Here is a 54,193-nt window from a genome sequence, read left to right as displayed (position 1 = left end):
GGAGGCCCGTCACTCACCCGAAGCGGCCGGAGATGTAGTCCTCCGTCGCCCTCTCCTTCGGGTTGTTGAAGATGCGCGTCGTGTCGTCGATCTCGATGAGGCGGCCGGGCTTGCCCTGGGCCTCCAGGTTGAAGAAGGCCGTCCGGTCCGAGACGCGGGCCGCCTGCTGCATGTTGTGCGTGACGATCACGATCGTGTACTTCGGCTTCAGCTCGGTGATCAGGTCCTCGATCGCCAGGGTCGAGATGGGGTCCAGGGCCGAGCAGGGCTCGTCCATCAGGAGGACCTGGGGCTCCACGGCGATGGCGCGGGCGATGCACAGGCGCTGCTGCTGACCACCGGACAGGCCGGCGCCCGGCTTGTCCAGACGGTCCTTGACCTCGTTCCACAGGTTCGCGCCGCGCAGGGAGCGCTCCACGACCTCGTCGAGCTTCTTCTTGTTCTTGACGCCGTTGAGGCGCAGCCCGGCGGCGACGTTGTCGCGGATGGTCATGGTGGGGAACGGGTTGGGCCGCTGGAAGACCATGCCCACGGTGCGGCGGACGCCGACGGGGTCCACGCCGGAGGCGTAGAGGTCCTGGCCGTCCAGCAGCACCTGGCCCTCGACCCGGCCGCCGGGGATCACCTCATGCATGCGGTTGAGGGTGCGCAGCACGGTGGACTTGCCGCAGCCGGACGAGCCGATGAAGGCGGTCACCGATCGCGGCTCGATGGTCATCGAGACGCCCTGCACCGCCTGGAACTTGCCGTAGAAGATGTTGAGGTTCTCGACGTCGATGCGCTTGGCCATGTCAGTTCGCTTTCTGGGTGGGTCAGCTCTTGACCGCGCCGAAGCGCGCGATGACGCGGCCCAGCAGGTTGAGCAGGAGGACGAGCAGGATCAGGGTGAGCGCCGCGGCCCAGACACGGTCATGGGCGGCGTCGAGGGTGAGGAACTGACGCTCCTCGTTGATCATCGTGGGCAGGGTGGCCATGTTGCCGCCGAAGAGGTCCCAGTGGATGTTCTTGGTGTAGGGACCGAGGATCAGCAGCGGGGCCGTCTCGCCCATGACGCGAGCCAGGCCGAGCAGGACGCCGGTCACGATGCCGGACAGGGCGGTCGGCAGCACGACCGAGGCGATCGTCTTCCACTTCGGCACGCCGAGGGCGTATGACGCCTCCCGCAGCTCGTTGGGGACCAGCTTGAGCATCTCCTCGGTGGAGCGCACGATCGTCGGGATCATGAGCAGCACCAGGGACAGCGACACCGCGAAGCCGACCCGGTTGAAGCCCATCACCGTCACCCACAGGGCATAGACGAACAGGGCCGCGACGATGGACGGCACCCCGGTGAGGATGTCGACCATGAAGCTGACGGCGCGGGCCAGCTTGCCGCGGCCGTATTCCACGAGGTAGATCGCGGTGAAGATGCCGATCGGCACCGAGATCGCCGCGGTGACCAGGCCCTGCAGCAGGGTGCCCATGATGGCGTGGTAGGCGCCGCCGCCCTCGCGGCGTACGGAGATGCCGCGCTGGGAGTTGGTCCACCAGGTGCTGGTGAGCAGGTTGTCGAGGCCGTTGGACAGGACCTCGTATAGGATCCACGCGAGCGGGGCCAGGGCGACCAGGAAGGCCAGCCACATGATGATCCGGGCCAGCTGGTCCTTGGCCTTGCGGCCCCCGGAGGCCTTGTCGAGGTGGGTCGACTCGTGGGCGGTGACGGCGGTGCTCATTCGGTGAAGGCCTTCCGACGCTCGATCACGACGCGCGCGATCGCGTTCACGACGAACGTAAGGATGAACAGGACCAGACCGGCCGCGATGAAGGCGCCGGCCTTCTGCGGGGAGTCGAACTCCGAGGCGTTGTTGGCGATGCGGGACGCGAAGGTCTCGCCACCGTTGAAGATCGAGGGGTTGAACGGCGTGCCCACCGCGAGCGTGCTCAGGATCATCATCACCGCGACGGTCTCACCGAGCGCACGGCCGAGGGCCAGCATCGCCGCGGAGATGACGCCGGGCCGGCCGTAGGGCAGCACGGCCGTCTTGATCATCTCCCACTTGGTGGCGCCCAGGGCGAGGGCGCCCTCCTTGTGAGGGGCCGGCGTCTGGGCGAACACCTCGCGCGACAGCGAGGTGACGATCGGCAGGATCATGATGGCGAGCACGAGGCTGATGACGAAGATCGTGGCCGTGATGCTGGTCTCCCGGAACAGGGGGAACCAGCCGAGCCACTGCTGCAGCTTCTGCTGGAGCGGGTCGATGAAGGGCGTGAACTGGGCGACGCCCCACAGGCCGTAGACGATCGAGGGCACGGCAGCCAGCAGGTCGATCAGCTGCGCGGCCGGCTTGCGCAGCCAGGCCGGGGCGTACTGCGTGATGAACAGCGCCACGCAGACGCCGAGGGGGACGGCGATGCCCATGGCCAGGATCGAGCTGAGGACCGTCGTCCAGAGCAGGTCCGCGATGCCGAAGCGGGGGTTGTCGCCCGAGACGTTCCACTCGCGCGAGGTGAGGAAGTTGGCCTCGTTGTTGGCGAGGGCGGGGATGGCCTGCCAGAGCAGGAAGACGCCGACGAGGGTGACCAGGGCGATGACGAGGACGCCCGCACCGGTGGCGGCGCCACCGAAGAGCCGGTCACCGAGGCGGCCGGTCGAGGCCTGGTCGCCGAGCAGAGGCGGACGACCGTCATCGTCTGGCAAGGAGTCGACGGCGGAGACGCCGGTCACGGAGGACACGAGTGCTACCTAACTGTCCGAGGTGCTACGAGGGGGAGCCCGGCCGGGACGACGTCCCGGACAGGCGGAGAGCCGGGTGACCCAGGGAGGACCCTGGGTCACCCGGCTCCGTCAGATCACTTGAGGGCGTCGATGGCGGTCGAGACCTTGCCCTGCACCTCGGTGGGCAGCGGGGCGAAGCCGATCTGCTCGAAGGACTTCTGCACGTCCGCGGACGACATGTGCTTGAGGAAGGCCTTGACGTTCTTGCCCTTCTCGGCGTCGGCGTTCTTGGAGCAGACGATCTCGTAGGTCACGAGGACGATCGGGTAGGCCCCGGCCTCCTTGGTGGCGTAGTCGAGCTTGAGCGCGAGGTTGTTGCCCTCGCCGGCGACCTTGGCGGCGGCCACGGCCTTGCCGGCGGACTCGCCCGTCAGCTCGACGGGGCCCGCGCCGGTGTCGACCTTGGCGATGCCCAGCTTGTTGTCCTTGGCGTAGGACCACTCGGCGTAGGTGATGCCACCCTCGGTGGAGGCGACGGCGCCTGCGACACCGGCGGACTTCTCCTTGCCCTCACCCTTGCCGGTCCACTTCTTGCCGGGCTCGGCGGTCCACTTGGCAGGGGCGGCGGCCTGGAGGTACTTCGTGAAGTTCTCCGTGGTGCCCGACTCGTCCGAGCGGAAGAAGACCTTGATGTCCTTGTCCGGGAGCGAGGCGCCGGAGTTGAGCTTGGCGATCGCCGGGTCGTTCCACTTGGTGATCTTGCCGTTGAAGATGTCGGCCATCACGTCGGCGTTGAGGACGAGGCCCTCGACACCCTTGAGGTTGTAGCCGACCGCGATGGGGCCGGTGACCATGGGGAGGTTCCAGGCGGGGGAGGCGCAGGCCTTGTCGGCCTCGGCCTGCTCGATCTTGCCGTCCTTCTCCTTGGTCTTGAGCGAGGAGTCGGAGCCGGCGAAGTCGGCCTGCTTGGCGATGAACTGCTTGATGCCGGCGCCGGAGCCCGTCGCGTTGTAGTTGACGGTCGTGCCGGAGCACTTCTCCTGGTAGCTGTTGGCGGCCTCCTCGAAGGCGGCCTTCTGCGCGGAGGAACCCTCGGCGTTCAGGGTGCCCTTGCCGCAGTCGGCGTCGCCACCGGAGGCGGCGGACGACGAGGACGCACCAGAGGAGGAGGCGCCGCTCGAGGAGCCGGAGGAGGTGTTGTTGTCGGAACCGCACGCGGTCAGCGCGAGAGCACCAGCCAGGGCGATCGTCGACAGACCGGCAAGACGCTGAGTCTTCACGTTAGAAGTACCTTCCACAGCAGGAGATGTTGATCGGGCGCAGGTGCGCCATCGATGCCAAGGTAGGGACGCAGGGTGACCAGGTGGTCTGGCCCAGTTGAACGACGCGTGAACGCCGGACGTCCACCGCGCGGATCTCGTCGCACCCTTGCCGTGGATGCGCCCGAATGAGCTAAGCAGCCCTCTCGCGCTCGACACTCGCTATGACCGAGATCATGCGATCGCGAGAGGGTCAGGGCAGGTGACGCTCGACGGCGACGATCCGGGCGGCCTCGCCCGTGCCGCTCACGTGGCAGACGAGGAGCTCACCCTTGCTCATGCCGAGGTCCGCCGCCTCGAGCAGGGTGCTCACGACCGCCTCGCCCTCCGGCTGCTCCACCGAGCCGAGCACCGAGAGCTCCTCCAGCAGCAGCGGCAGGACCGGGCCGTGGGAGCACAGGGCGGCGGGCACGCCGCGCTGCAGCGCCTTGCGCAGGTGCTTGACCGCTCGGTCCGGGTCCTCGACGAAGGCCTCCTCGGTGAGCCCCTCCTTGGTCTTGAGCTCCAGCCCGGCCGAGGCGGCGTATGGCGCCAGCGTGTCCACGCATCGTGTCGAGGACGAGGTCACCAGACGGCTCACGCCGAAGGCTCCGAGCATGGGCACGATCGCCTCGGCGCGGCGTTCGCCCCTGGCGTCGAGCGGTCGGAGGCGGTCGTCCTGGCGCCACTGGTTGCGGGGACGGGCCTTGGCGTGGCGGACCAGGACCAGCGGCCAGGTCGTGAGGGCCCCCTGGGCGGCATACCGCACCATGGCGCGGAGCTGCTCGCGGTCGCGGGCGTAGTCGAGCCGCGCCATCGCGTCCGAGACGGGCAGCCAGGCCACCTCGTCGATCTCGTTGAGCAGCTCGCCGGAGCCGCCGACGACCTCCGCTGCCCAGTAGCGCACCTGCTTGCGGGCCACCTCGCCCTTGCGGTCGACGAAGGAGTAGGACGACAGGGGGAGGGGCCGGCCCAGCCGCACCTGCAGGCCGGTCTCCTCCTCGACCTCGCGGACGGCGGCCGTGGGCCAGTCCTCGCCCGCGTCGAGCTTGCCCTTGGCCCACGCCCAGTCGTCGTAGGCAGGTCGGTGCACCATCGCCACCTCGAGGGTGCCGCGTCGTCGCCGCCAGGGGACGGCGCCGGCCGCGGCGATGAACGGCGCGTCGGCGCTCGCGGCCCCGGACGCGCGCCCTCCCGCACCCGCTCCCGGTGCCTGGACTGTCATCGCGCTCCTCGCTCGTGCTCGCTGGTGTGGTGCCGGCCCAGGTCAGACCCGGGTGCGCTTGCGCCGCTGCTTGAGGTGCATCTCGATGAGCGCCGCCTGGTGGTCGAGCAGGGGCTGACCGTCCTCGCCGCGGTGGTGGCGCACCCAGCGGTCGTCCTGCAGGTGCCAGCTCGAGGTCGTGTCGGCCATGCCCTGCGCCATGAGCTCCTCGAGCTGCTTGACGTGCTCGGGACGGGTGATGCGCATCAGCGACTCCACGCGGCGGTCGAGGTTGCGGTGCATCATGTCGGCGCTACCGATGTAGACGGCGGGGTCGCCGTCGTTGCCGAAGATGAAGATCCGCGAGTGCTCCAGGAACCGTCCGAGGATCGACCGTACCCGCACGTTGTCCGACAGGCCGGGCACGCCGGGCCGAAGCGCGCAGATGCCGCGCACCAGCACGTCGACCTGCACGCCAGCCCGCGAGGCGCGGTAGAGCGCGTCGATGATCGCCTCGTCGACGATGGAGTTGGCCTTGAGGGCGACGCGGGCGGGCCGGCCGGCGCGGGCGAGCTCGGCCTCGTGCTCGATGAGCTCGATCAGCCCGGAGCGGAGCGAGCGAGGGGCCACGAGCAGGCGCTTGAACTTGCTGCGCGGCGCCCAGCCGGAGAGCTGGTTGAACAGGCGCGTCAGGTCCTCGCCGACCTGCGGGTCGCAGGTGAGGACGCCGAGGTCCTCGTAGAGGCGGGCGGTCTTGGGGTTGTAGTTGCCCGTCCCCACGTGGCAGTAGCGGCGCAGGCCGTCCGGCTCCTGCCGCACGACCAGCGACAGCTTGGCGTGGGTCTTGAGCCCGACGATGCCGTAGACGACGTGGACGCCGTAGTGCTCGAGGCGGCGGGCCCAGGCGATGTTGTTGGACTCGTCGAAGCGCGCCTTGATCTCGACCACGGCGACGACCTGCTTGCCGGCCTCGGCGGCGGCGATGAGGGCGTCGATGATCGGGGAGTCGCCCGAGGTGCGATAGAGCGTCTGCTTGATCGCGAGCACCTTGGGGTCGGCGGCCGCCTGCTCGAGGAAGGCCTGCACCGAGGTGCTGAACGAGTTGTAGGGGTGGTGCAGCAGGATGTCCTTGCGCCGGATGGCGCCGAAGACGTCGCCCGCCTCGGAGCGCTCGCGCGGGGCCAGGTCCGGGTGCGTGCGGGCACGGAACGCGGGGTAGTGCAGCGAGGTGCGCTGCAGGTCGGCGACCGTGTTGAGGCTGCGCAGGTCCAGCGGGTTGGGCAGGCGGTAGACCTCGTGCTGCTCGACGCCGAGCTCGCGGACCAGCAGCTCCAGGACGTGCGCGTCCATGCCCTCCTCGACCTCGAGGCGCACCGGGGGGCCGAAACGGCGGCGGGTGAGCTCCTTCTCGAGGGCCTTGAGGAGGTTCTCGGCGTCGTCCTCCTCGACCTCGAGGTCCTCGTTGCGGGTGACGCGGAACAGGAAGTGCTCCTGGACCTGCATGCCGGGGAAGAGCAGGTCGAGGTGCGCCGCGATGATGTCCTCGAGCGGCACGAACCGCACGTGGTAGACGTCGACCTCGCCCGACGCGGACACCTGGTGCAGGCGCGGCAGCAGGTCGGGGACCTTGATGCGGGCGAAGTGCTCGGCCTGCGTGCGGGGGTTGGTCAGGGTCACCGCGAGGTTGAGCGACAGACCGGAGATGTAGGGGAAGGGGTGGGCCGGGTCGACGGCGAGGGGCGTGAGGACGGGGAAGATCTCGCTGCGGTAGACCGCGGACAGGTGGGTCTGCTCGTCGTCGGTCAGCTCGTGCCAGCGCACGATGCGGATGCCGTTGCTCTCGAGCTCGGGCTCGACCTGGTCGCGCAGCAGGCCGTGGGCCCGCAGCATGAGCTCGTGGGCGACCCGGCTGATCTCGTCCTGCAGCTCGTCGGGCTCGAGACCGGACGCCGACCGGATCGCGAGCCCGGTCGCGATGCGCCGCTTGAGGCCGGCGACGCGCACCATGAAGAACTCGTCCAGGTTGCTGGCGAAGATCGCCAGGAAGCGGGCCCGCTCGAGCAGCGGCACGTCCGGGTCGGCGGCCAGCTGCAGCACGCGCTCGTTGAACTGCAGCCAGGACAGCTCGCGGTCCAGGAAGCGGTCGTCAGGAAGCTCGTCGGTGGGCTCCTGCGCATCCGCAGCGACCCGCACGAACCGGCCGTCGGAGGACCGAGGTCGCGCCGGAGCCGTGCGGTTGGGGTCGTCGTCGGGGCCGACGACGGGGGATGGGGACGCCTGCGGCGCCTCGGCGGTGGTGGTCGAAGCGGTCGCGTCGTCAGCCTGCATGGCGCCATCGTTGCACTCCCCGCAGGGGCGGCGCGAGTACTGCACGTCCGTGGACACCGTGGTGAAACCCTGACGGGTGTACGTCGCCATGGCCGGGGTGTTGTCCGCCTCGACGTACAGCACAACCCGCTCGAGCCCGCGGTCGCGCAGGTGGTCCAGACCCAGCCGGGTGACCAGGGCGCCGAGCCCGCGACCCTGGTATGCCGGGTCCACCCCCACGACGTAGACCTCCCCGGTGCCGGGGCCGGCGTCCTCGGGGTCGACCTTGGTCCAGTGGAAGGCCGCCAGCCTCGGCTCGGGCCTCGAGACGTCCTCCACCAGGATGAGGCCCTGCGGCTCGAACCATCGGCTCGTCATCCGCTCCCGCAGCCCGGTCAGGTCCAGCGACCCCTGCTCGGGGTGGTGGGCGAAGGCCGCCGCGTTGACGGCGAGCACGGCCTCCTCGTCCCCGGGGTGGAACGTGCGCACGGCGAACCCGTCGGGCACGACCACGGGGGACCGCTCGCTGTCGCGCGGCTCGAGCGGGCGCCCGAGCTTGCGCAGGTCTCGGACGGGGGCGAGGCCTCGCGAGCGCAGCAAGGCCCGCGCTGCCGGAAGGTCCCCGTGCGCCCAGACCGCGACCTCTCGCCCCGCGGGCAGGACGGCGTCCAGCAGCGCCCCGCCGATCCCGCGTCCTCGGGCGGCGGGCGCGACGACCAGCTCGATGGCGTGCGGCGGGCCCCCGGCATACCCGACGATCTCCCCGTGGACCGTCGCCAGGACGTGCTCGCCGGGTCGCGCCAGGTCGAGCCGGGCCTGCTCCGACAGCGGCCCGACGCCGTCCGCCTCCGTCGCCGCGGAGACGACGTCCGCCACGGCCTCGACCTCGGCGGGGGACAGCTCGCTGCGGGCTTCGACGCTCATGCAGCACATTGGACCACGGACCGGTGACATGCCGGCCGGACGACGGTGGAGGACCGCGGAGGACGGTCGGAGCCCTACCTCGTGGACGCCCCGGCGTCGGTCCGTCCGACGTCCGCCGTGGATGCCGGGTCGGAGCCTGCCGGGTGCTCCTGAGCTGCAGCGGCGACCGGAGGACGGACCTCGTCGAACCGGTAGCCGACGTTGCGGACCGTGCCGATGACCGCGTCGTGCTCGGGGCCGAGCTTGGCCCGCAGGCGGCGCACGTGGACGTCGACCGTCCGGGTGCCGCCGAAGTAGTCGTACCCCCACACCTCCTGCAGCAGCTGGGCCCGGGTGAACACCCGCCCCGGGTGCTGCGCGAGGTGCTTGAGGAGCTCGAACTCCTTGTAGGTCAGGTCGAGCACCCGCTCGCCGAGCCGGGCGGTGTAGGCGCCCTCGTCGATGGTCAGGGCGCCGGAGGTGATGGCGCGGTCCGTGGGCTCGGCGGTGTCCGTGCGTCGGCTGCTGACGAGCCGCAGGCGGGCCTCGAGCTCGGCCGGGCCGGTGGTGTCCAGCAGGATGTCGTCGAGGCCCCACTCGGCGTTGACGGCGACCAGGCCACCCTCGGTCAGCACGGCGAGCAGGGGCGCCTCGATGCCGGTGGCCCGCAGGACCCGGCACAGCGACTTGGCGACCGCGAGCTCGCGCCGGGCGTCGACCAGCACGGCGTCGGCGCGTGGTGCGTCGATGAGCGCCGCGGGCTCCGCGGGCAGCACCCGGACGTGGTGGGCCAGCAGGCCGAGCGCAGGCAGCACCTCCGCGCTCGCGGTGAGCGCGTTGGTGAGCAGGAGCAGCTGAGCCATCGCCGGTCAGCGTAGGCGCTGCGGCGTCGATCGCGGCGGATGCGACCATGGGGCGAGAACACGCCGACCTGGAGGGACTGCGATGGACCAGCTGACCGACCGCGCCACGACGACGCCGGGGCCCCAGGTGCGGCTGCGCTACTGGGCCGGCGCCCGGGCCGCGGCCGGGGTCGAGGAGGACCTGGTCCGTGCGTCGTCCGTGCGTGAGGCGCTGGACGCCGCGGCCCTCCTGCGGCCAGGGCTCGTTGCCGTGATCCCCGCCTGCAGCGTCCTCGTCGACGGCCGAGCAGTGCAGCGGGACGCGCCCCTGGCCGGGGCGACGCTCGTCGAGGTGCTTCCGCCCTTTGCGGGCGGCTGATGCGAGGATGCAGACGTGCCCGCACCTCAGCCCTCGACGCCCCGCCCTGCCGACGGCAGCGACGCGCAGCGTGTGACGGAGCCGCGCACCGAACCCCTGACGGTGGAGCCGCGGGGCCTGCGCGAGCACGCCGGCGCGGTCCGGCACGACCTGACGCAGCGCGCTCGCCGCCGCCTCGAGATCGTCCGCCCCACCACGGTCCGCCAGCTGCCACCGCGCACCCCCGTGACCCTGACGGTGGTCGCCTTCGCCACGCTGCTCGTGGTCGCGGTGGCGGCCCGGGGTGCGGCGACCGCCGTGACCGTGGCGTCGGTGGCGCTGGCCTCGGGAGTCATCGCCCTCGGCTGGACCCGGCTCGTCGGGCTGCCCAGCCGCCGCGGCACGCTCGTCACGGCCAGCATCTCGGCGGCCCTGCTCCTGGCCTCTGTGGCGCTGCCGGACGACGGGGGCTCCCTGCGCTGGGTGCCCGCTGCGCTCGCCGTCGGGGTCGTCGTGTCCTTCCTCCACCAGCTCGTGCGCCGCGACGGACGTCCGCGCGTCGTCGTCAGCCTCTCCGGCACCCTGCTCGCGCTCGGGATCCTCGCGGCGGGGGTCACCTGGGTGGCACTGCCGTCGATGCAGGGCGGCCGGGACGCCGCCGTGGCGGCCTGGGCCGCGCTCGCCTGCGCGGCCGGGGCGGAGTGGCTGTGCCACCGGGCGCGCTGGTTCACCGCGCTGGCCCCGTCGGCGCTGCTGGCCGGTGCCGTCGCCGGCGGGGTCGTCGGAGCCCTGGTCGACGCCTCGCTGCCGCGGTGCGCGCTGCTCGGTGCGGCGTGCGCCGCCGCGAGTCTGGCGCTCCGCGTCGTCCTCGCCCCGCTGCCCGCCCTGGTCAGCCTGCGTGCGCAGGCGGTGAGCGGGGTCGCCTCCGTCCTGGTCGTCGGCCCGCTCGTCGAGACGGCCGCCCGCCACCTCCTGGCACCCTGACGGGGAGGCCCGGCGCGGCCCGTCGGCGGTAGAGTCGGGGACGTGCCTTTCGAGATCCCCACCGACCTGCCCTCCGAGCTGCTGCCCCTCGCCTGGATGATCGGACGCTGGGAGGGCGTCGGTCTCTTCTCCTACCCGACGATCGAGGACGGCCGGTTCGGGCAGGAGCTCGAGATCCGCCACGACGGCCGCCCCTTCCTGGAGTGGCACTCCCACACCTGGGAGCTCGACGAGCAGGGGCAGAAGGTCCGCCCCCGCGCCACCGAGCTCGGGTTCCTGCGCCCCGTGGGTGAGGAGTCCAAGGAGTGCGAGCTGCTCCTGGCGCACAGCACCGGCATCGTCGAGATGTACTACGGCACCGTCGAGCCCGCCCGCCTGATCATGAAGACCGACGGCGTCATGCGCTCCCCGCACGCCAAGGAGTACTCCGCCGGCTCGCGGATGTACGGCTACGTCAACGGCGAGCTGTTCTGGGCCATGGACATGGCGGCCGAGGGCCACGCCCTGCAGACGCACCTGTCGGCGCAGCTCAAGAGGGTCTCTTGACCCCGTCCCCGCACGACCCGGCCGACGTCGACGCGATCTTTCGCAACCACGGCCTGCGGGTCACGTCGCAGCGTCGGCGCGTCCTCGCGGCGATCGGCCGCCTGCAGCACACGACCCCGGACCAGCTGTCGCGCGAGGTGGACGGCGACGGGGGAGACGCGCTCCCGCTGTCGACCATCTACCGCAACCTCGACACCCTGACCGAGCTGGGCGTCGTCGCGGCGACCCGGCTGACCGAGGGCGCCCCGACATACCACCTCGTCCAGCACGCGACGCACCTGCACCTCGTGTGCAACGGGTGCGGCGCCATCACCGAGGCACCCCTCGCGGTGGCCGACGAGCTGGCCGAGGCGGTCTACGACCGCGACGGCTTCGTGGCCGACCTGCGCCACCTGCCGGTGCACGGCTGGTGCGCGCGCTGCGCACCGGGCCGCACCGAGATCCCCGACCAGGGAGGGACCGACCAGCATGACCACACCCACCAGCACCGGGCCTGAGACCTACCGCTCGCCCCTGCTCGACCGCCCCGGCGCCGTCGCGGGCGACCGTGAGGACGCCGGCGTCGCGGCCCACCACGGCGACCCCCTGCGCGAGCAGCGGCTCCTCGTCGAGGGGCTCGCCGCCGTCGACCTGTCCCACCGCGGGGTCGTGACGGTCACGGGGCCGGACCGGCTCACCTGGCTGCACTCCATCACCACCCAGCACGTCTCGACGCTGGCCGCGCGCACCTCGGCCGAGGACCTGGTCCTCAGCCCCAAGGGTCACGTCGAGCACGCCCTGCACCTCGTCGACGACGGCGAGACCACCTGGATCACCGTCGAGCCCGGCACGGCGCCGGCCCTGGTGGCGTGGCTGCGCTCGATGCAGTTCATGCTGCGGGTCGAGGTCACGGACGTCACCGACCGGTATGCCGTGGTCGGCGAGCCCATCCGCAGCGAGGGCGCGGAGGGCGAGCCGCCGACCTGGTGCGACCCCTGGCCGCTGATGGGGCCGGACTCGGCGCCATACGGCCCGATCGTCGGCCACCCGGGGGAGGAGCGCGCCTGGCGCGAGGTGATCGTGCCCCGGGGAGAGCTCGTGGCTCGTATGTCGGACCGCCCGCTCGCGGGGACCTGGGCCGCCGAGGCGCTGCGCGTGGCCGCGTGGCGCCCGCGGCTGGGCTTCGAGACCGACCACCGCACGATCGCCCACGAGCTCGACTGGCTCCGCACGGCCGTGCACCTGCACAAGGGGTGCTACCGGGGTCAGGAGACCGTGGCCCGCGTCCACAACCTCGGCCGGCCGCCGCGTCGTCTCGCGTTCGTCCACCTGGACGGCTCCGGGCACGTGCTCCCCGAGCGGGACGCCGCCGTCGAGGTCGAGGGCCGGGTCGTGGGCCGGCTGACCTCCGTGGCGCGGCACCACGAGGACGGGCCCATCGGGCTGGTCGTCCTCAAGCGCAACACCCCGACCGACGTCGACCTCACGATCTCCGGCATCAGTGCGTCTCAGCAGGAGATCGTGCCGCGCTGACGACCCTGTCCGGGACGATCTGTCGTGGTTGTGCCACGATGGGTCCATGTCAGCGTCGACGCTCATCACCGTGGCCACCACCGGGGCCGAGTCCAGCAAGACCGACGTGCCCACGCTGCCGACCACCCTCGACGAGCTCGTCGAGACGGCGCGCCGCTGCGAGGACGCTGGCGCGCGCCTGATCCACGTGCACGTCCGCGACGACCGGCACGAGCCCACGCTCGACGTGGGCCGGCTGACCGAGACGGTGGCTGCCCTGCGCGAGGCGACGGACCTGATCGTGCAGCTGTCGACCGGGGGCGCGATCACCGACCCCTTCGAGGCGCGCCTGGCGGTCCTCGACGCCGGCCCCGACTCCTGCTCGCTCACCTGCGGCACCACCAACTTCGGCGACGGGACCTTCCTCAACCCCTATCCCTTCATGCGCGACCTCTACGTCAAGGCGCAGGACCTCGGGGTGGTGCCGGAGTTCGAGCTGTTCGACCTCGGGCACGTGCACGCGCTACGGCGGCTGATCGACGAGTGCGGCCTGCCCCACGGGGGTGCGGTGCACTGCGACTTCGTCCTCGGCGTGCCCGGGGCCGCTCCGGCGACGCCGCAGGCGCTCCTGGCCGGCGTGGCGGCGCTGCCCCCGGAGACGACCTCGTGGTCCGCCACCGGCATCGGCCGGGGCCACCTGCCGATCATGGCGACGACGCTCGCGGCCGGCGGCCACCTGCGGGTCGGCATGGAGGACAACCTCCTGCTCGCGCGCGGGGTCAAGGTCGAGCACAACGTGCAGCTGGTCGAGCGGGCCGTGCGGCTCGCCGAGCTGATGCAGCGCCCCGCGATGACGGCGGCCGAGGCGCGCGCCCTGCTGCGCGTGGCGTGACTCACTGCTTGCCAGAGTTGCCCTGTGCTTGCAACTGCAAGCATACTGAGAGTCATGGCACGGCTACCCGTCTCCCGGATCCACGTCACGGATCTCGGTGCCTACTTGCGCGAGCAGCGCGAGGCGGCCCAGCTCAGCCTGCGCCAGCTCTCGGAGCTCGCGGGGGTGAGCAACCCCTATCTCTCCCAGATCGAGCGCGGCCTGCGCCACCCCTCCGCCGAGATCCTCAACGCCCTGGCCAAGGGGCTGCAGATCTCTGCGGAGTCGCTCTACGTCCGCGCCGGCTTCCTCGACGGGCCGCGCGACGGCTCCGATCCCCAGGGCCACGCGGACGCCCGTGACGGTCGGCATCCGGGCCTCCCGACCGTCGTCGACGCCATCACCGCTGACCCGGGGCTGAGCGCTCGCCAGCGGCGCACCCTGGTGGACCTCTACCACCAGTTCTCCGAGGCCACCGAGTCCACCCAGTCCACCGAGCCGACCGACGAGGCCGACCCGCCCCCGACCCCACCCGTCCGAGCACACGCAACGACCCGACGCACCAGGAGCACCCGATGAGCCCGTCCCGCAAGAAGCCCACAGCCGCACCCGTCTATGCCGCCGTCGGTGCCGCCGACCTGGCGATCGAGCAGCTCAAGAAGACGCTGGCCCAGGTCGAGGTCCTGGCCGACCAGGTCCGCAGGGACCTCGAGGACCGCGTCGCCAAGGCCGGCGCCGACGCCCAGGAGGCCGCCGCCAAGGCCGGCAAGGCCGCCCAGGACGCTCCCGAGCAGGCCCTCAACCAGGGACTCACCGTCGCGAGCCTCGCCTCGCACGCGTATGACGAGATGGCCCGTCGCGGCCAGCGCGTCGTCGGCCAGGGCGTGCAGGACATCCGCGAGGACAAGCGCGTCAAGGAGGCCACCGCGCGGGCCGAGTCCACCGTCAAGGTGGCCGCCGGGACCGCCGCCACCGTCAAGGGCTTCGCCGACAAGGCGATGGGACGCAAGGACAGCGCCGCCGTCACCGTCAAGGGCACGGTCGTCGAGGGCGAGCAGCCCGAGACGGCGCCCGCCAAGAACGTCCGGGCCGCCGCCGCCGCTGCCGGCGCCAAGGACGCGCCCGCGACCCCGCGCCGCCGCACCACCCGGCGCGCCACGACCGTCGAGGACGTCACGCCGACCGACGCCTCGGCCACGTCGCCTGCGTCCTCGGTGTCCTCGGCGTCGTCCAGCTCGCCCAAGGCGGCCACCAAGCCCGCCTCGAAGCGCCCCTCGCGCGCGTCGGTCACCACCAAGGCCGCCGCCGGCGAGTCGGGCAGCGGCACCACCTCGGCCCGCAAGTCGCCCTCGACGACGGCGCGCAAGGCGTCCACCCGTCCCTCGCGCAAGGCTGCGGACCCGGTCGCCGCGTCCTCGGGCAACGCCGCCGCGACCGAGACGGCTCCGGCGACGGGCACGACGACCTCCGCCCCGGTCCAGGCGTCCGTCGACGAGGCCGCTCAGTCCTGACGCCGCCCAGCCACCACCCGCACCCCCACCTCGAGGAGTCTCCTGCGTGCGTGCCGTCGTCTCCCGCGTGACCGCCGCCAGCGTCGTCGTCGAGGGCGAGGTCGTCGGGCAGATCACCGAGCCGGGACTGCTCGTCCTGCTCGGCGTGACCCACGACGACGGGCCGGACCAGGTCGCGACGATGGCCCGCAAGCTCACCGAGCTGCGGATCCTGCGGGACGAGCGCTCGGTCCTCGACGTGGGGGCCCCGGTGCTGCTGGTCAGCCAGGTCACGCTCTACGGCGACGTGCGCAAGGGGCGTCGACCGTCCTGGAGCGCGGCGGCACCGGGCCCGGTGGCGGAGCCGGTATTCGACCAGGTCGTGGCCGCCGTCCGGGCCGTCGGCGTGACCGTCGAGACCGGCAGGTTCGGCGCGATGATGGACGTCGTCTCGGTCAACGACGGTCCGTTCACGGTGATCGTGGAGGTCTGAGCCGTAGGCTGACCCCCGTGGACCAGCTGACCTTCTCCTTCCAAGGCCTGGTGGCCACCCTGCTCCAGCTCGCGGCCGTCGTCGCCGGCGTGGTCGGGTGCATCCAGGTCGCCATGACGCGTCCGGACGCGTTCCCGGCGGCCAGCAAGCTCTCCAAGGGCGCCTGGCTGGCGATCATCGTGGTGGCGACGCTGGTCGCGGGGGCCTTCGGCGTGCTGCACCTGCTCGGCCTGCTGGCCGCCATCGCCATCATCGTCTACTGGGTCGACGTCCGCCCGGCCCTCCAGCGGGTCCAGGGCCGGGGACGTCAGGACGGCCCCTACGGCCCGTGGTGACCCCCGCCGGTCGCCTGGCGCAGGTGGCCGGTCCGGCCGGCCCCCTCGACCTGCTCACCGTCGGCCGCGGCGAGCCGGCGACGGTCGTCGCGCACGGCGCCGGCTCCTCCATCGACACGACGCGGCCCTTCGCATCGGGGGTGCGCGGGGCGCGCACCTTCTTCCACTTCCGGGGACACGGGCGGTCGGTCGTGCCCGACCTGCCCTGGTCGTATGCCGACCTGGCCGCCGAGCTGCGGACCGTCGCCGACGAGGTGGGGGCCACCCGCGCGCTGGGGGTCAGCCTGGGCGCGGGCGCGCTGCTGCGCCTGCTCTGCGACGATCCCGACCGCTTCGAGCGGGTGGTGCTGGTGCTGCCCGCGGGGCTCGACCGGCCACGCCGGGGACCGGGCGTCGACGAGCTGCAGCGGCTGGGCCGCCGCATCGCCGAGGGGGACCGCGCGGCCGCCGTCGAGTTCTACCGGGGGGACGGCGGCGCGGGGTCGGCTGCCCCGGGCGCGGCGGCGGACGCCTGGGCGGAGCAGATGGCCGACGAGGTCGTCGCGGGGCGGCTCAGCGCGGTGGGGATCGGACGTGCGCTCACGACGGTCCCCGGTCAGGTCGCGGTGCCGGACGTGGCACTCCTGGCGCGGGTGACGGTCCCGGTGCTGGTGGTCGGCCAGGAGGACGACGTGATCCACCCCGCCTCGGTCGCGCGCCGGCTGGGCGAGCTGCTGCCGCAGGCCCGGGTCGAGGTGCTCCCGGCGGGCGGGCTGCTGTGGGCCCACCGGGCGACGGTGCGGACCCTGGTCAGCGGCTTCCTGAGCTTCTGACCCTGGTCACCAACTGCCCGTCCGCACCATCCGCACAGTCGCGTCAGTCGCGCTGCTCGCGGGTCACGGGGACCAGCAGCAGGGCGATCACGGCGAGACCGCCGACCAGCAGCAGCGAGTGCAGGACCCCGACGTGGTTGCCCAGGAAGCCCAGGAACGGCGGGCCGGCGAGGAACGCCAGGTAGCCGATCGTCGAGACGACGCTCACCCGCACCGCGGCCCGACGAGGGGCGTCGCTGGCGGCCGAAATACCGACCGGGAAGCCGAGGCTGGCTCCCACGCCCCAGATCGCTGCGCCGACGAAGGCCAGGACCGGTCCGCCGAAGACGACCAGCAGCGAGCCGATCGCGGCCATCACGAACAGCACGCGCAGCACCGGCACCCGGCCGTAGCGGTCCAGCGCGGAGGTGCCCAGCAGGCGTCCGATCGTCATGGCGCTGAGGAAGGTCGCGAAGCCGAGGATCCCGGCCCACTGCGGCAGGTCGTAGCCCTCGACGAGCGCGACGGACACCCAGTCGTTGGCGGTGCCCTCGGTCATGGCGGCGACGAGCACGACGACGCCGATGAGCAGGGTGCGCGGCTCGCGCCACGCGGAGGTGCTGGACGGGCGGGCCTCGTCGTCGGTGGCCTCGGTGTCCGCCTCCTCCACCGCACGGGGGAGGAAGCCGCGGACGGACAGCCAGCCGAGCAGCGGCCACAGCAGCGCCACGCCGGTGAGGTGCACCCAGACCGGGACGCCGGCCCAGGCGAGGCCCGCCGCGGCGAGCGCCATCAGCACCGTGCCGCCGCTGAACGCGGCGTGGAACCACGGCATGATCGCGCGCCCGAGGTGCTGCTCGACCGCTGCGCCCTCGATGTTCATCGAGACGTCCCAGGTGCCGATGCCGAGGCCGACGAGGAACAACCCGACCCCTGCCACGATCGCCGAGTGCGCGAGGTCGGTGCCGACGCCGAGGACCACCAGCCCGACGCAGAACACCGCGAGCCCGGACATGACCGTGCGGACGGCACCGATGCGGGCCGTGATGCTGCCCGCGGCGGGGAGGCCCAGCAGGGAGCCCGCCGACACGCACATCAGGAGCACGCCCAGCTGGCCGGGGTCGAGCCCGAGCGAGGACTTGATGGCGGGGATCCGGGACGACCAGGTGGCGAAGCCCATGCCGTTGACCGCGAAGACCGCCACCACGGCCCACACGGCCTGGCGCACGCGCTCGGGGGACAGGGTCGTGGTGGTCATGTGAGGTCCTCCGGGATGGTGTGGTCTGGCCGTGGCTCGGCGGCGTCATACGGCGGTGGGGCCTGGCGTCTGGAGCATCGCTGCGGGGTGCGATCGAATCGAATCGATTCGATCGAATCGTTTCGATTAGTTTGCCGACATGGCACGGACCGGTCAATCCACGACGCGCTCGCCCCAGCGCCGGCCCACCCTCCGCGAGGTGGCCGACCAGGCGGGCGTGTCGATCTCGACCGCGTCGCTCGTCTACAGCGGCAAGCAGGGCGTCTCCCCGGCGACGGCGGAGCGGGTGCGCGAGGCGGCCGAGGCCCTCGGGTATGCCGGGCCCGACCCCCTCGCCTCGTCGCTGCGGCACGGGCGGTCGGGGGTGGTCGGGGTGCACCTCGAGGGGACGCTCGGCTATGCCTTCCAGGACCCCTACGCCGTCTCCGTGCTGGACGGCCTCGGCCAGGCGCTCGACGAGCTCGGGATGGGGATGCTGCTCGTGCCGGAGGCGCCGGGGGAGGCCTCCCACGCGGCCCGCCTCGTGGCGGGACAGGCGCTGGACGCGCTGGTGTTCGCCCTGTGCGGTCCCACCACCTCCGCGCTCGTCGACCAGGTGGCCGCCCGGGGGATCCCGATGCTCGGCACGGGCGCCCCGGCCGACGACCGGGTCGTGCAGCTGCGCATCGACGACCGCGGCGCCACCGCCGCCCTGGTCGACCACCTGCTCGAGCTCGGCCACCGGGACGTCGCGATGCTGGCCATGCCGCTCGATCCCGGCGCTCGCACCGGACCGGTGACGGTGGCGGACATCGAGGCGGCGACCTACCCGGACGCGCGGGACCGGGCGCTGGCGTTCGTCGACCGGATGGGCCCGGACCGCCCGATGGTGCAGTCGGCGAGCCTGTCGATCGACGGCGCGGCCGAGGCGGCCGCGCTCCTGCTCGACGTCTCGCCGCGCCCCACCGCCGTGGTGGCCCAGTCGGACCTGCTGGCGGCCGGGGTGATCCGCGCGGCGGCCGACCGGGGGCTGTCGGTGCCGCAGGACCTGAGCGTCGTGGGCTTCGACGGCGTCGAGCTGCCGTGGTTCGAGGGGCGGCTCACGACGGTGGAGCAGGACGGGCGGGGCAAGGGGCGCCATCTCGGTGACATGGTGCGGCGTCTCCTCGACGGCGAGGACGTGCCCAACCAGGTGCACCCGACCCATCTCCGCCTCGGCACCACGACCTACCCGAGGTAGTCACACTCGCCCGACGTGGCACGCCAGGCCGATGTGACGACCTGAGGTAGGTATGACGAAGCCAGGCCGGTGTGACGAAGCCAGGCGGATCAGGACGGGGCGACCGCGGACCACGCGACCGTGAGCTCGCCCAGCCGCCACCGGGCCGGCCCGTCGAGCAGCGGCCACCCCGCCTCGCGCAGCCCGCGCGCCACCGCCACGAACCTCTGTCGCGCCCCATAGCTCGCCAGCGGCGCCTGCCGGGCCCACTCCGCGTCGACCGCGGAGAGCCAGTCGTGGACCCGCTCGCCCGGCACGTTGCGGTGGATCAGCGCCTTGGGCAGCCGCTCGGCCACCACACCGGGCCGGGCCAGGCCCCGCAGGTGCCAGGAGCAGGTCAGCGACAGCGGACCCGAGCGGTCGAGGGCGACCCACGACGCGAGCCGCCCGATCTCGTCGCAGGTCCCGTCCACCAGCAGCCCGTCGGGCGTGAGGCGCGAGCACAGCCGGTCCCACGCGTCCGGGACCTCTTCCTCGGAGTACTGCCGCAGCACGTTGAACGCCCGCACCACCGTGGCGGACTCGCCGTCCAGGGGCACCTCGAACCCGCCCAGGCGGAAGGACAGCCCCGGCACCTCCAGCGGCCGACCGAGCTCCACGCGGGACGGCTCGATCTCGATGCCCACGACGCGCACGTCCGGCCGCACGGCCGACAGCCGCTCGTGCAGCTCGACCGCGGTGACGGGGGAGGCGCCATACCCGAGGTCGACCGCGATCGGAGACGCGGCCGCCGACCTCAGCCGCCAGGCCTGCGGGCCGGCCAGCCAGCGGTCGCAGCGCCGCAGCCGGTTGGGGTTGGTCGTCCCGCGCGTCACGGTGCCGATGGGGGAGGTGCGGGCCACCGGTCCAGCCTAGGTCGCGCCCACCCCGCCCCGGACATCCACGCGCGCTGCCCCGCACGAGGGGAATGCCGCCCGGCACCGGCCGGTTGTCGCGAGCGGCAGCGCTCGGCGTCTCCGTCGGCACGCCACCCGTCGTCACCCACGGAGGTCTCATGCCCGGGCTGTACCGCGTCGCGATGCTGAGCGTCCACACGTCACCCCTCGCGACGCCGGGCCGAGGTGACGCCGGCGGCATGAACGTCTACGTCGCCGAGACCGCCCGCCGCCTCGCGCGCCGCGGCATCGAGGTCGACGTCTTCACCCGCGCCACCTCGGGTCGCCAGGCGCCCGCCGTCCGGCTCGACGACGGCGTCACCGTCCGCCACGTCACCGCCGGCCCCTTCGAGGGTCTCGGCAAGATGGACCTCCCCGGCCAGCTGTGCGCCTTCGCCGCCGGGGTCATGCGCACCGAGGCGATGAACCCCGAGGGGCACTACGACCTCGTCCACTCGCACTACTGGCTGTCCGGGCAGGTGGGCTGGCTGGCCGCCGACCGCTGGCAGGTGCCCCTCGTCCACAGCATGCACACGATGGCCAAGGTCAAGAATCTCCAGCTGGCCCAAGGGGACTCGCCCGAGCCTCCCGGTCGTGAGATCGGCGAGGAGCAGGTCGTCGCGGCCGCCGACCACCTGGTCGCCAACACCGAGATCGAGCGCCGCGAGCTGATCGAGCTGTATGACGCTGCGCCCCACCGCGTCGCCGTCGTCCCCCCGGGCGTCGACCTCGACGTCTTCCACCCGGGCGACCAGGGCGAGGCACGAGCCCGGCTGGGGCTGCCGTCGGACGCGGTGCTGCTGCTGTTCGTCGGGCGGATCCAGCCGCTCAAGGCCCCGGACGTCCTCGTCCGCGCCGCCGCCGAGCTGCTCTCCCGTCGTCCCGAGCTGCGGCCACGGCTGCGCGTCGCCGTCCTCGGCGGTGACAGCGGGGGCGGGTATGGCGACCCGGAGTTCCTGCGACGCCTGGCCGCCGAGCTCGGGGTGGGCGACCACATGGTCTGGCACCAGCAGAGCACCCGCGCCGAGCTGGCGGACTGGTTCCGGGCGGCCGACGTGGTGACCGTCCCGTCCTACAACGAGTCCTTCGGGCTGGTCGCCGTCGAGGCGCTGGCGTGCGGCGCGCCCCTCGCGGCCACCCGCGTGGGTGGCCTCCCGACGGCGGTCGGTGACGCGGGCGTGCTCGTGGACGGGCACGACCCGCGTGCCTGGGCCGACGCCATCGCGTCGCTGCTCGACCACGGCGACCTCCCCGGCATACGGGCTCGAGCCGCCCGGCACGCCGAGGCGTTCTCGTGGGAGGCGACCACCGACCGGCTGGTCGCCGTCTATCAGGACGTCCTCGCCCGACGACGTAGCCTGGCCTCGTGACCGACGACGTGCACAGCAGCAGCCCCACCACCAGCCTCACCACCAGCCCTGCATCCAGCCCTGCCGACCCCGACACCTCTGACACCTCCGACACCTCTGACACCGCCAAGGTGCTCGCCGCCGTCGAGGCCTTCGTCACCGGGCAGGAGCTCGAGTGGGAGCGCGGGGCGCGCGAGGGCGAGGTCGTGGTGACGCTGCCGGGGGAGCACAAGCTCAAGACCGTGCTGTCCCTGCTGGTGCGCGAGCGCGGCCTGTCCGGCAGCGCGTTCGTGATCCGCAACGCCGACGAGGCGCACGAGCGGTTCTACCGCACCCTGCTGCGGCGCAACCTGCGGATGGCGGGCGTGGCCTACGCCATCGACGCTTCGGGAGACGTCTACGTCACCTCGCACGTCCCGCTCGCCGGGGTGGACGAGGCCTACCTCGACCAGCTGCTCGGCACCGTCCTCGAGGCGGCCGACGAGCCCTTCGACGAGCTGCTGGAGATCGGCTTCATCACCTCGATGCGCAAGGAGTGGGCGTGGCGGATCTCGCGGGGCGAGTCGACCCGCAACCTCGACGCCTTCCGCCACATCCTGGACACCGGTCCGCAGGGCGAGGCACCGGGTGAGGGCTCCGTCCACGAAGGATAGGGTCGGAGCATGACCTACACGCTGATCCTCCTGCGCCACGGCGAGAGCGAGTGGAACGCCAAGAACCTCTTCACCGGCTGGGTTGACGTCGAGCTGTCCGACAAGGGCCGCGCCGAGGCCGCCTCCGGCGGCACGCAGCTCAAGGACGCCGAGCTGCTGCCGGACATCCTGCACACCTCGCTGCTGCGTCGCGCGATCAACACCGCCAACGCCGCCCTCAACGAGTGCGACCGCCACTGGATCCCGGTCAAGCGGTCCTGGCGCCTCAACGAGCGCCACTACGGCGACCTGCAGGGCAAGGACAAGAAGCAGACCAAGGAGCAGTACGGCGAGGAGCAGTTCATGCTCTGGCGCCGCTCCTACGACACCCCGCCGCCGGAGATCGCCGACGACAACGAGTTCAGCCAGGCCGGGGACCCGCGCTACGCCGACCTCGGTGACGCGATGCCCAAGACCGAGTGCCTCAAGGACGTCGTCGCCCGGATGATCCCCTACTGGGAGTCCGACATCGTCCCGGACCTCAAGGACGGCAAGACCGTGCTGGTCGCCGCGCACGGCAACTCGCTGCGCGCCCTGGTCAAGCACCTCGACGGCATCAGCGACGACGACATCGCCGGCCTCAACATCCCGACCGGCATGCCGCTGGTCTACCGCCTCGACGAGTCGCTCAAGCCCACCGTCCCCGGCGGCGAGTACCTCGACCCCGAGGCCGCCAAGGCCGCCGCGGAGGCCGTCGCCAACCAGGGCAAGTGACCTACCTCAGGTAGTCACACCCGCCCGGGTTGGCACGCCAGGCGGGTGTGACCAACCCCGGCCGGTGTGACCAACCCAGGCTGATCTGCTCAGGCCGTATGCCGAGAAGGCCCGACCCCACGCGGGGTCGGGCCTTCTCGCCGTACAGGCGGCAATCAGTCGTCGTCGCCGGCGTCGATGCCCGGGAGCTCGACGCCGTCCTGCGCCCACTCGCCGGTGACGAGGTAGACGACGCGGCGGGAGACCGACACCGCGTGGTCGGCGAAGCGCTCGTAGTAGCGCCCGACGAGGGTCACGTCGACGGCGGCCTGGATGCCGGCGTCCCAGTGCCCGCCGAGGAGGTGCTCGAACACCTGGCGGTGCAGGGCGTCCATCTCGTCGTCCTGCGTCTCGAGGGCGACGGCGGCCGCGACGTCCTTGCCGGCGATGATCGAGCCGGCCTGCGCCACGATCTTGTCTGCGGCGTGGCCCATCTCGGTGATGGTTCCGCGCAGGGTGGCCGGGATCGCCGACTCGGGGTAGCGGAGCCGGGCGACCTTGGCGATGTGCCGGGCGAGGTCGCCCATGCGCTCGAGGTCGGCGCTCATGCGCATCGCCGTCACGACCATGCGCAGGTCGGTGGCGACGGGCTGCTGGCGGGCGAGCAGGTCGACCGCGGTGTCGTCCAGCTCACGACGCATCTGGTCGATGGCCTGGTCCGCCTCGATGACGGACTCGGCGAGCTCGAGGTCGGCGTCGAGGAGGGCGATGGTCGCCCGGCCCATCGCCGAGCCGGTGAGGCGGGACATCTCGACGAGCTTGTCCGAGATCTGGTCGAGCTCCTCGTGGAACGCGTCGCGCATGGATTCCTCTCACTGCGGTGCAGGGGCGTCGGCGCAGTCGCGGTCGGCTGCCCAACTAGATCGTAGGTGCAGGCGCGCACGGGTGTCCCAGGATCGCGCCTCGGCGAGCGTCCCAGGGCTGCGTTAACGAGCTGAGGACCACGGATGAACACTTGGCGATCACACCGTGTGATCACCGCGCCGGCGTGCGTGTCGGGGGTCGTCACGGCCATGCTGACCTGCGAGGCGTGCGTCGGCCGGTTCCGCTGCTGCGTATCCTCGTCGCGTGGATCCCGTGGTGACGTTCGGCGCTGTCGCGCTGGTCGGTGCCCTGACGGGGTCCGCCATGACCACAGGTTGGTCGGACCGTTTCCGCCGTCGTCACCGAGAGGGACAGGCTCCCGTGAGCACGAGCCCGGACACCGCCGAGCTGCAGCCGGGGGTCGAGGACGTCCTCGCGGTCCTGCGCTCGATCGGCATCGTCCTCGACGCCTCCGACGCGGTGGTCCGGTCGACGCAGGCCGCGGTGCAACACGGGCTGGTCCGCGAGGGCGAGCTGGTCCATCGTGAGCTGGTCGCGCTCGCTCGTGAGGTGCGGCGCTCCGGGGACGTCCATGAGACCGAGCTGGACCTCCCGCGGGGCCCGCTGGGCCGGGGCCGGATGGTCGCCCACGTCCGCGCCGCACGGCTCTCGAGCGGGCACGTCCTGCTGCTCGTCGACGACCGCACGCACGCCAACCGGGTCGACGAGGTCCGCCGCGACTTCGTCGCCAACGTCTCGCACGAGCTCAAGACACCGGTGGGCGGCCTCGTGCTGCTGGCCGAGGCCGTGCAAGGTGCCGCGGACGACCCGGAGGCGGTGCACCGCTTCGCCGGCCGGATGAAGGTCGAGTCGGAGCGGCTGACCCGCCTCGTCAAGGAGATCGTCGACCTGTCCCGCCTGCAGGTGGCCGACACCCTGACCGAGCCGGCGCCCGTGGACGTGGCGGGGGCGGCCGCGGACGCCGCGGACCGGTGCCGCCTCGTGGCCGAGGGCAAGGGCATCGAGATCAGCGTGACCACGGGGGACCGGGCCATCGTCTACGGCGACCGCGAGCTGCTGACGACCGCGATCCGCAACCTCGTCGACAACGCCGTGGCCTACTCCGACGACGGTGCACCCGTGCGGGTCATCGTGGAGCGCCAGGGCGACGTGGTCGAGGTGGTGGTCAGCGACCTAGGGGCGGGCATCCCCCCGGACGAGCAGGACCGCGTCTTCGAGCGCTTCTACCGCGTGGACCCCGCGCGGTCACGATCGACCGGCGGCACGGGCCTCGGCCTGTCCATCGTCAAGCACGTCGTCGCCAACCATGGCGGCGAGGTGCGGCTGTGGAGCCAGACGGGGCAGGGGTCGACGTTCACCCTGTCCTTCCCCGCCGCCGCGCTGACCGACCTGGGCGAGCAGCAGCCGCGCCCCTAGCATCGAGCACGACCGGAGGTCTCCGGACGAGGAAAGGTAGTGAGCATGACCCGCATCCTGGTGGTCGAGGACGAGGAGTCCATCTCCGACCCGCTGTCCTACCTGCTGCGCAAGGAGGGCTACGACGTGGCGATCGCCGCGACCGGCCCCGAGGCGCTGGCGGAGTTCGAGCGGTCGAGCACCGACCTGGTGCTCCTCGACCTGATGCTGCCAGGCCTGTCCGGCGTCGACGTCTGCCGTTCGATCCGCCAGCGGTCGTCGGTCCCGATCATCATGCTCACCGCCAAGGACAGCGAGATCGACAAGGTCGTGGGCCTCGAGATCGGCGCCGACGACTACATCACCAAGCCCTACTCCAGCCGCGAGCTCCTCGCCCGGATCAAGGCGGTGCTGCGGCGGATGAGCGAGCCGGACGACCTCGTGCCGGCAACCCTCGAGGTCGGGCCGGTCCGCATGGACGTCGAGCGGCACACGGTGTCGGTCAACGGGGGTCCGACCGCCCTGCCGCTCAAGGAGTTCGAGTTGCTCGAGATGCTGCTGCGCAACGCCGGCCGGGTCCTCACCCGCATGCAGCTCATCGACCGCGTCTGGGGCAGCGACTACGTGGGGGACACCAAGACGCTGGACGTCCACGTCAAGCGGCTCCGCGCCAAGATCGAGCCGGACCCCGGCGCCCCGGTGCACATCGTGACGGTGCGTGGGCTGGGCTACAAGTTCGAGGTCTGATCCCCACCGACCCGCGCCCGGGAGCCTCCGGGGCGCGGGTCGGGTTCCGCGCGTGCTGGTCCGGCCGTATGCCGGTCCGTCAGCCCGCAGACGTGGTCGCGGTCTCGGACGGGGTCGCGGCGGGCGTGCTCGGCGTCGGCGCGGTGGCGCTCTCGCTGGTGCTCGGGGTGGTCGTGGCGCTGCCGGTCGCGGTGCCGGTGGGCGTCGCCGTGGCGCTGCCGGATCCGCTCGGCGCGGTCGGCGTCACGGTGGCGTAGTACCCGGTCGGCGGGAGCACGGGGACGAGGGGGTTCTGCATGCCGTTGATGGCGGTGCCCACCTGGAGGTTGACCATGGCGCCGGGCTTGACCGGGACGCTGGGGACCGAGACCTTCTCGGACGCCAGGGAGACCGCCTGGCCGGGCTCCACGGTCGTGGTCACGGGGGAGCCGGACTCCCCGAGGGAGAAGGACACCTGAGCGGGCTGGTTGCCCTGGTTGACGACGAGGCCGTTCAGGGCGCCGCCCTTGCCCTCGCCCGCGCTGACGACGAGCAGGTCGCGGACCTTGACCGGGCCGAGGTCGAGCTCGACGCCGTCGGCCGGGGCATAGCTGACGTCCGTCTGCTGCGGGGACATCGTGTTGCACGCGGTGAGGCCGACCGTGGCCAGGGCCGCGGTGCCGAGGGTCAGGGTGGCGCGGCGGACCCGGGCGGCACGAGCCATCGGGGTCGCGGGGCGGTGGGAGTCGTCACGGGTCACGGCGACACCATATCGCCTCGCGCCTCACCCGGCTCGGCCCACGCGCGCCTCATCCGGCTCGGCCCACGCGCGCCACACCCGGCCCGGGCCACGCGCCCACCGCAGCGACGTCCAAGACCGGCGACGCGCGCGTAGCGCGTCGTTGACCATTCGTCAAGACCCTGTTGAACGATCCCACGTTGTGGTTCGTGGGCCCTGACCTGCACAAATGCCCGTCCTCGGGCTTTATCCGGGCTGATTTGCGTGATATGATGGTGGTCGCGAAAGGGGCTTGACTACATGGCGTTCAAGGTCGGAGAAACGGTCGTCTACCCGCATCACGGGGCGGCGCTCATCGAGGAGATCAACACCCGGACCATCAAGGGTGTCGACAAGATCTACCTGAAGCTGAAGGTGTCCCAGGGTGACCTGACCATCGAGGTCCCCGCCGAGAACTGCGACCTCGTCGGCGTGCGCGACGTGGTCGGCCAGGAGGGCCTGGACCACGTGTTCGAGGTCCTGCGGGCCACGTGCGCGGAGGAGCCGACCAACTGGTCCCGCCGCTACAAGGCCAACCTGGAGAAGCTCGCCTCGGGTGACGTCAACAAGGTCGCCGAGGTCGTGCGTGACCTGTGGCGCCGCGACAAGGACCGCGGCCTGTCCGCCGGCGAGAAGCGCATGCTGGCCAAGGCTCGTCAGATCCTGGTGTCCGAGCTCGCGCTCGCGGAGAAGACCGACGAGGAGAAGGCCGAGTCGATCCTCGACGAGGTCCTCGCTTCCTGAGGCGCTCCACCCCGCAACGTCCGGAGGCCCCCACCGCTGCCCGCGGTGGGGGCCTCGCCGCGTCTACAGTGACCTCGTGAGCGTCGCCGTCATCATCGTGGCCGCCGGGTCGGGCAGCCGACTCGGGGCCGACCTGCCCAAGGCCCTGGTCGAGGTCGGCGGGCGCACCCTGCTGGAGCACAGCCTCCGCACCGCGCTGGAGGTGTCCGGCCTCGTGCAGGTCGTCGTTGTCGCGCCGGCGACCCACCTCGAGGCGGTCATCGAGCTGATCGACGGCATCCGCACGAGCAGTGCCGTGCACGTGGTCGCCGGGGGCGCGGACCGCACGGCCTCGGTGGCGGCCGGTCTCGCCGCCCTCGACGACGGCCTCGGCGACGAGCTCGACGACGCCGACGCGCAGGGGGACCTCGCCGAGCCGCAGGTCGTGCTCGTCCACGACGCCGCCCGCTGCTTCACCCCGCTGGACGTCTACGAGCGGGTGGTCGACGCGGTGCGTGACGGCTGGGTCGCCGTGGTGCCCGGGCTGCCCGTCGTCGACACGGTCAAGGTCGTCGACGAGCGCGGGGTCGTGCGCTCCACCCCGCCGCGCGAGCAGCTGCGCGCCGTGCAGACGCCCCAGGGCTTCGTGCGGGACGAGCTCGAGGCGGCCCACGCCAGCGGGATCTCCGCCACCGACGACGCCGCCCTGCTCGAGGCGCTCGGCCATCACGTCCTCGTCGTCGAGGGAGACCCCTTGTCGTTCAAGGTGACCACGCCCGCGGACCTGGACCGTGCGCACCGGCATACGGCCTCGCTGTCCACCACCCCCGACCTCGAACCGGAGACCGTCGTATGAACCCCGTCGTCCCCCGCGTGGGCATCGGCACCGACATCCATGCGTTCGCGGCGGCCGGGTCGGGGCGCGAGCTGTGGCTGGCCGGGCTGCTCTGGGAGGGGGAGGTCGGGCTCGAGGGGCACTCGGACGCCGACGTCGTCGCCCACGCGGCGTGCAACGCGCTCTTCTCGGCGGCGGGGCTCGGTGACCTCGGGCAGCACTTCGGGACCGGACGACCCGAGTGGTCGGGGGCGAGCGGGGTCACGCTGCTCACCGAGGCCTGCCGAATCGTGCGGGAGGCGGGGTTCGAGATCGGCAACGTCGCGGTCCAGGTCGTCGGCACCCGCCCCAAGGTCGGCCGGCGGCGGGCCGAGGCCGAGGCGCTGATGAGCGAGGTGGTCGGCGCTCCGGTGTCGATCAGCGGCGCGACCACCGACGGGCTGGGGTTCCCCGGCCGCGAGGAGGGCGTGCTGGGCATCGCGACCGCCCTCGTCTACCTCAGGTAGGCACATCGGCCCGGCTTCGCACGGCAGGCGGATGTGGCCAACCCGGGCTGATCTCGCGCCCGCTGGCAGCCCGGGCCGCCGGGGTTGGGAGAGTCGCCTGCGGCGAGGACACTGGCCGTATGACGAACCCCGCCCGCCACCACGCAGGCCCGCGGCACGCGTGGGTCGCCGCCACGATCACCGCCGCCGTCGCGGCCGCGTCCGCCCTCGCCCCAGGGGCGTCGGCCCTCCCGTCAGCCGACCCACCGTCCGCGGTCCGGCCAGCCGGCAACCGATCGCCGCTCGCGGGCACCACGATCGTCGTCGACCCTGGTCACAACGGGGGCAACGGCCGCAACCCCAAGGCGCTCGCCCGCAAGGTCTACGCCGGCAACGGCCTGTGGAAGACCTGCAACACCGTCGGCACCCAGACCGCGGCCGGCTACCCCGAGCACGCGCAGGTGTGGGACACGGCCACCCGGCTCGCGACGGTGCTGCGGGCCCAGGGCGCGCGCGTGGTGCTGACCCGGGCCGACGATCGGGGCTTCGGGCCGTGCATCGACCGGCGGGCCGCCATCGGCAATCAGGCGCGGGCGACGCTGGTCGTGTCCATCCATGACGACGGCAACCTCTCGCCGCGGGCCAGGGGCTTCCACGTCATCCACTCGCCGCGCATGGCGGGCGGGCCGGCCGTGCAGCAGCGGTCCGAGCGGCTGGCCGTGGCGGTGCGGGACGCGTTCGCGGCCGGGACCGGGATGCCGCGCTCGACCTATGTCGGGCGGGGGACCGCACTCAGCCGGCGCACCGACATCGGGGGCCTCAACCTGTCGACCGTCCCCGCCGTGATGCTCGAGGCGGGCAACCTGCGCCACCCGCGGGACGCCCGCCTGCTGGGGTCAGCGGCCTTCCGGCAGCGCGAGGCCGTGGCGCTGGCCGCCGGCATACGGCGATATCTGGGGCGTTGACGGAATCGACCCGCCCTGGTCACATCCGCTGGGGTGCCCGTTGGCTGCCAACCCGGGCGGACGTGACTACCTCGGGCAGGTCCGCTGGAGGCGAGGCCCCACGCCTGCCGCCGGTAGCATGGGGCGGGTGAGTCTCCACATCTACGACACCGCCACGCGCGAGCTGCGCGAGTTCCAGCCACTGCACGAGGGCAAGGTCGGCATCTACATCTGTGGCCTCACCACCCAGGGCGCCCCCCACATCGGTCACGTGCGCTTCGCCGTCGCGTTCGACATCCTGCGGCGCTGGCTGACCGCCGGCCACGGCTACGACGTGACCCTGGTGCGCAACGTCACCGACATCGACGACAAGATCCTGCGCAAGTCCGCCGAGAACGGCGCCGAGTGGTGGGCCTGGTCCTATGACCACGAGCGCCAGACCTCCGAGGCCCTGGACCTGCTCGGCGTGCTGCCCGCGACCTACGAGCCGCGCGCGACCGGGCACGTCCCCGAGATGGTCACGCTGATGGACACCCTCGTCGACAAGGGCCACGCCTACGCGGCGCCCGACGGCAGCGGTGACGTCTACTTCGACGTGCGGTCCTTCCCGGCCTACGGCGCGCTGACCCGCCAGTCGATCGACGACATGGAGGCTGCCGAGGACGCCGACCCGCGCGGCAAGCGCGACCCGCGCGACTTCGCCCTGTGGAAGGGGTGGAAGGCCGGCGAGCCCGCCACGGCCAGCTGGCCGACGCCCTACGGCACGGGCCGCCCCGGCTGGCACCTCGAGTGCTCCGCGATGGCTCGCAAGTACCTCGGCGACGAGTTCGACATCCACGGCGGCGGCGTCGACCTGCGCTTCCCGCACCACGAGAACGAGCAGGCCCAGTCGCACGCGGCCGGGCTCGGGTTCGCGCGCTACTGGATGCACAACGCCTGGGTGACCGTCCAGGGCGAAAAGATGAGCAAGTCGCTCGGCAACTCTCTGATCGTCACCGAGATCGCCCGCCAGACCAGGCCGCTCGCGCTGCGCTACTACCTCGGGGCCGCGCACTACCGCTCCACCATCGAGTTCCACGAGGGCTCCCTGGCCGAGGCCGAGGCGGCGGTCGAGCGGATCGAGGGTTTCCTGCGTCGTGCGGTCGAGCACGGTATGCCGGACGCGCCCGCCGAGCCGTTCCCCGCCGAGTTCCGCGCGGCGATGGACGACGACCTCGGGGTCTCCGGGGCCCTGGCCGTCGTCCACGACACCGTCAGGGCGGGCAACACCGCGCTCGACGACGGCGACCGTGAGCTGGCCCGACGTCTCGCGGCGCAGGTCATGGCCATGACGGACGTGCTCGGCGTCAACCCCCTCGACCCGCACTGGGACGCGAGCGGTGGCGAGGGCGACGTGGCGCGCTCCGCCCTCGACGTCCTCGTCCAGGCGCAGCTCGACCGCCGTGCGGCGGCCCGCAAGGAGCGGGACTTCGCCACGGCCGACGCCATCCGTGACGACCTGACGGCCGCCGGGATCCTCGTCGAGGACTCGCCGTCCGGGGCGCGCTGGACCCTGGCCCGCCCCGCCGCCGCGGGCACCACCGGCCCCACCGGCAACACCGACACCAAGGACTGATCCCATGCCAGGCAACTCCCAGCGCCGCGGCGCGATGCGCAAGGGCGCCTCCCGCAAGGGCGCCTCCGTCGGCAGCGGCGGCCAGCGCCGCCGCTCGCTCGAGGGCAAGGGCCCCACGCCCAAGGCCGAGGAGCGTCCCAACCACAAGGCCTACAAGCAGGCGCAGCGTGCCGCCAAGGCCGGCGCCTCGGGTGCCGCGGGTGGTCGCCCGGGCACCGGTGGGGCCGGCGGCGGTCGCGGCGGTGCCGGTGGTCACGGCGGTCGCCGCAACCGCACCAGCACCGAGACCGTCGCGGGCCGCAACTCGGTCCTCGAGGCCCTGCGCGCGGACATCCCGGCCAGCACGGTCTATGTCGCGAGCCGCATCGACTCCGACGACCGGGTCCGCGAGGCCCTCAAGATCGCGACCGAGCGCAACATCCCCATCCTCGAGACGCCCCGCGGCGAGCTGGACAGGCTCACCGACGGCGCGGTGCACCAGGGGCTCGCGCTGCAGATCCCGCCCTACGACTACCGCCACCCCTCCGAGCTCGTCGACCCGCAGACGCCGGGGATCCCGCTCGTGGTGGCGCTCGACGGCATCACCGACCCCCGCAACCTGGGCGCGATCATCCGCTCGGTCGGGGCCTTCGGCGGCCACGGGGTGGTCGTCCCCGAGCGTCGCAGCGTCGGCATGACCGCCTCGGCGTGGAAGACCTCCGCCGGTGCCGCCTCCCGCGTCCCCGTCGCGCAGGCCACCAACCTGACTCGCACCCTGCAGGACTACCGCAAGCAGGGCTACTTCGTGATCGGGCTCGACATGGACGGGGACGTCGAGCTGCCGCAGCTGGACCTCGCCGACCAGCCGCTCGTCGTGGTCGTGGGGTCCGAGGGCAAGGGCCTGTCGCGTCTCGTGGGCGAGACCTGCGACCAGATCGTGTCGATCCCGATGGCGTCCGGCAACGAGTCGCTCAACGCCGGCATCGCCTGCGGCGTCACGCTCTACGAGATCGCCCGCCAGCGCGCCGCCACCCGCTGACCTACCCCCGGCAGTCACAGCAGCCGGCCTTCGTCCCCCAGGCGGGTGTGACGAAGGCCGGCTGATCTGTGTGGTGCGACGTGCTGCGCCGTGGTGCGCGGCCGCTACGACTGGCGCGGCGGGACGGTCGTGACGCCGGTCCCGCACATCTTGTCGGCGAAGGTCTGGCGTCGCTCGTCCCACAGCGGCCACAGGTAGCCGAGGTAGAGCGGCAGGCTGTCGAGGTAGTGCGCCAGGTCTCGCACGAAGGCCATGCCCGTGCCGATCGGCTGGCCGGTGCGCTCGGAGACCAGCCAGGTCCCGGCGACCTTCTTGCCCCAGGACTGGCCGCGCCCGCCGCGCACCCAGCGGTTGTAGATCTGGATGACCAGCGCCAGCAGCCAGCCGACGCCCACCAGCACCAGGCCGGTCGTGATCATGCCCTGGTCGCCGCCGGTCGTCAGGATCTCACCGGTCGTGGGGTCGACGGTCGAGGTGCCCGACCCGCTGGCCATCACGCCGGCGCCGATCGTCATGAGGAGGGCGCCGGGCAGCGTCAGCAGTCCGTCGAGCACCGAGGCGAGCACACGCTTGCCCCAGGGCGCCAGCGCCGCCGTCGCCGTCGGACCCGAGCCCTGGCCGTATGCCGGGACCTGCCCGTATGCCGGGGCCTGCCCGTAGGAGTGGGACTCCCCATCGGCGGGGGCCTGCCCGTACGCCCCTGCCTGGCCGTAGGCCGAAGGCTCGGGCGTGGTGGCGCCGTACGGCGACGAGCCTGACGGCGTCGAGCCGGCGGGCGGTCCGGCATACGGGTTGTTGCTGTTGTCGGTCATGATCACTCCTCGTGATGGCTTCACGCGAAGCATAGGACCGGCAGGGCGCCCCTCGTGCGTGAATGCCCCCAGGTGATCACGATCTGTGACGAGTCAGTCGTCCAGGTGCGCGACGACCGGCATCTCCACCGTGTCGACGCCGACGACGGTCTCCTCGACCGGCTTGGTCGGCAGGATCGTCAGGATGTAGTCGGCCATCGCCTGCCCGATCGGCACGTCGTGGCCGTTGCGCTCGGAGAGGTACCACCGGTGCTCGAGCAGCTCGTGGAAGAGCTCGGCGGGCTCGAGCTTGCCGCGCAGGTCGGCGGGGATGGCGCGGGTGATCGGCAGGAAGATCTCGTTGAGCCAGCGCGTGGCGGTGATGGCCTCGTCCTCGCCCTGCACGTCCAGCGCCGCGCGATAGGCGTCGAGGTCGTTGAGCAGGCGGCGGGCCTGGTTCTCCTCGACGTCGAGACCCGTCAGGCGCAGGAGGCGGCGGCTGTGGTGACCGGCGTCGACGACCTTGGGCTGGATGCGCAGCGTGGTCCCGTCGATGTCGGTGGACATGGCCAGCTCGTCCACGTCGAAGCCGAGCTGGTTGAGCTGTCGGATCCGCTCGTCGACGCGCCACCGCTCGCCGACGTTGTAGGACTCGACGCCCGTCAGCTCGTGCCACAGCTGGGTGTAGCGGGCCATGATCTGGTTGGAGATCTCGACGGGGTCGTTGCCCTCGGGCAGCAGCCCGCCGGCCTCGAGGTCCATCAGCTCGCCGGCGATGTTGACCCGGGCGATGTCGAGGTCGTGGTCGCGCTGCCCGTCGGACAGCCGGTCGCGCAGCTCGCCCGTCTCCGCGTCGACGACGTACGCCGCGAAGGCCCCCGCGTCGCGCCGGAAGAGCGTGTTGGACAGCGACACGTCGCCCCACCAGAAGCCCTGCAGGTGGAGGCGCACGAGCAGCACGGCGAGGGCGTCGATGAGGCGGGTCGCGGTGTCGGGGCGCAGGGTCTGGCTGAACAGCGCGCGGAACGGCAGGGAGTACTGCAGGTGGTGGGTGATCAGGCAGGAGTCGAGGGGCTCGCCGTCGGCGCCCACCCGTCCGCTGACCACGCCGTAGGGGCGCACGCACGGGATCATGAGCCGGTTGAGCGCACGGAGCATGTGGTACTCGCGGAACGCGATCTCGTCCTTGATCTCCTTGATCGCGATCACGCCCTCGGGGGCGCGCAAGAACCGCACGATGTGCCGGGAGATGCCGCGGGGGAGCGCAGCCAGCCGCTCCTCGGGCCAGTCCTCCAGGGGGGTGGACCAGGGCAGGTCCAGCAGGGCGGGGTCGGGGCGGACCGCGGTGATCTCGAGCGCCATCCCCCCATCGTGGCAGAACACCCGGTCCGGCGTCGGTTGCCACATCTTGGCGGGCGAGACGAGCCTCGTCGCGGCGCGACCGGGGGGTCTAGGTTCAACGGCACACACCGCCGTATGCCGAGGAGGGCCACCGTGATTCGCATCCGTGAGGCAGCGTGCGCGTCTGCACCACCGGGGCCTACCGCCCCTTCACCTACAAGGACCCACGGACGGGTGCCTACAGCGGCATCGACGTGACCATGGCGCAGGACCTGGCCGCACGGCTCGGCGTCAAGGTCGAGTGGGTCCCGACGACGTGAAAGACGCTCATGCCGGACTTCACGGCTCGGTGCGACACCGGGATGGGTGGCATCTCGATCAGCACCGACCGGCTGCAGCAGGCCTTCTTCACCGAGCCGTTGCTGACCGAGGGCAAGACGCCGATCACGTTGTGCAGCAAGGTCGCCAACTACGACACCGTGGCGGAGATCAACAGGCCCGGCGTCCGGTCGATCACACCCATCGGCGGCACCAACGAGAAGTTCGCGGTCAAGCACTACCCGCAGGGGAGGATCATCCGGTGGAAGGACAACAACACGATCTTCGACGAGATCATCGCGGGCCGGGCCGACGTCATGACCACGGACGCCTCCGAGACGGTGTGGGTGGCGTCGACGCACCCGCAGCTGTGCGCGGCTGTGCGCGGTGCACCCCGACAAGCCCTTCGACTTCTCCCAGAAGGGCTATCTCCTGCCGCAGGGCGACGTCGTCTGGGAGGAGGTCGTGGACGGCTGGCTCGCGATCGCCAAGCGGGACGGGACCTACACAAAGGCCGCCCAGCCGTGGTTCAAGGACAAGCCCCTCACCCCGGCGCCCTGACCGTAGGGTCGACTGCCGCGAGCGGCGGCCGCCCCGCTGTGGGGTGACCGCCGCTCGCGCTGGGGATCCGCCTGGGTCGGTCACATCCGCCTGGCGTGCTAGCTCGGGTGGATGTGACTACCTGAGGTGGGTCAGTCGTTGAGGCGCAGGCCCGACTCGCTGTCGAACAGGTGGATGTGGTCCGCCTTGGGCGCGAAGAAGACCTGCTCGCCCTTCATCGGGGGGCGGCGGCCGTCGACGCGGGCGATGATCTGGCCCGAGCCGTGGGCGTCGTCGGTGGAGCCGTAGACGTAGGCATCCGCGCCGAGCTCCTCGACGACGTCGACGGTCACGGGCAGGCCCTCGTTGGACAGCTCGAGGTCCTCGGGACGGACGCCCATGATCACCTTGCGGCCGGCGTCGTTGAGCGCGTCGCGGGGGACCGGGGTGGTGTGCTGCCCGAGGCGGACCCCACCGTCGGCGACCGGGACCTCCATGATGTTCATGGCGGGGGAGCCGATGAAGCCGGCGACGAAGACGTTGTCCGGGTGGTCGTACATGCGGCGCGGGGAGTCGCACTGCTGCAGGATGCCGTCCTTGAGGACCGCGACGCGGTCGCCCATCGTCATGGCCTCGACCTGGTCGTGGGTGACGTAGACGGTGGTGACGCCGAGGCGACGCTGCAGCGAGGCGATCTGCGTGCGGGTCTGGACGCGCAGCTTGGCGTCCAGGTTGGACAGCGGCTCGTCCATGAGGAAGACCTGCGGGTTGCGGACGATGGCGCGGCCCATGGCCACGCGCTGACGCTGGCCACCGGACAGGGCCTTGGGCTTGCGCTCGAGGTACTGCTCGAGGTCGAGGATCTTGGCGGCCTCCTCGACGCGCTTGCGGATCTCACCCTTGTCGACGCCGGCGATCTTGAGCGCGAAGCCCATGTTGTCGGCGACGCTCATGTGGGGGTAGAGCGCGTAGTTCTGGAAGACCATCGCCACGTCGCGGTCCTTGGGGGAAAGGTTGGTGACGTCGCGGTCGCCGATCCAGATCTTGCCGCCGTTGACCTCCTCGAGGCCGGCGAGCATGCGCAGCGACGTGGACTTGCCGCATCCGGAGGGACCGACGAGGACGAGGAACTCGCCGTCCTCGATGTCGATGTTGAGCCGGTCCACGCTGGGCTTGTCGTTGCCCGGGTAGAGACGGGTTGCGTTGTCGAACTTGACCGTTGCCATGGTCTGCCTTCCTTCACCGGCAGGAACGTGCCGGACGATCCGTTGTAAAGGGGGTCCTGGAACCCGGCGGGCTCCAGGAGGCGATCCGGCGTTGCCGATGAGGTGGCGGACGTCGTTGTCGCTCGGGCCAGTATGCAACAGGTTGCAGCTCTGTCGACCTGCTCTGACCCTGATCTAGGGGGCTGCAACGGTTTAGGACCGTTCTAGACCCGGGTTCCCTGCAACTTCTTGCAAACCACCGGGCGATGCTGCAAGATCTTGCCAACGCGCACTTCGCGTGAGACCAACATCAAGGGAGATGACATGCACAAGCGTGCATTCGGGCCCGTCGCCGTCGTCGGTGCCTCAGCTCTGCTCATGACCGCCTGTGGCGGCGGTGGCGCCACCACGACCTCGTCCAGCACCACGCCTGCCGGTTCGGCCTCCGCCTCGTCCAGCGCTGGTGCCACGGCCGCCGCACCGACCACGATGAGCACCAAGGACGCGGCGCGCGACGCCAACGCCGACCTCGTGATCTGGTCCGACGCCGACCGCGCCCCCGCCGTCACCAAGTACGCGCAGGCCTTCGGCGAGGAGAACGGCGTGAAGGTCGCCGTCCAGATCGCCACCGACACCCGCCAGCAGTTCAAGGACGCCACCAAGGTGGGCAAGGGCCCGGACATCGTCGTGGGCGCCCACGACTGGGCCGGTGAGCTCGTGCAGAACGGCACCGTGAGCCCGATCCAGCTCGACCAGGCCACCCAGGACAAGTTCCTGCCGCAGGCCATGGCCGGCACCAAGTTCAACAACCAGATCTACGGCGTCCCCTACGCCATCGAGAACATCGGCCTGCTGCGCAACACCGCGCTCGCCCCCGACGCCCCCAAGACCATGGACGAGCTCGTCGCCAAGGGCCAGGAGCTGGTCAAGGCCGGCAAGGCGACGCAGCCGCTCATCCAGTTCGTGGGCAAGAAGGGCAACGCCTACTACTCCTACCCCTACCTCTCGGCCTTCGAGGGTGGTGGCATCTTCGCCAAGGGCGCCAACGGCGACTACGACCCCAAGCAGGTCCTGGTCAACAGCGCCGGCTCGGTCAAGGGCGGCGAGGTCCTCGCCAAGCTCGGCCAGCAGAAGGTCCTGTCGACCAACGTCGACGACACCAACATGGACCAGCTGTTCGGCACCGGCAAGGTGCCGTTCATGATCACCGGCCCCTGGTCGGTCCCCCCCGCCAAGAAGGCCGGCGTCAAGTACGCCATCTCGAACCTCCCGTCCCTCGAGGGCGGCAGCGCGATGAAGCCGTTCAGCGGGGTCCAGATGTTCTACGTCTCGGCCAAGGCCAAGAACGCGCAGATGGCGCAGGAGTTCGTCACCAACTACGTGCCGCGCAAGGACCTCCAGCTGGCGCTCTTCGAGGCCGGGCAGCGCCCGCCGGCCCTCAAGGAGGCCTACGACGAGGTCGCGGCGTCCAACCCGGACATCAAGGCGTGGTTCGAGGCGGGCAAGGACGGCGCTCCGATGCCCAACATCCCGGCCATGAACGCCGTGTGGGAGCCTTTCGGCCTCGCCACCGCCGACATCATCTCCGGCAAGGCCCAGCCCAAGGCTCGCCTGGACGCCGCTGCCAAGGAGATCACCACCAACATCGCCAAGGGCTGACCGAGCCCCGCATGACAGGTATGCCGGCTCGCGCCCTGCGGGCCGGCATGCCTGCACCACCCCCTTTACGACGACGTACTGGTTAGGACCCTCCTATGTCTCGGACCTCGGCCCCCGCGCTGGTCCTGAAGTGGGGTGGCATCGCGCTGGCGATGGCGCTCGTCTTCTGGATCGCGACGCGCATGTCGGCCCAGGGCATGTGGCTCGGCGTGAGCACGGTGGCCTTCGTCGGCCTGTGCATCCTCGCGGTCTACGCGACCCGCCGTGCCGTGCCCATGAAGTACCTGCTCCCCGGAATGCTCTGCCTGCTGGCGCTGCAGGTGTGGCCCATCATCTTCACGATCATGGTGTCCTTCACCAACTACGGTGACGGTCACCTCGGCACCAAGGACGAGGCGGTCAAGCAGATCGTCGCCAACTCCGTCCAGGTCGTGCCTGGCTCGACCCGCTACAAGGCCAGCGTGGCGGTCAAGGAGGGCACGGACCCCACGACGGGCGCCCTGTCCCTCCTGCTGACGGACCCGCAGGGCAAGAGCGTCGTCGGCGACGTGAACGGTCTGACGGACCTCGCCGACAGCGACGTCGAGAAGTCGGCGCTGGGCAAGATCACGAAGGCCAAGGGCTACACGGTCCTCACGGGCCGGCAGGCCAACGCGCGGTCCAAGGACCTCGGCCAGTTCGCCGTCCCCAGCAAGGACGGCAGCGGCATCAAGATGCAGGGTCTCTCGGCGGCGTACGAGGGCCGGGCGACCATCACCTACGACGCCGCCTCGGACACGCTGACGGACACCAAGAGCAAGCTGACCTACAAGCCCCAGGACAGCAAGTACGTCGCGACCGACGGCTCCGGCCAGTCCTTCTCCCAGGGCTGGCAGGAGAACGTCGGTACCAAGAACTACGCGACGATCTTCAGCGACTCCACTATGCGCTCCGGGTTCCTCAAGATGTTCGTCTGGAACATCATCTTCGCGGGCGGCACGGTCATCTCCACCTTCGTCCTCGGGATGCTGATCGCCCTGCTGTTCAACTCGCCCAACCTCAAGGGCAAGGCGGTCTACCGCACCCTGCTGATCCTCCCGTACGCCATCCCCGTGTTCGTGACCGCGCTCCTGTGGCGAGGCATGTTCAACCAGGACTACGGGCTCATCAACACCCTGACCGGCCTCAACATCGACTGGATCGGGGACGGGTTCTGGGCCAAGGTCGCCATCCTGATCACCAACCTGTGGCTGGGCTTCCCGTACATGTTCCTGCTGTGCACCGGTGCGCTGCAGTCGATCCCGAGCGACGTCAAGGAGGCCGCCAAGATCGACGGGGCAGGCTCCTTCCAGACCCTCACGCGGATCACCATGCCGCTGCTGATGGTGGCCGTGGGACCGCTGCTGATCGCGTCCTACGGCTTCAACTTCAACAACTTCACCCTCATCTACCTGCTCACCGAGGGCGGTCCCTTCGAGGGGGGCAGCGCGGGCATGGGCAGCACCGACCTGCTCGTGACGTACGCCTACCGCCTGGCCTTCTCGGGCGCGGCCCCCAACTACGGTCTCGCATCCGCCGTGGCCGTCGTGATCTTCGCGCTCGTGGCGATCCAGGCCCTGCCCGGGTTCCGCGCCACCAAGTCCCTGGAAGAGGTGCAGTGATGAGCCAGCTGAACCCCGGAACGAACAGCACGGCCGGCGTGGGAGACGTCCGCGGCCCGGTGGCGGCCACCCTCCCCCCGGAGGAGAAGCAGCAGCTCACCAAGCCGCGGGCAGGCGGGGCCGAGGGCGGGTCCCAGTGGTGGCGACACGTGCTCGGCATCATCGCCCTCGTCTGGGCGCTGTTCCCGATCCTGTTCCTCGTCTCCGCGGCCCTCAACCCGTCGGGCCAGCTGGCCTCGTCGGACCTGATCCCGCGACACTTCTCGTTGGAGAACTTCAAGTCCCTCGGCGCGGACCCGAGCCGTCCTTACTGGAGCTGGTTCAAGAACTCGGTGCTGATCTGCGGTGTCGGCGCGCTCCTGTGCACCTTCATCTCGGCGTGCGCGTCGTACGCCTTCTCGCGCATGCGCTTCCGCGGGCGTCGTGAGGGCATGCTCGGCCTGCTCCTGCTGCAGCTCTTTCCCGCGACGCTCGGGCTCGTGGCGATGTACATCACCTTCGCCAAGATCTCCGACGTCATGCCGGAGTTCGGGCTCAACACCTCGTGGGGCCTCATCCTGGCCTACCTCGGTGGGGCCATGGGCAACGTGTGGCTGCTCAAGGGCTACTTCGACACGGTGCCCAAGGAGATGGACGAGGCGGCGATCGTGGACGGCGCCAGCCACGCGCGGGTCTTCTTCACGATGATCCTGCGCCTGGCCATGCCGATCCTCGTGACGGTGTTCATGATCACCTTCGTCGGACTGTTCGGCGAGTTCATGCTCGCCAGCGTCTTCCTGACGGACGTCGACAACCAGACCCTGGCCGTCGGGCTCCGCGCCCTGTCCAAGGGACGTGACGCCAACGAGAAGTTCGGCTTCTTCGCCGCCGGCTCGCTGCTGTGCTCCCTTCCCGTGATGGCTCTGTACGCGCTGTTCCAGAAGCAGCTCGTCGGCGGCCTCACCCAGGGCTCGGTGAAGTGACCCGGGCCCTCACCGAGGACACCGTCGTGGTGGGGCTGCTCGACCAGCCCCACCACGACGGCTCACCGCTGTACGTGTCCACCCAGGCCCCGGCGCTCGGCCAGACGGTCCAGATCCGGCTGCGGGTGCCAGCGCCCGAGGACGCCTCGGACCGCGTCACGACGGTGCACGTCCGCACCACCCCCGACGGTGAGAGCCGCTACGTCGACGCTGTCGTGGTCCACGAGGACGAGCACGAGACGTGGTGGCAGGCCGAGGTGGTCGTCCACAACCCCGTGACGGGCTACCGCTTCCTGCTCTCCGGCGGACCCGCCGGCTACCAGTGGCTCAACGGCACGGGTCTGCACGACCGCGACGTCCCGGACGCCGCGGACTTCCGCCTGGTCGCGACCGACGCCCCGCCGCCCGAGTGGGCGCTCGACGCCGTCGTCTACCAGGTCTTTCCCGACCGCTTCGCTCGGTCCGCCGGGGCGGACGCGCGCCCCACGCCCGAGTGGGCCGTCCCCGCCCGCTGGGAGGAGCCGGTCACGCGGGACCGTCGCATCATCGGCGACCAGCTCTACGGTGGCGACCTGGACGGCATACGCGAGCATCTCGACCACCTCGAGCGCCTCGGCGTGGACGTGCTCTACCTGACCCCCTTCTTCCCCGGACGGTCCAACCACCGGTACGACGCCGACACCTTCCAGCACGTGGACCCGCTGCTGGGCGGCGACGACGCGCTGGCCCGGCTCACCCTCGAGGCCCACCGGCGCGGCCTGCGCGTCCTCGGGGACTTCACGACCAATCACACCGGCGCTCGGCACGAGTGGTTCGAGACCGCTGTGGCGCAGCCCGACTCGCCGGAGCGCTGGTTCTACCTGTGGGGCGACGACGGCGGCTACGTCTCCTGGCTGGGCGTCCCGTCGCTGCCCAAGCTCAACTACGACAGCGACGAGCTGTGGCGTCGCGTGCTCGTCGACCCCGACGGCGTCGTGCGGCGCTGGCTGGCGCAGCCCTACGCCCTGGACGGGTGGCGCGTCGACGTCGCCAACATGACCGGACGTCACGGCGCCCAGGACCACAACCACGCCGTGGCCCGCGAGATGCGCAGGGCCGTGGACGAGGCCGCGCCGGGGTCGCTCCTGGTCGGTGAGCACGTCCACGACTTCAGCACCGACATCCGTGGGGACGGGTGGCACGGTGCGATGAACTACGCGGGATTCACGCGGCCCGTGTGGACCTGGTTGCGGGACAAGGGATTCGCCCCCAAGTTCCTCGGATCTCCGCTCAGGGTGCCCCGGCTCGGGGGCGAGGCCGTCCGCGAGACGGTGGACGACTTCATGGCGCAGTCCCCCTGGACCGTGCGCGCCCACTCCTTCACCCTGCTCGGGAGCCACGACACCACTCGTGTCCGCACCCTCGTCGGCGAGGACGCCCGGCAGGTGGTCGCCGCGGCCGGGCTGCTGCTGACGATGCCGGGCATCCCGATGATCACCTACGGGGACGAGGTGGGCATGGAGGGTGACTCGGGCGAGGACGGACGCCGACCCATGCCGTGGGACGAGTCCTGCTGGGACACAGACATCTTCGAGGCCTATCAGGCACTGGTGCGCCTGCGGGTCGACCACGTGGCGCTGCGCCGAGGTGGTCTGCGGTGGGTCCACGCCGACGGCGACTCGCTGACCTTCCTGCGGGAGCACCCCGACCAGACGGCCCTGGTGCACGTGTCCAGGGGCGCCCACGCCCCCATCCGGCTCTCGACGCGTCACCTCCCCGGCGTCGAGGCGGCGGTCGCGGCATACGGCACCCGCCTGGGTCGCGAGGGTGGCACGATCACCCTCGCGGCGGACGGGCCGGGGGTGTCGGTGTGGGTCTGGCCCGGAGCTCCGGAGACGCCCTGGTGACGCGGGCCGTCACGACGCCGGCACCCACCCGACTGACCGTCCTCGAGGGAGACCACATGCGACCACCACGCCTGGTGGACATCGCCGCTCACGCCAAGGTGAGCGAGGCGACGGTCAGCCGTGTCCTCAACAACAAGCCCTACGTCGCGGAGTCGACGCGTCAGTCGGTGCTGACGGCGCTGGACGTGCTGGGCTACGAGCGGCCGCTGCAGCTGCGGCGCAAGACGGCCGGCCTCGTGGGCCTCATCGTCCCCGAGCTCGACAACCCGATCTTTCCCGTCCTCGCGCAGATCATCGAGACGGCGCTCGCGGTGCACGGCTACACCCCGGTGCTGTGCACCCAGACGCCCGGCGGCATGCACGAGGACGACTACACCGAGATGCTGCTCGACCGCGGCGTCGCCGGGATGATCGTGGCCAGTGGGCAGCACGCCGACACGACGACCAGCCCGGACCGCTACCAGCGGCTGCGCGACGCCGGGCTGCCGCTGGTGCTCGTCAACGGCTACTACCCGGGGATCGACGCGCCGTTCCTGTCCAACGACGACGTGGCGTCCATGGAGCTCTCGCTCACCCACCTGATCCAGCTGGGGCACACCGAGATCGGTCTCGCCGTCGGTCCCGAGCGCTACGTCCCGGTGATCCGCAAGATCGAGGGCTACCGCGCGGTGATGGCGAGGCAGCTGGGCCGCACCGACGTCGACTCCCTCATCGAGGCCACGTTGTTCAGCGTCGAGGGCGGTGCGTCTGCCGCGACCCGACTGATCGGCAAGGGGTGCACGGCGATCGTGTGCGGGTCGGACCTGATGGCGCTCGGGGCGATCCGCGCGGCGCGGGCCCGCGGGCTGCGGGTCCCCGAGGACGTCTCCGTGATCGGCTACGACGACTCGGCGCTGATGGCCTTCACCAACCCTCCGCTCACCACCGTGCACCAGGCGGTCGTGACGATGGGGGAGGCCGCGGTGCGCTCGCTGCTCGACGAGATCGCCGGCAACCCCGTGCCGCGCACCGAGTACCTCTTCCAGCCGGAGCTGGTCGTCCGCGCCTCGACGGCCCCGGCCGCGCGCCGCCCCCCTGCAGGTCCCGCTCCTGCAGGATCGTGAGTGTCTCCTCCACGATTCTTGGAGGAAACCCTCACGATCTGGGGCCTTGGGGAGCTTGGGGGAGGGGCTCAGGCCGTATGACGGGCCCGCGCCTCGACCAACGCCTCCAGGACCTCGGCGGCCTCCTGCGGTGACGCCACGCGGTGCCGGGCCACGGTGTCGCCCTCGCCGACCTTGAGGGTCAGGTCGGCGTCGCCGAGCCGGGCGAAGGCCCGCTCGTCGGTCACGTCGTCGCCGGCGTAGTAGACCGCGTCCGCTCCGCACCACGCCGCGAGATCGACCAGGGCAGAGCCCTTGTCGCTGTCCACGACCGAGAGCTCGACCACGCACTTGCCGGGCATGACGTGGGCCTTGGAGTGCTGGGACGCCATGGCCACGGTGTCGGCGGTGGCCGAGTCGGCCACCGACTGCTCGACGCCGCGCGTGTGCAGGACCACCGCGGCGGGCTTGCGCTCGATGCGGGTGCCCGGGTGGGCCTCGACGATCGCCGTCAGCGCCGCGTCGAGCGCCCGCAGGGCCATGGTCTGGGCGTCGCTGAGCGCATGGACGCCGGCCTCGGGGCGCGAGGTCTGGGCGCCGTGGCTCCCGACCAGCACCACGCGCTCGTCGTCCGGGAGGTCAACCAGGCCGGTCAGGGCGCCGAGGGTCTCGAGGTCCCGTCCGGAGACGGCGGCCACCGTGGTTCTCGGCATACGAGCCAAGGCGCGCAGCGCCTCCACCGTGCCGGGCAGGGGGCGGGCCGCCATGGGGTCCTCGACGAGCGGCGACAGGACGCCGTCGAAGTCCGTCGCCACGACGATCGTTGCGCGAGAGGCGAGCTCGTCGATCGCTGACTGCAGCTGTGCGTCCATCGTCAGCGCCCGTCCTTGCCGTCACGGCCGTTGCCGTCGCGCTCGTCGCGCTCGTCCCGCTCGTCGCGCTCGTCCCGCTCGGACCGACGCTCCGCCTCGCGCGCGGCCTGGGCGCCACGGGCGTCCTCCTCGCGCTGGGCCCGCTCCTCCTGCTCGCGCCGCTGCGCCTGCTCGGTCTGCGGCCCGTGCCGTGACGGCTTGTGCGGGGCGGCCTCGAGGGCGTCGAGGAAGGCAGAGGCCCAGTGCTGCACGTCGTTGCGGCGGACCCGGCGACGCAGGGCCTTCATGCGGCGCGAGCGCTCCTGGGGGGAGGAGTTGATGGCGTCCATGATCGTGCGCTTGAGGCCGATGACGTCGTGCGGGTTGACCATGAAGGCCTCGCGCAGCTCCTCCGCGGCGCCCGTGAACTCCGAGAGCAGCAGCGCCCCGCCGTTGTCGTGGCGGCACGAGATGTATTCCTTGGCAACGAGGTTCATGCCGTCGCGCAGCGGCGTCACGACCATCACGTCCGCGGCGAGGAAGAGTGCGGCGAGCTCCTCGCGGCCGTAGCCCTGGTGGAGGTACTCCATGGCGGGGGAGCCGATCGCGGAGTAGTTGCCGTTGATGCGCCCCACCGCGCCCTCGACGTGCTCCCGCAGGTCGATGTAGGCGTCGATGCGCTCGCGGCTCGGCGTCGCGATCTGGATGAAGGTCGTGTCGGCGCCGTCGAGCGAGCCGTCCTTGAGGAGCTCCTCGTAGGCCTTGAGCCGGTGCCGGATGCCCTTGGTGTAGTCGAGCCGGTCGATGCCGAGCAGGAGCGCGCTCGGGTTGCCGAGCGACTCGCGAATCTCCTTGGCACGCTTCTTGATCTCGGGGCGGCGGGACAGCTCGTCCATGCTCGAGAAGTCCACCGAGATCGGCACCGCGGCGGCGCGCACGTCGTGCCCGCCGGTCGCCTTGCCGACGTGGATGACGTCACCCTTGACCGTCATACCGAGGTAGCGACGGCAGGCGCGCAGGAAGTTCTCGGCGTCCCCGGGGCGCTGGAAGCCGAGGAAGTCCGCGCCGAGCAGACCCTCGAGGATCCCCTGGCGCCAGGGGAGCTGTCCGAACAGCTCGACCGGCGGGAAGGGGATGTGGTCGAACCAGCCGATCCGCAGGTCCGGTCGCAGCTGACGCAGGAAGGCCGGCACGAGCTGCAGCTGGTAGTCGTGCACCCAGACCGTCGCGCCCTCCTCGGCGACCTCGGCGAGGGTCTTGGCGAACCGCTCGTTGACCTCGCGGTACTGATGCCACCACTTGCGGTGGAACTGGGCGGGGACGATCACGTCGTGATAGATCGGCCACAGCGTGTCGTTGCTGAATCCTTCGTAGTAGCCCTGGATCTCGTCCTCGGACAGGGGCACGGGATGCAGCCGCATGCCCGCCTCGTCAAAGGGCTCCGGCGCCTCGCCGGGCTCGCCGGCCCACCCCACCCAGACACCGTCGCGCCCGCTCATGACGGACTCCATGGCCGTCACGAGGCCGCCGGGGCTGCGGTGCCACTCGACCTGCCCGTCCTCGCCGACGACGCGGTCCACGGGGAGGCGGTTGGCTGCGATCACGAAGTCGTACCGTGCGGCGGTGTCCGCCATGGTGCGATCAGCTCCTCTGGTGTCGCCCGGGTCGTCGTGGTGCGCCTGGGCATCCTGGCGTGCGGGCCGGGTGTCGTATGACGGGCCGACGGGCACGCCGGTCCTGCACCTACCCGGCGCAGTGCCACTCTAGGCGGGGGTCCCTCTGGCGCGCGCGGGGGCAGGGGCCTAGGGTCTCGACATGAAGATCTCCGACGTGGTCAAGTCCAAGGGCTCCGACGTCGTCACCATGCGACCGGACGCCACCGTCGGCGAGCTGCTCACGCTCCTCGCCGACCACAACATCGGCGCGGTCGTCGTCAGCGACGACGGCACGAGCGTCTCCGGCATCGTCAGCGAGCGCGACGTGGTGCGGCACCTGGGCCGGTCCGGGGCCGGGGTCCTGCAGGAGCCGGTCTCCACGATCATGACCGTCGAGGTGCACACCTGCTCCTTCGGCGACGAGATCGAGGACCTCGCCGGGTCGATGACCGCGCGCCGCATCCGCCACGTCCCCGTCATCGAGGACGGCCGGCTCGCGGCGATCGTCACCATCGGCGACGTGGTCAAGCACCGGATCAGCCAGCTGCAGGACGAGCGCGACCACCTGGTCGGCTACATCAACCAGTAGCAGCCAGTAGTAGCCGGACCGTCACCCCGGGCGGCGGGTGGTCTCAGCGACGGTTCACCACGAGCACGTACCGTGGAGGGCATGAGCACGTCGTCGACCACGCCGCCCGCCGGGCTGCCCGCGGCCTACGACACCCTCGGTCCCTATCGCCTGGCCGGCCTGCTGGGGGAGGGCGGCATGGGTGTCGTCTATCTCGGCCTGGACCGCGCGGGCCGGGCCGTCGCCATCAAGGCCCTGCGCCCGCACATCGCCGGTGACCCCGACGCGCGGGCCCGGTTGGCGCGCGAGGTCACGACGCTGGAGCGGGTGCAGCACCCCCGCGTGGCTGCGGTGCTCGACGCCGATCCCGAGGGGGCGCGGCCCTACATCGTGACGCGCTACGCGCCCGGGCCGCCGCTCGACGACTACGTCACCGCTCACGGACCGTTCCGTGGCGAGGCCCTGCTGCGCCTGGCGCGCGGGCTGCACGAGGCGCTCGGCGCCATCCACGCCGCCGGTGTGGTCCACCGCGACCTCAAGCCCGGCAACGTGCTGGTCGTCGACGACGACCCGGTGGTCATCGACTTCGGCATCGCGCACGTCGCGGACGACGTGCGGCTCACCAGCACCGGGCTCGTCATGGGGACCCCCGGCTATCTCTCCCCGGAGGTGCTCGAGGGCGCGCCGGTCACCGAGGCCACGGACTGGTGGGGCTGGGCGTCCACCCTCGCGTATGCCGCCACCGGCGCCCCGCCGTTCGGGCGAGGCCGGGTCGACGTCATCCTCGACCGCGTGCGGTCCGGGCAGCACGACCTCACGGGGGTCGACGAGCGGATGCGACCGCTGCTGGCCGCGGCGCTCGCGCCCGACCCCGCCCACCGGCCGTCGGCAGGCACGGTGCTGGCTGCCCTGGAGCAGCTCGCGCACGGGGAGGCCCCGCACCTGGCGACCGGCCCGAGCGGCCGCACCGAGGTGCTCCCCGCCGTGACCCAGACCATCGCGCCGCCCACCGAGTCCCTCGCTGCCCGAACGGAGCTCGCGGGACAGCAGCCACCGCGCCAGGGGTCGACGCGCGTGATGCCGGCCGTCCCGCTGGGTGGTGCCGCCGGCGGTGCGGCAGGGCTCGCCGCGGGTCTGGCAGGCGAGGGGCAGGCGGGTCGGCCTCTCGCCGGAGCGTCGCCCTACGCACCGATCCGTCGCACGCCGCGGATGGCGCCGCCGGCCTCGGCACCGCCGAGCCTGGCGCCGTCGCGTCCTGCTGCCTCGGTCCACCCCGCGGGCCAGCCCGTCGCCCAGACCTTCCCTCCCGCTGCTGCGACGACCCCGCCTGGCGCCGGGGGATCGGCATACGGCCTGGAGCCCCGTCAGGACCAGCGGCCGCCGGTGCCGGTGGGAGACCCGCGCGTCGGCAAGCCGGCCCGCACGGCCCAGCTGATCGGCCTCACCGGAGCCGTCGCGGCGCTGGCTACGACCTGGCCGATGATCGCCGTGGGGCTGGCGCTGGTGTGGTCGGTGCTGGCGCGCACGGTCGACCGTTCGGTCACCGCGACCGTGCTGCGGCGCCACGAGGCGGGCGGGGCGCGCGGGACCGACGTCGCGGTGGCGGTCGCCCGCAGCCCCTTCCAGCTGCTGGCCGCCGCCGTGAGTACGCTCGCCACCGGGCTGCTCGGGATCCTCGTGACCGTGGCCGTGATGTTCGCGGTGTCGTTGGGCAGCTCGCTCGTCGGTGTCCCGCAGGCGCCGACCGGGGCCGTGCCGCTGGCGGTCGGAGCCCTCGTGGGGTGCTGGTCCTGCTGGTGGGGCGCGGGCGGGGTGTCGCTGCGACGCGGCTCGCGCATGCTCATGCGAGGCCTCACCCCGGGGCAGCTCACCCGGGAGATCGTGACGGCGCTGCTCGTGGCCGCCGTGCTCGGGCTGGGGCTGTGGGCGCTCCTGCGGCACGGCGTGCCGGTGTGGTGGCCGCTGCAGGGCGACCCGCTGACCGGCCGCACGGTGGACTGGCAGTTCTGAGGTCCGAGCCGGCGCCGCGCGGGTGATAACACCCCTGGTCGGCGTCCAGGTGGGGTGGAGACGTCGTCGTCCCGATCCACCAGGTGGGGGGTAAACACGCCGAGACGGGGGCCTGGGTTTGGGATCGCCGGCGCGACGTGCCTATGGTCGACGAGCGCCGTAGGCCGACGTCCGCAGGACCCGGTCGAGGTGTGTCGCGGGGGCCATCCCCCGTCTCGGGGCACAACTGTATAGACCCGAATTCACATGTAGGACATGCCCGCTGCGCCGAGCAGCACCCGACGGGCATCGTCGCCGGACACCATCCATCGTCCGGGTCCTGGGGTGCTGGTGGAGGACCCACTCACGAGCTGCGAGAGCAGCGTGTGCCGACCTGCGCGAGCAGGTCTTGGGGTGAAGCCGCTACTGCGGCCGGACACCTGACCGTCCGAACCCGACAGCTCACTTCACAGGCGTCGTCAGGAAAGGATCTCTGTGCGCTACGCACCTCGTCACGCCATCTCCTCGACCCGTCGCACCGCCCGCTGGGCCACGACGGGCCTCGCCACCGCTGCCCTCACCGTCGGCGGCGGCATCGCCACCGCCGGCAACGCTCAGGCCGCAGACGGCGTCTGGGACCGCGTCGCTGCCTGCGAGTCCGGCGGCAACTGGTCCATCAACACCGGCAACGGCTACCAGGGTGGGCTGCAGTTCAAGGGCAGCACCTGGCGCGCCTACGGCGGCTCCGGCTCGGCCGCCTCGGCGTCCAAGGCCGAGCAGATCCGGGTCGCCAAGCGCGTCCTGGCCGCTCAGGGCCCCGGCGCCTGGCCCGTCTGCTCCCGCAAGGCGGGTCTGACCCGCAGCGGCGGCGGCGCCGACAGCAGCAGCCCGGCCACGACCTCGCGCGCCTCGCGCTCCACCGAGCGCAAGGTCGTGTCCTCCTCGGAGCCGCGCAGCACCAAGCGCTCCACCTCCAAGAAGGTCGTCGAGCAGGCCGCGCCGAAGCGCGCGACCACCAAGCGCTCGACCACCAAGGCCACCTCGCAGGGCTCGGCCTCGTCCTACCCCGGCGCCAGCGCGTTCGTGCTGGGCGACAAGGACGCCGCGGTGACCCTGCTGGGCAAGCGCCTGCAGGCGCACGGCTTCGGCAGCTTCTACAAGGTCGGCGCGGGCCCGACGTTCACCCAGGTGGACAAGGCGGCGGTCGCGGCCTTCCAGAAGTCCCTGGGCTGGAGCGGCTCCGACGTGAGCGGCTACCCCGGTCCGGTCACCTGGGCCAAGCTCATGGCCCCGGCCAGCTGACGCGAGCCTCAGGCACGCATCACCTCACGTGTGGGGGTCGACCCGATCGGGTCGACCCCCACACGCTTGTGCGCGTCCGAACATGTGGTTTCCGACGCGAACTGACACGCTCACGACGTAGATGTGACGCATCCCACAAAGACGCACCGTACGTAACGGAAACAAGGGGACATCCGGGACTAGAGCGGACCATCACGGGGGCGATTGGTCACTGTGAGCGACCACCACCGAAGCCTGAGTCGAACCTGTGGTTTGTCTCGAACGTATAACGGGCCCTAGAGTCCTCCTTGACGTCGCCGCCGCCCCTCCGGGCCCGGCGGCTTGTCGCGGAGAGAACCTCTCCGTCTCGGGCACAACTACATACCCCCGAAATTCAGCAGCGCATGCCCCCTACGCCGAGCGTCATCCAGAGGGCAACCCCGTCGGACACACCAGCTCCGAGCGCAGGATGACAGTGGAGGACCCAATTCGACCCGCCTCGCGGGTCTTGGGGTGAAGCCGCAGCAGCGGCCGGGCACCTGACCGCCCGAACCCGACAGCTCACTTCACAGGCGTCGTCAGGAGAGGAACTCCCCCCATGCGTTACACCCCCCGTCATTCCGGCGTGCCCAAGCGCGTCAAGCGCATCGCCACCGTCGGCCTCACCACGGCCGCCCTCGCGATGGGTGGCGGCATCGCCGCCGCCGGCTCCGCCAACGCCGCCTCCGTCGGCACCTGGGACAAGGTTGCCGCCTGCGAGTCCGGCGGTCGCTGGAACATCGCCACGGGCAACGGCTACTACGGTGGCCTGCAGTTCTCCCGCTCCACCTGGCTCGGCTACGGCGGTGGCGCCTACGCCCCGACCGCCAACCGCGCCTCCAAGGCCCAGCAGATCGCCATCGCCGAGCGCGTCCTCGCCGGCCAGGGCCCGGGCGCCTGGCCCGTCTGCTCCCGTCGCGCCGGCCTGACCCGCGGCGGCGCCGCTCCGGCCTCCCGCTCCACGGTCCGCAAGGTCGTCAAGAAGAAGCGCGTCGTCAAGAAGAAGCGCTACGTCGCCAAGAAGCGTTACGTGCTCAAGAAGCGCTACACCCGCTCGGGCAAGCGCTACTACGTGCGCGTCTACGTCCGCCGCTGATCGCGGGGCGTCGCGCACGCCCTGCCCCAGCCCGTGACATCGAGGGCCGGCATATCTCCGAGGGGGATGCCGGCCCTCCGTCATGCCCGGACGCACGTGCTGCGCTGACGCCTCACCTGTCTCGTGCTGCAGGGCGAGACGCCCTCGCCGACGGTTGCACCTGCGCTGGTGCCTCGCCTGTCTCGTGCTGCAGGGCGAGACGCCCTCGCTGCGGGGTGCGAGTGCGGCGTTCGGGACGTCGTTTAGGGCACGTCGGGCGACCCGACTAGGATCTGACGGCAGGTATGACGGAGCCCGCCGCGCGACGGAGCCGCCGCCATCCCGCTGGAGTGGCGCAATCGGTAGCGCACCTGTCTTGTAAACAGGTGGTTGAGGGTTCGAGTCCCTTCTCCAGCTCTTGACCAGGAGAAGACCTACCTCCAGGTCGCCTTCGTGCGCGCTCGGTGCAGGGCGCTTTCGGCTTGGGTGCCGCAGGGAACAGGGACCGGGACGCGGACTCCGGGCGGACTTCGACATACGGGACGCTCCGAGAGGTGGGGCTGGCCAGCTCCCCCCGTCGCACCCGATGACCCCCACGCTGCTGCTGCCCCGCCCCCGCGCCGTGATGCAGCATAATGAGTAAGCGGATGCAGTTTGCTGTGGATGGGAGAGGCCCTTGTGCAGGACGTCATTGCCACGGTCGAGTCGCTGATGGGATCCAGACCTCTTGCCCGACTACCGGCTGCCGGACCGGCTCAGGCTCTCGGCCGCGGCATGAACCCTGTGCACCAAGGGTGGTTCGCGCGCAACACGTCATCAACGCAGGACTGGCCGCTGGCGCGACTGCTGTCGCTGAAGGAGTCGACGACGATCGCTGTGGTCATCCCGGCGCGGGACGAGCAGCAGACGGTTGGTCAGGTCGTGGGTGAGATTGCCAACGACCTGTCTGGCCTCGTGGATGAGCTCCTGGTCCTCGATTCGCTATCCTCCGACCGGACCGCCAGCGTGGCCCGCGCCGCAGGCGCCACGGTGTGGTCAGTCGAAGACATCAGGCCCGATCTGGGGGTGAGGGCCGGCAAGGGCGAAGCCCTCTGGAAGTCGCAGTTCGTGACGTCGTCCGAGATCGTCGTCTTCATCGACGCAGACCTGACTGGCTGGGGCACGCACTTCGTCTCCGCCCTCCTCGGCCCGTTGCTCTCGGACCCGGACTCGTTGCTGGTGAAGGGGTTCTACGATCGAATCCTCGACATGGGCGATGGGATCTCGTCAGAAGGGGGTCGGGTGACGGAGCTGGTGGCGCGCCCCTGGCTGGCGCTGAACCGACCCTCCTTGTCGTGCGTCGTTCAGCCCTTGGCCGGTGAGTGGGCCACCCGGCGATCGCACCTCGCCTCCCTGTCGATCCCCTACGGGTATGGCGTGGAGCTTGCGACCCTCCTCGATACCGAGTCGCGACACGGGGTGAATGCCATCGCGCAGGTAGACCTCGGGCATCGGGCGCACTCCCACCAGAACCTGCACGACCTTGGTGCTATGGCCACCGAGATCCTGGCCGTAGCGGATCGCCGCCGTCGCCTGCAACAGCCCGACGAGATCGTTCTGCCGCGACTTGGGCGTGATCGCACGTGGACCGAGCGTCGAGTCGTCACGGCTGAGAGACCGCCCTTCGAGACGTTGGAGGCGGGTCCCCGGGTCGAGAAGGCCCGTCGATAGCCGCGTGAACTGAATCGCGGTGCCTGGACACTGAAACTGGATGCCGCGTCTGAGACGTACGACGGTCGACTCCGCCCCTCAGCTCACCCAGGCATCAGGCATGACGGAGAGGAGCCTCAGAACCACGTCCGAGACGCCCCTTTGATGTCATGCCTCGTGCCGCACCCTCCGCATTGTGAGTCAGGGCCGATTGACAGCGCGCCTAGGGTGACCGCCGTGACGAATGTCAAGGGACAGTAGGAACTGCCCGGGGGCGGATATGAAACCTGCCCGCTGACGGCCACGAGAACTGCCAGGTGGTGGCCATGGGATCTGCCCAGGGGGCTGTGGCCACCACCGACCAGGGTAGTCAGCTCAACGGGCTCACCCCTTGGCCGGCGAGTGCTTGAGTAAGTCGCACACTGTCTCCGCTGGTCTGGCAGACGTGGGCGTGGTGCAGCAGCCGGTCGACGGTCGCGGTGGCCAGCGTCTTGGGCATCAGTTCGTCGAATCCGGACGGGTGCAGGTTCGAACTGATCGCGACGGAGCGTTTCTCGTATGCGGCGTCGACGAGTCGGTAGAGCCCTTCGGCGGCATCGGCGGCATCGGCGGCGACGGGCAGCAGGCCGATGTCATCGACCACCACGAGGTCTGCACGCAGGACCCGGGCGATCGCCTTCGACACGGTGTCGTCGGCACGGTGGCGGCGCAGCAGGACCCCGAGGTCTTCCAGGGTGAACCAGGCGACGTTGAGTCCCTGTTCGACGGCCTGCTGCCCGAGCGCCTCCAGCAGGAACGTCTTCCCGGTCCCTGACGGCCCGCACACCACGAGGTTCTCTCGCCGGTGGACCCATTCCAAGGTCCGCATGGCCTGCTGGGTCGGGGCCGGGATCGAGGAGATCTCGGGCTGCCACGCATTGAAGGTCTTCCCGGTCGGGAACCCCGCGGCCGCCCGCCTGGTGGCCAGGGCGGAGCGTTCTCTGCCAGCGACCTCCTCAGCGAACAGCGCCTTGAGAACCTCAGCCGGTTCCCACCGCTGGGCCTTCGCGGTCGCGACGACCTCGGGGCGTGACGACGGATGTGCGGCAGCCGCAGCTTGCGCAGCAGCTCCTCCAACTCGACCGGTAACGGCGGCGCGGTGCTGATGGGGCTCCTGGTCGTCATCGGGCCACCTCGCCGTCGCTGTCCGCGGTGGATCGCTGGCCGAGCCGTGCCCACGCGGCGGTGCCCTGGGTCAGCGAGGACTCCTCGCTGGCACGGTGCTCACCGGTGCCGGGCTGCCGGGCGTGGTGGTCCAGGATCGAACAGAGGTCTGCTTCGGCGAACCGGCCATGGACCGCGGCGTGTCCCAGCGCCCAGTCGAACTCGACGGGGTCGAACAGCTTGGCCAGGCTGAGCGCCTCGGTCATCTTGACCCGCATCCGCGGCGTGCCCGCGGCGGCGGCCTCGACCAACCACAGACGGGCTGAACCGCCCCGGGTTTGG

At 71.5% G+C, this 54,193-nt stretch carries 52 protein-coding genes, 1 tRNA gene, 1 pseudogene and 2 riboswitches; of the genes and pseudogenes, 36 read left to right on the top strand and 18 right to left on the bottom strand.

Annotated features, from left to right (window positions below):
• Nucleotides 1-13: 13 nt before the first annotated feature.
• From pstB to B2P18_RS06350, 7 genes are all read right to left on the bottom strand, one after another.
• Entirely contained in the window at nucleotides 14-790 is a 777-nt protein-coding gene (pstB, locus tag B2P18_RS06385) for a phosphate ABC transporter ATP-binding protein PstB (RefSeq protein WP_029211051.1), read from the bottom strand.
• 22 nt (nucleotides 791-812) lie between these two features.
• A complete protein-coding gene (gene pstA / locus B2P18_RS06380) occupies nucleotides 813-1,712 on the bottom strand; it encodes a phosphate ABC transporter permease PstA (RefSeq protein WP_286957068.1) in 900 nt (299 codons plus the stop codon).
• On the bottom strand, nucleotides 1,709-2,713 hold the full coding sequence (gene pstC, locus B2P18_RS06375) for a phosphate ABC transporter permease subunit PstC (RefSeq protein ID WP_019286945.1): 1,005 nt from the start codon (nucleotides 2,711-2,713) through the stop codon (nucleotides 1,709-1,711). The genes pstA and pstC overlap by 4 nt, the downstream gene beginning before the upstream one ends.
• Before the next feature lie 116 nt (nucleotides 2,714-2,829).
• Nucleotides 2,830-3,975, bottom strand: a complete 1,146-nt coding sequence (gene pstS / locus B2P18_RS06370; protein ID WP_019286946.1) for a phosphate ABC transporter substrate-binding protein PstS — start codon at nucleotides 3,973-3,975, stop codon at nucleotides 2,830-2,832.
• Nucleotides 3,976-4,207: 232 nt separating this feature from the next.
• Nucleotides 4,208-5,218, bottom strand: coding sequence for an NUDIX hydrolase (locus B2P18_RS06365; protein WP_019286947.1), 1,011 nt, complete (start codon nucleotides 5,216-5,218; stop codon nucleotides 4,208-4,210).
• Nucleotides 5,219-5,260: 42 nt separating this feature from the next.
• Nucleotides 5,261-8,428 (bottom strand): RNA degradosome polyphosphate kinase, encoded by a 3,168-nt coding sequence (locus tag B2P18_RS06360; protein ID WP_414630885.1) that lies wholly within the window; start codon nucleotides 8,426-8,428, stop codon nucleotides 5,261-5,263.
• A gap of 74 nt (nucleotides 8,429-8,502) precedes the next feature.
• On the bottom strand, nucleotides 8,503-9,270 hold the full coding sequence (locus tag B2P18_RS06350) for a winged helix-turn-helix transcriptional regulator (protein WP_286957049.1): 768 nt from the start codon (nucleotides 9,268-9,270) through the stop codon (nucleotides 8,503-8,505).
• An 82-nt stretch (nucleotides 9,271-9,352) separates the two neighbouring features.
• Here B2P18_RS06350 and B2P18_RS06345 point away from each other — a divergent pair, with 82 nt between their 5' ends.
• Genes B2P18_RS06345 through B2P18_RS06295 form a run of 11 tightly spaced genes read left to right on the top strand, consistent with a single transcriptional unit; the run spans nucleotide 9,353 to nucleotide 16,629 of the window.
• Nucleotides 9,353-9,628 carry a MoaD/ThiS family protein gene (locus B2P18_RS06345; RefSeq protein ID WP_019286951.1) on the top strand — a complete coding sequence of 92 codons (276 nt, stop codon included), beginning with the start codon at nucleotides 9,353-9,355 and terminating at the stop codon, nucleotides 9,626-9,628.
• A 15-nt stretch (nucleotides 9,629-9,643) separates the two neighbouring features.
• On the top strand, nucleotides 9,644-10,591 hold the full coding sequence (locus tag B2P18_RS06340) for a hypothetical protein (RefSeq protein ID WP_286957046.1): 948 nt from the start codon (nucleotides 9,644-9,646) through the stop codon (nucleotides 10,589-10,591).
• Nucleotides 10,592-10,633: 42 nt separating this feature from the next.
• Nucleotides 10,634-11,137 (top strand): FABP family protein, encoded by a 504-nt coding sequence (locus tag B2P18_RS06335; RefSeq protein WP_029211044.1) that lies wholly within the window; start codon nucleotides 10,634-10,636, stop codon nucleotides 11,135-11,137.
• On the top strand, nucleotides 11,134-11,634 hold the full coding sequence (locus B2P18_RS06330) for a Fur family transcriptional regulator (RefSeq protein WP_019286953.1): 501 nt from the start codon (nucleotides 11,134-11,136) through the stop codon (nucleotides 11,632-11,634). The genes B2P18_RS06335 and B2P18_RS06330 overlap by 4 nt, the downstream gene beginning before the upstream one ends.
• Nucleotides 11,606-12,649 carry a YgfZ/GcvT domain-containing protein gene (locus B2P18_RS06325; RefSeq protein ID WP_239261382.1) on the top strand — a complete coding sequence of 348 codons (1,044 nt, stop codon included), beginning with the start codon at nucleotides 11,606-11,608 and terminating at the stop codon, nucleotides 12,647-12,649. The genes B2P18_RS06330 and B2P18_RS06325 overlap by 29 nt, the downstream gene beginning before the upstream one ends.
• A gap of 46 nt (nucleotides 12,650-12,695) precedes the next feature.
• Entirely contained in the window at nucleotides 12,696-13,520 is an 825-nt protein-coding gene (locus B2P18_RS06320) for a 3-keto-5-aminohexanoate cleavage protein (protein ID WP_019286955.1), read from the top strand.
• Between the two features lie 54 nt (nucleotides 13,521-13,574).
• Nucleotides 13,575-14,078, top strand: a complete 504-nt coding sequence (locus B2P18_RS06315; RefSeq protein ID WP_019286956.1) for a helix-turn-helix domain-containing protein — start codon at nucleotides 13,575-13,577, stop codon at nucleotides 14,076-14,078.
• The gene (locus B2P18_RS06310; RefSeq protein ID WP_239261384.1) at nucleotides 14,075-15,010 is read left to right on the top strand and encodes a hypothetical protein; all 936 of its coding nucleotides are present in this window, start codon (nucleotides 14,075-14,077) and stop codon (nucleotides 15,008-15,010) included. The genes B2P18_RS06315 and B2P18_RS06310 overlap by 4 nt, the downstream gene beginning before the upstream one ends.
• A 46-nt stretch (nucleotides 15,011-15,056) precedes the next feature.
• Nucleotides 15,057-15,482, top strand: a complete 426-nt coding sequence (gene dtd, locus B2P18_RS06305) for a D-aminoacyl-tRNA deacylase (protein ID WP_286957035.1) — start codon at nucleotides 15,057-15,059, stop codon at nucleotides 15,480-15,482.
• Between the two features lie 17 nt (nucleotides 15,483-15,499).
• The gene (locus B2P18_RS06300) at nucleotides 15,500-15,817 is read left to right on the top strand and encodes a DUF2516 family protein (protein WP_019286958.1); all 318 of its coding nucleotides are present in this window, start codon (nucleotides 15,500-15,502) and stop codon (nucleotides 15,815-15,817) included.
• Nucleotides 15,811-16,629 (top strand): alpha/beta fold hydrolase, encoded by an 819-nt coding sequence (locus tag B2P18_RS06295; protein ID WP_286957027.1) that lies wholly within the window; start codon nucleotides 15,811-15,813, stop codon nucleotides 16,627-16,629. The genes B2P18_RS06300 and B2P18_RS06295 overlap by 7 nt, the downstream gene beginning before the upstream one ends.
• Before the next feature lie 43 nt (nucleotides 16,630-16,672).
• Here B2P18_RS06295 and B2P18_RS06290 read toward each other — a convergent pair whose 3' ends face one another.
• The gene (locus tag B2P18_RS06290; protein WP_286957026.1) at nucleotides 16,673-17,866 is read right to left on the bottom strand and encodes an MFS transporter; all 1,194 of its coding nucleotides are present in this window, start codon (nucleotides 17,864-17,866) and stop codon (nucleotides 16,673-16,675) included.
• A gap of 139 nt (nucleotides 17,867-18,005) precedes the next feature.
• On the opposite strand from B2P18_RS06290, the gene B2P18_RS06285 reads away from it, so the two are divergent.
• A complete protein-coding gene (locus tag B2P18_RS06285; RefSeq protein WP_286957023.1) occupies nucleotides 18,006-19,085 on the top strand; it encodes a LacI family DNA-binding transcriptional regulator in 1,080 nt (359 codons plus the stop codon).
• An 89-nt stretch (nucleotides 19,086-19,174) separates the two neighbouring features.
• Here B2P18_RS06285 and B2P18_RS06280 read toward each other — a convergent pair whose 3' ends face one another.
• Nucleotides 19,175-19,966 (bottom strand): class I SAM-dependent methyltransferase, encoded by a 792-nt coding sequence (locus B2P18_RS06280; protein WP_286957021.1) that lies wholly within the window; start codon nucleotides 19,964-19,966, stop codon nucleotides 19,175-19,177.
• Nucleotides 19,967-20,118: 152 nt separating this feature from the next.
• Between B2P18_RS06280 and mshA the strand changes: the two genes are divergently transcribed.
• Genes mshA through B2P18_RS06265 form a run of 3 tightly spaced genes read left to right on the top strand, consistent with a single transcriptional unit; the run spans nucleotide 20,119 to nucleotide 22,754 of the window.
• Nucleotides 20,119-21,369 carry a D-inositol-3-phosphate glycosyltransferase gene (mshA, locus tag B2P18_RS06275; RefSeq protein ID WP_286957016.1) on the top strand — a complete coding sequence of 417 codons (1,251 nt, stop codon included), beginning with the start codon at nucleotides 20,119-20,121 and terminating at the stop codon, nucleotides 21,367-21,369.
• Entirely contained in the window at nucleotides 21,366-22,001 is a 636-nt protein-coding gene (locus B2P18_RS06270) for a YbjN domain-containing protein (RefSeq protein ID WP_376783703.1), read from the top strand. Before mshA ends, B2P18_RS06270 begins: the two co-directional genes overlap by 4 nt.
• 9 nt (nucleotides 22,002-22,010) lie before the next feature.
• Nucleotides 22,011-22,754 carry a phosphoglyceromutase gene (locus B2P18_RS06265; RefSeq protein WP_286957014.1) on the top strand — a complete coding sequence of 248 codons (744 nt, stop codon included), beginning with the start codon at nucleotides 22,011-22,013 and terminating at the stop codon, nucleotides 22,752-22,754.
• A 155-nt stretch (nucleotides 22,755-22,909) separates the two neighbouring features.
• Here B2P18_RS06265 and phoU read toward each other — a convergent pair whose 3' ends face one another.
• On the bottom strand, nucleotides 22,910-23,596 hold the full coding sequence (gene phoU, locus B2P18_RS06260; protein ID WP_019286966.1) for a phosphate signaling complex protein PhoU: 687 nt from the start codon (nucleotides 23,594-23,596) through the stop codon (nucleotides 22,910-22,912).
• 382 nt (nucleotides 23,597-23,978) lie between these two features.
• Here phoU and B2P18_RS06255 point away from each other — a divergent pair, with 382 nt between their 5' ends.
• On the top strand, nucleotides 23,979-25,034 hold the full coding sequence (locus tag B2P18_RS06255) for a sensor histidine kinase (protein WP_286957011.1): 1,056 nt from the start codon (nucleotides 23,979-23,981) through the stop codon (nucleotides 25,032-25,034).
• A gap of 45 nt (nucleotides 25,035-25,079) precedes the next feature.
• Complete coding sequence (locus tag B2P18_RS06250; RefSeq protein ID WP_029211032.1) at nucleotides 25,080-25,760, top strand: response regulator transcription factor; 681 nt, start codon at nucleotides 25,080-25,082, stop codon at nucleotides 25,758-25,760.
• A gap of 79 nt (nucleotides 25,761-25,839) precedes the next feature.
• On the opposite strand, the gene B2P18_RS06245 is transcribed toward B2P18_RS06250, so the two are convergent.
• The gene (locus tag B2P18_RS06245; RefSeq protein ID WP_286956995.1) at nucleotides 25,840-26,499 is read right to left on the bottom strand and encodes a hypothetical protein; all 660 of its coding nucleotides are present in this window, start codon (nucleotides 26,497-26,499) and stop codon (nucleotides 25,840-25,842) included.
• A 279-nt stretch (nucleotides 26,500-26,778) separates the two neighbouring features.
• Between B2P18_RS06245 and B2P18_RS06240 the strand changes: the two genes are divergently transcribed.
• The 6 genes from B2P18_RS06240 to rlmB all read left to right on the top strand — a co-directional run bounded on the left by B2P18_RS06240 (nucleotide 26,779) and on the right by rlmB (nucleotide 32,137).
• Nucleotides 26,779-27,261: a CarD family transcriptional regulator gene (locus B2P18_RS06240; RefSeq protein WP_019286970.1), complete on the top strand. Its 483-nt coding sequence runs from the start codon at nucleotides 26,779-26,781 to the stop codon at nucleotides 27,259-27,261.
• A gap of 76 nt (nucleotides 27,262-27,337) precedes the next feature.
• Nucleotides 27,338-28,096 carry a 2-C-methyl-D-erythritol 4-phosphate cytidylyltransferase gene (ispD, locus tag B2P18_RS06235; protein ID WP_286956983.1) on the top strand — a complete coding sequence of 253 codons (759 nt, stop codon included), beginning with the start codon at nucleotides 27,338-27,340 and terminating at the stop codon, nucleotides 28,094-28,096.
• Complete coding sequence (gene ispF / locus B2P18_RS06230) at nucleotides 28,093-28,581, top strand: 2-C-methyl-D-erythritol 2,4-cyclodiphosphate synthase (RefSeq protein WP_286956981.1); 489 nt, start codon at nucleotides 28,093-28,095, stop codon at nucleotides 28,579-28,581. Before ispD ends, ispF begins: the two co-directional genes overlap by 4 nt.
• Nucleotides 28,582-28,700: 119 nt before the next feature.
• Complete coding sequence (locus B2P18_RS06225) at nucleotides 28,701-29,525, top strand: N-acetylmuramoyl-L-alanine amidase (protein WP_286956980.1); 825 nt, start codon at nucleotides 28,701-28,703, stop codon at nucleotides 29,523-29,525.
• 127 nt (nucleotides 29,526-29,652) lie between these two features.
• Entirely contained in the window at nucleotides 29,653-31,119 is a 1,467-nt protein-coding gene (gene cysS, locus B2P18_RS06220) for a cysteine--tRNA ligase (protein WP_050993281.1), read from the top strand.
• A 4-nt stretch (nucleotides 31,120-31,123) separates the two neighbouring features.
• Nucleotides 31,124-32,137 (top strand): 23S rRNA (guanosine(2251)-2'-O)-methyltransferase RlmB, encoded by a 1,014-nt coding sequence (gene rlmB, locus B2P18_RS06215; RefSeq protein ID WP_286956977.1) that lies wholly within the window; start codon nucleotides 31,124-31,126, stop codon nucleotides 32,135-32,137.
• Between the two features lie 104 nt (nucleotides 32,138-32,241).
• Here rlmB and B2P18_RS06210 read toward each other — a convergent pair whose 3' ends face one another.
• Both B2P18_RS06210 and B2P18_RS06205 read right to left on the bottom strand, forming a co-directional pair.
• On the bottom strand, nucleotides 32,242-32,949 hold the full coding sequence (locus B2P18_RS06210; RefSeq protein ID WP_239261408.1) for an RDD family protein: 708 nt from the start codon (nucleotides 32,947-32,949) through the stop codon (nucleotides 32,242-32,244).
• A 93-nt stretch (nucleotides 32,950-33,042) separates the two neighbouring features.
• Nucleotides 33,043-34,290, bottom strand: a complete 1,248-nt coding sequence (locus B2P18_RS06205; RefSeq protein WP_286956970.1) for a DUF4032 domain-containing protein — start codon at nucleotides 34,288-34,290, stop codon at nucleotides 33,043-33,045.
• A gap of 155 nt (nucleotides 34,291-34,445) precedes the next feature.
• Here B2P18_RS06205 and B2P18_RS18875 point away from each other — a divergent pair, with 155 nt between their 5' ends.
• Together B2P18_RS18875 and B2P18_RS06195 are read left to right on the top strand one after the other, a co-directional pair.
• The gene (locus tag B2P18_RS18875) at nucleotides 34,446-34,589 is read left to right on the top strand and encodes a transporter substrate-binding domain-containing protein (protein ID WP_376783704.1); all 144 of its coding nucleotides are present in this window, start codon (nucleotides 34,446-34,448) and stop codon (nucleotides 34,587-34,589) included.
• 385 nt (nucleotides 34,590-34,974) lie between these two features.
• Nucleotides 34,975-35,148: a hypothetical protein gene (locus B2P18_RS06195; protein ID WP_240483952.1), complete on the top strand. Its 174-nt coding sequence runs from the start codon at nucleotides 34,975-34,977 to the stop codon at nucleotides 35,146-35,148.
• Nucleotides 35,149-35,279: 131 nt separating this feature from the next.
• On the opposite strand, the gene B2P18_RS06190 is transcribed toward B2P18_RS06195, so the two are convergent.
• Nucleotides 35,280-36,353 (bottom strand): ABC transporter ATP-binding protein, encoded by a 1,074-nt coding sequence (locus tag B2P18_RS06190; RefSeq protein WP_029211023.1) that lies wholly within the window; start codon nucleotides 36,351-36,353, stop codon nucleotides 35,280-35,282.
• A gap of 303 nt (nucleotides 36,354-36,656) precedes the next feature.
• Here B2P18_RS06190 and B2P18_RS06185 point away from each other — a divergent pair, with 303 nt between their 5' ends.
• The 5 genes from B2P18_RS06185 (at nucleotide 36,657) to B2P18_RS06165 (ending at nucleotide 43,582) form a co-directional block, all read left to right on the top strand.
• Nucleotides 36,657-37,991 (top strand): sugar ABC transporter substrate-binding protein, encoded by a 1,335-nt coding sequence (locus tag B2P18_RS06185; RefSeq protein ID WP_286956961.1) that lies wholly within the window; start codon nucleotides 36,657-36,659, stop codon nucleotides 37,989-37,991.
• A 95-nt stretch (nucleotides 37,992-38,086) separates the two neighbouring features.
• On the top strand, nucleotides 38,087-39,631 hold the full coding sequence (locus B2P18_RS06180) for an ABC transporter permease subunit (RefSeq protein ID WP_029211021.1): 1,545 nt from the start codon (nucleotides 38,087-38,089) through the stop codon (nucleotides 39,629-39,631).
• Nucleotides 39,631-40,593: a sugar ABC transporter permease gene (locus B2P18_RS06175; RefSeq protein WP_286956951.1), complete on the top strand. Its 963-nt coding sequence runs from the start codon at nucleotides 39,631-39,633 to the stop codon at nucleotides 40,591-40,593. The genes B2P18_RS06180 and B2P18_RS06175 overlap by 1 nt, the downstream gene beginning before the upstream one ends.
• Nucleotides 40,590-42,479 carry a glycoside hydrolase family 13 protein gene (locus tag B2P18_RS06170; protein ID WP_286956943.1) on the top strand — a complete coding sequence of 630 codons (1,890 nt, stop codon included), beginning with the start codon at nucleotides 40,590-40,592 and terminating at the stop codon, nucleotides 42,477-42,479. The genes B2P18_RS06175 and B2P18_RS06170 overlap by 4 nt, the downstream gene beginning before the upstream one ends.
• 56 nt (nucleotides 42,480-42,535) lie before the next feature.
• Complete coding sequence (locus B2P18_RS06165) at nucleotides 42,536-43,582, top strand: LacI family DNA-binding transcriptional regulator (RefSeq protein ID WP_286956938.1); 1,047 nt, start codon at nucleotides 42,536-42,538, stop codon at nucleotides 43,580-43,582.
• Between the two features lie 68 nt (nucleotides 43,583-43,650).
• Here the strand turns inward: B2P18_RS06165 and otsB are convergent, their stop codons facing one another.
• Together otsB and B2P18_RS06155 are read right to left on the bottom strand one after the other, a co-directional pair.
• Nucleotides 43,651-44,433 carry a trehalose-phosphatase gene (otsB, locus tag B2P18_RS06160; RefSeq protein WP_239261423.1) on the bottom strand — a complete coding sequence of 261 codons (783 nt, stop codon included), beginning with the start codon at nucleotides 44,431-44,433 and terminating at the stop codon, nucleotides 43,651-43,653.
• 2 nt (nucleotides 44,434-44,435) lie between these two features.
• On the bottom strand, nucleotides 44,436-46,046 hold the full coding sequence (locus tag B2P18_RS06155; protein ID WP_286956924.1) for an alpha,alpha-trehalose-phosphate synthase (UDP-forming): 1,611 nt from the start codon (nucleotides 46,044-46,046) through the stop codon (nucleotides 44,436-44,438).
• Nucleotides 46,047-46,227: 181 nt separating this feature from the next.
• Here B2P18_RS06155 and B2P18_RS06150 point away from each other — a divergent pair, with 181 nt between their 5' ends.
• The 6 genes from B2P18_RS06150 (at nucleotide 46,228) to B2P18_RS06125 (ending at nucleotide 52,729) form a co-directional block, all read left to right on the top strand.
• The gene (locus tag B2P18_RS06150) at nucleotides 46,228-46,656 is read left to right on the top strand and encodes a CBS domain-containing protein (protein WP_286956909.1); all 429 of its coding nucleotides are present in this window, start codon (nucleotides 46,228-46,230) and stop codon (nucleotides 46,654-46,656) included.
• Nucleotides 46,657-46,737: 81 nt separating this feature from the next.
• Entirely contained in the window at nucleotides 46,738-48,645 is a 1,908-nt protein-coding gene (locus B2P18_RS06145) for a serine/threonine-protein kinase (RefSeq protein ID WP_156911209.1), read from the top strand.
• A gap of 282 nt (nucleotides 48,646-48,927) precedes the next feature.
• A riboswitch (cyclic di-AMP (ydaO/yuaA leader) is annotated at nucleotides 48,928-49,115 on the top strand.
• A gap of 4 nt (nucleotides 49,116-49,119) precedes the next feature.
• On the top strand, nucleotides 49,120-49,926 hold the full coding sequence (locus B2P18_RS06140; protein WP_286956905.1) for a transglycosylase family protein: 807 nt from the start codon (nucleotides 49,120-49,122) through the stop codon (nucleotides 49,924-49,926).
• A 425-nt stretch (nucleotides 49,927-50,351) separates the two neighbouring features.
• Nucleotides 50,352-50,495, top strand: a riboswitch (cyclic di-AMP (ydaO/yuaA leader).
• An 8-nt stretch (nucleotides 50,496-50,503) separates the two neighbouring features.
• A complete protein-coding gene (locus B2P18_RS06135; protein WP_286956902.1) occupies nucleotides 50,504-51,040 on the top strand; it encodes a transglycosylase family protein in 537 nt (178 codons plus the stop codon).
• Nucleotides 51,041-51,363: 323 nt separating this feature from the next.
• A tRNA-Thr gene (locus B2P18_RS06130) sits at nucleotides 51,364-51,436 on the top strand.
• A 246-nt stretch (nucleotides 51,437-51,682) separates the two neighbouring features.
• Complete coding sequence (locus B2P18_RS06125; RefSeq protein WP_286956897.1) at nucleotides 51,683-52,729, top strand: glucosyl-3-phosphoglycerate synthase; 1,047 nt, start codon at nucleotides 51,683-51,685, stop codon at nucleotides 52,727-52,729.
• Between the two features lie 349 nt (nucleotides 52,730-53,078).
• Here B2P18_RS06125 and B2P18_RS06120 read toward each other — a convergent pair whose 3' ends face one another.
• The gene (locus tag B2P18_RS06120; protein ID WP_286957073.1) at nucleotides 53,079-53,714 is read right to left on the bottom strand and encodes an ATP-binding protein; all 636 of its coding nucleotides are present in this window, start codon (nucleotides 53,712-53,714) and stop codon (nucleotides 53,079-53,081) included.
• A gap of 154 nt (nucleotides 53,715-53,868) precedes the next feature.
• Nucleotides 53,869-54,193 (bottom strand): annotated as a pseudogene (locus B2P18_RS06115) (IS21 family transposase); the annotation flags it as partial.

Origin of the sequence: Arsenicicoccus sp. UBA2120 (assembly GCF_002330965.1) — a bacterium.
In the GTDB taxonomy this organism is placed as follows: Bacteria; Actinomycetota; Actinomycetes; order Actinomycetales; family Dermatophilaceae; genus Arsenicicoccus; species Arsenicicoccus bolidensis.
This window is presented reverse-complemented; position numbering and strand designations above follow the sequence as displayed.

Bases quoted from the DNA above. Each gene is read 5' to 3' on its own strand.
- B2P18_RS06210 (WP_239261408.1), bottom strand. From the start codon at position 32,949: ATGACCGACAACAGCAACAACCCGTATGCCGGACCGCCCGCCGGCTCG.
- B2P18_RS06265 (WP_286957014.1), top strand. From the start codon at position 22,011: ATGACCTACACGCTGATCCTCCTGCGCCACGGCGAGAGCGAGTGGAAC.
- B2P18_RS06225 (WP_286956980.1), top strand. From the start codon at position 28,701: ATGACGAACCCCGCCCGCCACCACGCAGGCCCGCGGCACGCGTGGGTC.
- B2P18_RS06320 (WP_019286955.1), top strand. From the start codon at position 12,696: ATGTCAGCGTCGACGCTCATCACCGTGGCCACCACCGGGGCCGAGTCC.
- B2P18_RS06190 (WP_029211023.1), bottom strand. From the start codon at position 36,353: ATGGCAACGGTCAAGTTCGACAACGCAACCCGTCTCTACCCGGGCAAC.
- pstA (WP_286957068.1), bottom strand. From the start codon at position 1,712: ATGAGCACCGCCGTCACCGCCCACGAGTCGACCCACCTCGACAAGGCC.
- B2P18_RS06325 (WP_239261382.1), top strand. From the start codon at position 11,606: ATGACCACACCCACCAGCACCGGGCCTGAGACCTACCGCTCGCCCCTG.
- B2P18_RS06205 (WP_286956970.1), bottom strand. From the start codon at position 34,290: ATGGCGCTCGAGATCACCGCGGTCCGCCCCGACCCCGCCCTGCTGGAC.
- B2P18_RS06290 (WP_286957026.1), bottom strand. From the start codon at position 17,866: ATGACCACCACGACCCTGTCCCCCGAGCGCGTGCGCCAGGCCGTGTGG.
- otsB (WP_239261423.1), bottom strand. From the start codon at position 44,433: ATGGACGCACAGCTGCAGTCAGCGATCGACGAGCTCGCCTCTCGCGCA.
- B2P18_RS06135 (WP_286956902.1), top strand. From the start codon at position 50,504: ATGCGTTACACCCCCCGTCATTCCGGCGTGCCCAAGCGCGTCAAGCGC.
- B2P18_RS06125 (WP_286956897.1), top strand. From the start codon at position 51,683: ATGGGAGAGGCCCTTGTGCAGGACGTCATTGCCACGGTCGAGTCGCTG.
- B2P18_RS06365 (WP_019286947.1), bottom strand. From the start codon at position 5,218: ATGACAGTCCAGGCACCGGGAGCGGGTGCGGGAGGGCGCGCGTCCGGG.
- pstB (WP_029211051.1), bottom strand. From the start codon at position 790: ATGGCCAAGCGCATCGACGTCGAGAACCTCAACATCTTCTACGGCAAG.
- rlmB (WP_286956977.1), top strand. From the start codon at position 31,124: ATGCCAGGCAACTCCCAGCGCCGCGGCGCGATGCGCAAGGGCGCCTCC.
- B2P18_RS06250 (WP_029211032.1), top strand. From the start codon at position 25,080: ATGACCCGCATCCTGGTGGTCGAGGACGAGGAGTCCATCTCCGACCCG.
- B2P18_RS06165 (WP_286956938.1), top strand. From the start codon at position 42,536: ATGCGACCACCACGCCTGGTGGACATCGCCGCTCACGCCAAGGTGAGC.
- phoU (WP_019286966.1), bottom strand. From the start codon at position 23,596: ATGCGCGACGCGTTCCACGAGGAGCTCGACCAGATCTCGGACAAGCTC.
- B2P18_RS06315 (WP_019286956.1), top strand. From the start codon at position 13,575: ATGGCACGGCTACCCGTCTCCCGGATCCACGTCACGGATCTCGGTGCC.
- B2P18_RS06180 (WP_029211021.1), top strand. From the start codon at position 38,087: ATGTCTCGGACCTCGGCCCCCGCGCTGGTCCTGAAGTGGGGTGGCATC.
- B2P18_RS06185 (WP_286956961.1), top strand. From the start codon at position 36,657: ATGCACAAGCGTGCATTCGGGCCCGTCGCCGTCGTCGGTGCCTCAGCT.
- B2P18_RS06155 (WP_286956924.1), bottom strand. From the start codon at position 46,046: ATGGCGGACACCGCCGCACGGTACGACTTCGTGATCGCAGCCAACCGC.
- B2P18_RS06310 (WP_239261384.1), top strand. From the start codon at position 14,075: ATGAGCCCGTCCCGCAAGAAGCCCACAGCCGCACCCGTCTATGCCGCC.
- mshA (WP_286957016.1), top strand. From the start codon at position 20,119: ATGCCCGGGCTGTACCGCGTCGCGATGCTGAGCGTCCACACGTCACCC.
- B2P18_RS06145 (WP_156911209.1), top strand. From the start codon at position 46,738: ATGAGCACGTCGTCGACCACGCCGCCCGCCGGGCTGCCCGCGGCCTAC.
- B2P18_RS06175 (WP_286956951.1), top strand. From the start codon at position 39,631: ATGAGCCAGCTGAACCCCGGAACGAACAGCACGGCCGGCGTGGGAGAC.
- ispF (WP_286956981.1), top strand. From the start codon at position 28,093: ATGAACCCCGTCGTCCCCCGCGTGGGCATCGGCACCGACATCCATGCG.
- B2P18_RS06345 (WP_019286951.1), top strand. From the start codon at position 9,353: ATGGACCAGCTGACCGACCGCGCCACGACGACGCCGGGGCCCCAGGTG.
- B2P18_RS06150 (WP_286956909.1), top strand. From the start codon at position 46,228: ATGAAGATCTCCGACGTGGTCAAGTCCAAGGGCTCCGACGTCGTCACC.
- B2P18_RS06285 (WP_286957023.1), top strand. From the start codon at position 18,006: ATGGCACGGACCGGTCAATCCACGACGCGCTCGCCCCAGCGCCGGCCC.
- B2P18_RS06360 (WP_414630885.1), bottom strand. From the start codon at position 8,428: ATGAGCGTCGAAGCCCGCAGCGAGCTGTCCCCCGCCGAGGTCGAGGCC.
- B2P18_RS06240 (WP_019286970.1), top strand. From the start codon at position 26,779: ATGGCGTTCAAGGTCGGAGAAACGGTCGTCTACCCGCATCACGGGGCG.
- B2P18_RS06350 (WP_286957049.1), bottom strand. From the start codon at position 9,270: ATGGCTCAGCTGCTCCTGCTCACCAACGCGCTCACCGCGAGCGCGGAG.